This is a genomic window from Enterobacter cloacae complex sp. P24RS (genome assembly GCF_014982165.1).
GTDB lineage: Bacteria > Pseudomonadota > Gammaproteobacteria > Enterobacterales > Enterobacteriaceae > Enterobacter > Enterobacter quasihormaechei.
In genome coordinates this window covers 57,672-114,252 of sequence record NZ_JADCKU010000009.1, presented here as the reverse complement: position 1 = coordinate 114,252, position 56,581 = coordinate 57,672, and the positions used below count along the sequence as shown (strand labels likewise).

The following is a 56,581-nucleotide window of genomic DNA, read 5'->3' as shown; positions in this document are numbered from 1 at the left end:
ATTCAGCCGTCTGAACTGAGCTGCGCGCTGGGTTCATCCCGTACCAATGCCACCCGTATTGCTGATGAGCTGGAGAAGCGCGGCTGGATCGAACGCCGTGAAAGCGATAACGATCGCCGCTGCCTGCATCTGCAACTGACCGAGAAAGGTCACGAATTCCTGCGCGAAGTGCTGCCCCCGCAGCATAACTGCCTGCACCAGCTCTGGTCCGCCCTCAGCACCGCCGAGCGCGACCAGCTTGAGCACATTACTCGCAAGCTGCTCACCCGTCTGGATCAGATGGATGAAGATGGCGTCATTCTTGAGGCGCTGCGCTAACGCGACGATCCGCTCAACCATCCAGATTTCAAAAGAAAAACTGACAGGCCAGCACGTGAAACTGCTGGCCTTTCTGACAACAGGTCGGCTCAGCCGATGTGAAAATAAAAAGATCGTGGAGAACAACAATGAGCGCAAATGCGGAGAACACTCCCCCGCAGCAACCGGTTAACAAGAAGGGCAAACGTAAGAGCGCCCTTATTCTGCTGACCTTGCTCTTTATTATTATTGCCGTGGCATATGGGATTTATTGGTTTTTAGTATTGCGTCATGTTGAAGAGACAGACGATGCATACGTGGCAGGGAATCAGGTTCAAATCATGGCACAGGTGTCGGGCAGCGTGACGAAAGTCTGGGCTGACAACACCGATTTTGTAAAAAAAGGGGATGTGCTGGTCACGCTCGACCCGACCGACGCCCAACAGGCGTTTGAAAAAGCACAGACGGCGCTGGCCTCCAGCGTTCGCCAGACCCGCCAGCTGATGATCAACAGCAAACAGCTTCAGGCCAGTATCGACGTGCAGAAAACGGCCCTGGCCCAGGCGCAGAGCGACCTTAAGCGTCGTGTTCCTCTCGGCACCGCCAACCTGATTGGCCGTGAAGAGTTGCAGCACGCCCGCGATGCGGTGGCCAGCGCACAGGCGCAGCTGGACGTGGCTATTCAGCAGTACAACGCTAACCAGGCGATGGTGCTGGGCACCTCTCTGGAAAACCAGCCGGCGGTGAAACAGGCGGCGACCGAAGTACGCAACGCATGGCTTGCCCTGCAACGTACCAAAATCGTCAGCCCGATGACCGGCTACGTTTCCCGTCGTTCCGTACAGCCCGGCGCGCAGATTGGCACCACCACGCCGCTGATGGCGGTCGTTCCGGCGAACAATCTGTGGGTGGATGCGAACTTCAAAGAGACCCAGCTGGCGCATATGCGTATCGGCCAGACCGCAACCGTGGTCAGCGATATCTACGGCGATGACGTGAAGTACAGCGGTAAAGTGGTCGGTCTGGACATGGGGACCGGCAGCGCGTTCAGCCTGCTGCCTGCGCAGAACGCCACCGGCAACTGGATCAAAGTGGTACAGCGCCTGCCCGTGCGTATTGAACTGGACGCCAAACAGCTGGCGGACCATCCGCTGCGAATTGGCCTTTCCACGCTGGTGACGGTTGATACCGCCAACCGCGACGGTCAGATCCTCGCAAATCAGGTGCGCAGCACGCCAGCTTATGAAAGTAACGCCCGTGAAATTAGCCTCGATCCGGTTAATAAGCTGATCGATGACATCGTGAAGGCAAACGCCGGTTAATCCGAAGGTGAGCGTTATGCAACAGCAAAAGCCGCAAAAACCGCTGGAGGGGGCGCAGCTGGTCATTATGACCATTGCGCTGTCGCTGGCGACATTCATGCAGGTGCTGGACTCCACCATCGCAAACGTGGCGATCCCAACCATCGCCGGGAACCTTGGCTCATCGCTGAGCCAGGGAACCTGGGTCATTACCTCGTTCGGGGTGGCGAACGCCATCTCCATCCCCATCACCGGCTGGCTGGCGAAGCGCGTCGGTGAAGTGAAGCTGTTCCTCTGGTCGACGATCCTGTTCGTGCTGGCCTCCTGGGCCTGCGGGATGTCCAGCAGCCTGACGATGCTGATATTCTTCCGCGTCATCCAGGGGATTGTCGCCGGGCCGTTGATCCCGTTGTCGCAGAGTTTGCTGCTGAACAACTATCCGCCCGCCAAACGCTCCATCGCGCTCGCGCTGTGGTCGATGACGGTGATTGTCGCCCCGATTTGCGGGCCCATCCTCGGCGGTTACATCAGCGATAACTATCACTGGGGCTGGATCTTCTTCATCAACGTGCCCATCGGTGCGCTGGTGGTGCTGATGACGCTACAGTCTCTGCGCGGTCGCGAAACGCGAACCGAACAGCGGCGGATCGACGGTATCGGTCTGGCGCTGCTGGTGGTCGGCATCGGCAGCCTGCAAATCATGCTCGACCGGGGTAAAGAGCTGGACTGGTTCGCCTCTACGGAAATCATCGTGCTGACGGTGGTCGCCGTGGTCGCCATTAGCTTCCTGATTGTCTGGGAGCTGACGGACGATAACCCGATAGTCGATCTCTCGCTGTTTAAATCGCGAAACTTCACCATCGGCTGCCTCTGTATCAGCCTCGCCTATATGCTCTACTTCGGCGCGATTGTTCTGCTGCCGCAGCTGTTGCAGGAGGTGTACGGCTATACCGCAACCTGGGCGGGGCTGGCCTCCGCGCCGGTGGGGTTAATTCCGGTTCTGCTGTCGCCGATTATTGGCCGTTTCGCCCATAAGCTCGACATGCGCAGGCTGGTGACGTTCAGCTTCATCATGTACGCCGTGTGCTTCTACTGGCGCGCGTATACGTTCGAACCGGGAATGGACTTTGGCGCCTCCGCGTGGCCGCAGTTTATTCAGGGCTTTGCCGTAGCCTGCTTCTTTATGCCGCTGACCACCATTACGCTTTCCGGCTTGCCGCCTGAGCGGATGGCGGCGGCATCGAGCCTGTCGAACTTTACCCGTACGCTGGCGGGCTCCATCGGGACCTCGATTACCACCACGCTGTGGACCAACCGGGAATCGATGCACCACGCCCAGCTGACCGAAGCGGTGAACCCGTTCAACCCTAACGCTCAGCAGATGTATAGCCAGCTTGAGGGGATGGGCATGACGGAGCAGCAGGCGTCCGGCTGGCTTGCCCAGCAGATCACCAACCAGGGGCTGATTATCTCGGCAAACGAGATATTCTGGATATCGGCGGGGATCTTTATCGTCCTGCTGGGGCTGGTGTGGTTTGCCAAACCCCCGTTTGGTGCCGGTAGCGGCGGCGGCGGTGCGCATTAACCCTGTTTATGGGTTGCCGGGGGGCGGCTACGCCTTACCCGGCCTACGATAACCGGGCCTCTGTCCGGCCCGGTTATCCACAATTATCAGTACCGATAAAGGTTTGTAGGCCCGGTCAGCGTAGCGCCACCGGGCATCTACGGGCACAATACTAAATGTGCAGTTCCTGAAGTTTTTCTTTTGGCAGGGCCAGCTCGTCGTTGCTGTTTACACGAACATCACGTTCGATGATATGACGGGCAATGTCCTGGGCTTCTTCCAGAGAGTGCATCTGGTAAGTGCCGCACTGGTAAACGTTCAGCTCAGGGATCTGGTTCTGCTCTTTCACCTTCAGCACGTCTTCCATCGCCGCTTTCCACGCATCCGCAACGCGTTTCTCTTCCGGCTGACCAATCAGGCTCATGTAAAAACCGGTGCGGCAGCCCATCGGAGAGATATCGATGATTTCCACGCCGTTGCCGTTCAGGTGGTCGCGCATGAAGCCGGCGAACAGGTGTTCCAGCGTGTGAATGCCTTTCTCCGGCATCACTTCTTTATTCGGCACGCAGAAGCGCAGGTCGAAAACGGTGATCGTGTCGCCGTGCGGCGTGTTCATGGTCTTCGCCACGCGGACTGCTGGTGCTTCCATACGGGTATGGTCGACAGTAAAGCTATCTAATAACGGCATACGTCACCTCCGATAGTGATTTTTTTAAAATAAACTGAACTCTTCTACAGAATGCGCGTCTGAGTATATGAAAGACGCGCATTTGTTATCATCATCCCTGAATTCAGAGATGTATATTTTGGCCACAGCGATGTGGCCTTTTTCTTTTGGTTCAAGCCTGCTTCGCCAGAAACGCCTCAAACGACTCCGTATCCGCCGCTTCGATCGCTTTCTGACGCACAACGGATGCATCGCGCTCTGCCACAAAATCCGCTTCGCTCAGAACCTCTAACGGCTCCTGCATCAGCATCTCACGGTACTCCGCTGACAGTGAACGTCCTGTGCCGCCAATTCCCTGCTCAATCATAGAACGCAGAATGCGTGCCGAGAACGTCAGTTCCGGGTTATCAAAGCTTTCAACCAGTTCGTCGCAGACCTTTTGGTATGCTTCGCCGCCGTACACGCTGTCCAGCGTCTGGGCAACGCGCTTCAGGTCCCTGAACAGATCTTTCCCCACCTTAGAGAGCGGGAACTGCGCCGTTTCACAGCCAATCCCTAACGTCAGGCCCGGCTTACGCCCTTCCAGAATCACGCGATTCCAGTTGGTACGGGTACACAGCAGCTCGTCGGAACTCATTTCCGGCGCATCCGCCAGGACGCACCAGACCATAAACAGATCGAGGAAGCGAACCTGCTGCTCGTCAACGCCAATGGGCGAGAACGGGTTGATATCCAGCGAGCGCACTTCAATGTATTCAATCCCGCCGCGCTGTAGCGCATCCGACGGCGTTTCACCGCTGCGCGTTACGCGCTTCGGACGAATCGGCGCATACAGTTCGTTCTCAATCTGCAATACGTTGCTGTTGATTTGCAGGCGCTTGCCGTCTTTTTCGAGGCCGATTTTTTCGTACTCTTCCGACGGAGTTTTGATCGCCCGCTTCAAGCCTGCCACATAGTCGTGCAGATCGTTAAACGTAATTCCGAGATTGCTTTGCGATTTATTGGTATAGCCAAGGTCGCTCAGGCGAAGAGAGGTCGCGTACGGCAGGTAATACATGCCACACTCGGTCTTCTCGAACGGCAGTGTGGTCGGTTTCCCTTGCAGGAACGATGAACAGATGGCCGGCGACGCGCCAAACAGATACGGAATAACCCAGCCAAAACGGTAATAGTTGCGGATCAGGCGGAAGTAGCCCGCAGAGATCGCGTCTTTATCCGTTTCACCGCATTTCGCCTGCCAGAACGCCATCGGCAGAGAGAAATTGTAGTGCACGCCAGAGATCGTCTGCATCAGTGCGCCGTAGCGGTTTTTCAGGCCTTCACGGTACAGCGTTTTCATCCGCCCCACGTTAGAGGTGCCGTACTGCGCCAGCTCGATATCCTGCCCCTGCTCGATATAGCACGGCATGCTGAGCGGCCACATACGCTCGTCACCGAGGTTGCGGGCGGTAAAGCGATGCACATCGCGCATGATCGTCAGCATATGATCAATATCACCGTCTACCGGCGTGATGAACTCCAGCAGCGCTTCGGCGAAATCGGTTGTGATCCATTTATGTGTCAGCGCCGAGCCTAACGCCTTCGGGTGTCCCGTTGTCGCTAAGCTACCATCCGCATTTACGCGCAGCGTTTCGCGCTCAAGCCCACGCTGAATCCCCTTCAGTGCCTGAGGGTGGTTTTCCAGCCAGGCCAGCGCCTGTGATACGTCCGGGATCAATTTGACCTCCCGCCTGTCAAAAAATTGTCACTCAGCATAATTGTAATGGTTGACGATTGAAGGTCGCGAATTCATTCCACCAATTAGTGCCACCACGTCATACCCTGTAGTGTTACCCATGCCAATAAAACATAGCGTAACGCCTTGCCAAGGCACAAAAAAAAGAGCACCGGTCCCCAGGAGATGCGCATCCATCCCGCCAGCAGACACAGTAAATCGCCTATTACAGGCATCCAGCTTAATAACAGCGTGGCAGCGCCATAGCGTTTTAGCCAGCCCACTGCCTTTTCCTGCCAGCGAGATTTTTCGCGTAGCGGAAAGAAACGTCCAAGAATAACGTTAGTCAGCCCTCCAAGGCTATTACCCATTGTTGCTATTAAGACCAGCAACCAGGGCTGACTCACGCCGGATAACAGCATCGCCACCAGTACCACTTCCGAATTCCCCGGCAAGAGGGTGGAGCTTAAAAAACTGCTGGCGAATAATGAAGCAAGTGACAGCGCGTCACTCACAGTAAGCGAACGTCCACCGCCGCCATTCCGGCATCACGCGCGGCCTGGAGACCAAAGTCGGCATCTTCAAACACAACGCATTTTGCAGCCGGGACACCCATTAATTCTGCGCAGAGCAGGAAGGTGTCCGGAGCGGGTTTATGATTTTTAACGTGATCGGCGGCCACGACGGCAGAAAAATAGTGGCGCAGGCCAAGATGGTTGAGTAGCGCTTCAGCAATCGCGCTCTCGCTGCCCGTGCCGACAGACATAGGACGACGCCCGTGCCACGCTTTGACGACGTCAATGAGCGGTAATGGCTGCACGGTGTCCAGCAGTATGGCTTTTACCGCGTCGGTTTTTTCACGCGCGAGCAGGTGCGGGTCGAGATCGGCCTGATTCAGCTCAATCACGGCCTGTGCGATACGCCAGGTGGGCGATCCGTTGAGGGCAATCATCGCCTGTAGATCGAAACGCATACCGTAACGGGCAAGAACGTCGGTCCAGGCCTGGCGATGCGTGGGTTCGGTATCCAGGAGGGTGCCGTCCATGTCGAAGATCAAACCGTCATACTGTGCGTACATCGTGCTCTCGCTAACCGATTAACAAAGCATTACTTTATCGTAAAAGGGGATTTTTGTCGCTGATTGCGAAGTGATAACAACGAGAGTGATTAAGAACTAAACATTGAAGGGGACGACAAGAAGAGATGGTGCATCCGGGAGGATTCGAACCTCCGACCGCTCGGTTCGTAGCCGAGTACTCTATCCAGCTGAGCTACGGATGCATCGGGAAATGCTTTTAGAAACAGTAAATGGTGCATCCGGGAGGATTACTCGGCTGCGCCTCGCCCTGCGGGCCGTTGCTAAAGCAACGTTATCCTCCCTGGTGCTTGCGATTAACTCGCAGACCTTGAAACAACAGCATCGCTGTTATCTCGGAGAATATGGTGCATCCGGGAGGATTCGAACCTCCGACCGCTCGGTTCGTAGCCGAGTACTCTATCCAGCTGAGCTACGGATGCATCGGGATTTACTACTGTACTGCTCGATATTCATATCACTTCGAAAGCAATATGAAGTAATAGATGGTGCATCCGGGAGGATTCGAACCTCCGACCGCTCGGTTCGTAGCCGAGTACTCTATCCAGCTGAGCTACGGATGCATCGGGATTTACTACTGTACTGCTCGATATTCATATCACTTCGAAAGCAATATGAAGTAATAGATGGTGCATCCGGGAGGATTCGAACCTCCGACCGCTCGGTTCGTAGCCGAGTACTCTATCCAGCTGAGCTACGGATGCAAAATGGCGGTGAGGCGGGGATTCGAACCCCGGATGCAGCTTTTGACCGCATACTCCCTTAGCAGGGGAGCGCCTTCAGCCTCTCGGCCACCTCACCACACAACGCCTCTTTCGAGTGCTTCGAGTAACTCGTTAAGAGCTTCTCGTCGCTGCGTGGCGCATATATTACTTTCTGGGACTTATAAGTCAAACAATTTTCCACATGCTTTTTTCGTTTGCACAATTCGCACGCAATTCGCATGTAAAAGCCGCAAAGAGAGTGTTTTATAAGCGGATTTTGCAGGCATCTTCACAGAAATCTGTTGAGAGAAGCGGGTCATTTCGACGAGATAAGATTATGAGAGTGGTCAAAAACGAAGCGTTTGAAATAGAACGGTAACTTTATGCAGGAAAAATAGCAGGAGGGTTGCGTCTCGCCCGACAGCGAGACGCGACAATATCAGTAACTGGACTGCTGGGATTTTTCGGCCTGGATACGCTGGTAGATCTCTTCACGGTGGACAGATACTTCTTTAGGAGCGTTAACACCAATACGTACCTGGTTACCCTTTACCCCTAAAACTGTCACGGTGACCTCATCCCCAATCATGAGGGTCTCACCAACTCGACGAGTCAGAATCAGCATTCTTTGCTCCTTGAAAGATTAAAAGAGTCGGGTCTCTTGTATCCCGGCATTATCCATCATATAACGCCAAAAAGTAAGCGATGACAAACACGTAAAGTGTAAGCAGTCACGGCATCACATTCTGTTAAACGTAAGTTTAGCCGATATACACAAACTCAACCTGACTTTATCGTTATCGATAGCGCAGTGAGCAAGACGCCATAACGTTACCGTTATGGCGTCTGCTTGTGCTTTTTAGTTATTACAGTTTCGCGCTTACCCAGCTTTCAACGCTGGCCAATGCCGCGGGAAGTGCCGCCGCATCCGTACCACCGGCTTGCGCCATGTCCGGACGACCGCCACCTTTGCCACCCACCTGCTGGGCGACCATGCCAATCAATTCCCCTGCTTTAACACGGTCCGTCACATCCTTAGAGACGCCCGCAATCAGAGAAACCTTACCCTCTGCGACCGTTGCCAGCACGATAACCGTTGAACCAAGCTGGTTCTTCAGATCGTCGACCATCGTACGCAGCATCTTAGGCTCAACGCCCGCCAGATCGCTGACCAGCAGTTTGACGCCCTTAATGTCTACCGCTTTGCTGGAGAGGTTTGCGCTCTCCTGCGCCGCAGCCTGTTCTTTCAATTGCTGGAGCTCTTTTTCCAGCTGACGGGTACGATCCAGCGCGACACGCACTTTCTCGCCCAGGTTCTGGCTATCGCCTTTCAGCAGCTGCGCGATCTCATGCAGCTGGTCGCTCTGCGCGTGCAGGCTGGCGATGGCGCCTTCCCCGGTCACCGCTTCGATACGACGAACGCCCGCCGCGGTGCCTGATTCAGAAACGATACGGAACAGACCGATATCACCGGTGCGCGATGCGTGAGTACCGCCGCACAGTTCGGTAGAGAAGTCGCCCATGCTCAGCACGCGAACGCGGTCGTCATATTTCTCGCCAAACAGCGCCATCGCACCCTTCTTCTTCGCGTCCTCGAGATCCATAACGTGGGTTTCGATTGGCAGGTTACGACGGATCTGCGCATTCACCAGATCTTCCACCGCACGGATTTCAGACGGCTTCATCGCTTCAAAATGCGAGAAGTCGAAACGCAGCATTTTGTCGTTAACCAGTGAACCTTTCTGTGCAACGTGAGTACCCAGCACGTCGCGCAGGGCAGCGTGCATCAGGTGAGTTGCCGAGTGGTTCAGACGAATGCGCGCGCGGCGAGCTTCATCAACGTTGGCCTGAACGCCCTCGCCCACTTTCAGAGAACCAGAAACCAGTTTGCCCTGGTGACCAATCGCCTGACCGTATTTCTGGGTGTCGCTTACGCTGAAGCTAAAGCCATTGCCCTTCAGTTCGCCTTTATCGCCAACCTGGCCGCCGGATTCCGCATAGAATGGCGTTTTATCCAGGATGACAACCGCTTCCTGGCCCGCGCTAATGCTGTCTACGGCTTTCCCGTCAACAAACAGCGCGGTCACGTTGCTGGTCAGGGCCAGCTCTTCGTAGCCTTTAAATTCAGACGCGCTATCAACGCGGATCATTGCATTGTAGTCTGCGCCAAAACCGCTGGATTCACGCGCACGACGACGCTGCTCTTCCATTGCGGCTTCGAAGCCGGCTTCGTCAACTTTGATGTTGCGCTCGCGGCAAACGTCAGCCGTCAGGTCAACCGGGAAGCCATAAGTGTCGTACAGGCGGAAAGCCGTTTCGCCATCCAGCGTGTCGCCCTGGAGTTTCGCCAGCTCGTCGTCCAGCAGCGCAAGTCCGCGCTCCAGCGTACGGGCAAACTGCTCTTCTTCGGTTTTCAGAACCTGCTCGACCTGCGCCTGCTGGCGTTTCAGCTCTTCGCCGGCAGAGCCCATCACGCCAATCAGTGGCCCAACGAGCTTATAGAAGAAGGTGTCCTTCGCGCCCAGCATGTTGCCATGACGGATCGCACGACGAATGATACGACGCAGCACATAGCCACGGTTTTCATTCGACGGGATAACGCCGTCGGCAATCAGGAACGCACAGGAACGAATATGGTCTGCGATAACGCGCAGAGACTTGTTGTTCAGATCGGTTGCGCCCGTCACGTCGGCAACGGCTTTAATCAGGGTGCTGAACAGGTCAATCTCATAGTTAGAGTTGACGTGTTGCAGAACGGCCGCGATACGCTCCAGACCCATACCGGTATCGACGGACGGTTTTGGCAGCGGCTCCATGGTGCCGTCGGCCTGACGGTTAAACTGCATGAAGACGATGTTCCAGATCTCAATGTAGCGATCGCCATCTTCTTCCGCGCTGCCCGGAGGGCCGCCCCAGATATGGTCGCCGTGATCGTAGAAGATCTCGGTGCACGGACCGCAAGGGCCGGTGTCGCCCATCTGCCAGAAGTTGTCGGACGCGTAAGGCGCGCCTTTGTTGTCACCGATACGAATGATACGTTCGCGAGGGATACCCACTTCTTTTTCCCAGATGTCGAACGCTTCGTCATCGGTCTCGTACACGGTCACCCACAGACGCTCTTTCGGCAGATTGAACCAGTTTTCACCGGTCAACAGTTCCCACGCGTATTGAATGGCGTCGTGTTTGAAGTAGTCACCGAAGCTGAAGTTACCCAGCATTTCGAAGAAGGTATGGTGGCGCGCGGTGTAACCGACGTTTTCCAGATCGTTGTGTTTACCGCCCGCACGCACGCAACGCTGTGAGGTTGTAGCGCGGGAATAATTACGCTTGTCGAGACCAAGGAATACATCCTTGAACTGGTTCATCCCGGCGTTGGTAAACAGCAGAGTCGGGTCGTTGTTCGGTACCAGGGAGCTGCTGGCAACAACCTGGTGTCCCTTACTATGGAAAAAATCGAGAAACGCCTGACGGATCTCAGCGGTGCTCTTGCTCATAATTATCCTGAAATCAAGCTAACGAAATGTCGCAGCAGATCTGTATCTGTAAACAGTTGGACGGACCAGCTACTGGAAAAAGTGGGAATAAGATAAGTTTTCTTTAGTGGGAAGTAAAATCCCGCATGCGTTCAATCGGTAAAATTACGCCAGATATCCTGAATATCTTCCATCAGGAAGCCGCGGTAGAGCAAAAAGCGCTGGATTTTAACTTTTTCTGAAAATTCACGCGGCAGCGGCTCTCCGTACTTACGTACTGCCTGTTCGCGCGCCAGTTCGCACCAGTCGATTTCACTTTCACGCATGGCTTTTTCAATCGATTCACGGGCTACGCCTTTCTGGTTCAGCTCCTGGCGGATACGCGCGGGGCCGTAACCTTTGCGGCCGCGGCTGGCGAGAAAGCGAGCGGCAAAACGGCCGTCATCCAGATAGTGATGCTCATAGCACCAGGCAACCACACGGTCATAATCCTCCGCGGTGGCATCAATGTCTTCTGGCCCATTTTTGCTCATGACGGGCGCTGACAGTTTCCGCCGTAGCTCCTGTTCGCTATGGTCACGCACGGCAAGAATTCGCACGGCCCGATCCAGCAAGCGCGCGTAAGCTGGTCGGCGTGATGTCGGTTCACTCATAAAAAAACCTGTCGATTCAGAAATGCAAAAAGGGCCGCATCAGCAGCCCTTCATTTTTATCCGAGAGGATTAAAAGTCTTCGTTGGTTTCTTCAGCATCCGCGCCATCGACCACGAAATCAGGTTTGGAGTCCTGGTTGCTCAGCAGGAGTTCACGCACCTTCTTCTCAATCTCTTTCGCCGCCGCCGGGTTCTCCTTCAGCCAGGAGATCGCATTCGCTTTACCCTGACCAATCTTGTCACCGTTGTAGCTGTACCATGCGCCCGCTTTTTCAATCAGCTTCTCTTTCACGCCCAGGTCAACCAGCTCGCCGAGGAAGTTGATGCCTTCGCCGTAGAGGATCTGGAACTCAGCCTGTTTGAACGGTGCTGCGATTTTGTTCTTCACAACCTTCACGCGGGTTTCGCTACCGACTACGTTATCACCCTCTTTCACCGCGCCGATACGGCGGATATCCAGACGGACAGAGGCGTAGAATTTCAGTGCGTTACCACCGGTGGTGGTTTCCGGGTTACCGAACATCACACCAATTTTCATACGGATCTGGTTGATGAAGATTAGCAGCGTGTTGGACTGCTTCAGGTTACCCGCCAGCTTACGCATCGCCTGGCTCATCATACGTGCCGCGAGGCCCATGTGAGAGTCACCGATTTCACCTTCAATTTCCGCTTTTGGCGTCAGCGCCGCAACGGAGTCGACGATGATCACGTCAACCGCACCTGAGCGCGCCAGCGCATCACAAATTTCCAGTGCCTGCTCGCCGGTATCCGGCTGGGAGCACAGCAGGTTGTCGATATCAACGCCCAGCTTACGGGCATAGACTGGGTCCAGCGCGTGCTCGGCATCGATAAACGCACAGGTTTTACCTTCGCGCTGTGCCGCCGCAACAACCTGCAACGTCAGGGTGGTTTTACCCGAGGATTCCGGACCGTAGATTTCTACGATACGGCCCATCGGCAAACCGCCAGCGCCCAGTGCGATATCAAGAGAAAGCGAACCGGTGGAGATAGTTTCCACGTCCATGGAACGGTCTTCACCCAGGCGCATGATGGAGCCTTTACCGAATTGCTTTTCGATCTGGCCCAGTGCTGCCGCCAACGCTTTCTGTTTGTTTTCGTCGATAGCCATTATTACTCCTGTCATGCCGGGAGAAGCAACTGCGCTTCACCATGGACTTCTGTTCTGTTGAGGCAATTATACTGTATAGTCATACAGTATCAAGTATTTTGTAGAAATTGTTGCCAGAGCGTTTTTAACGCGTATTCCGTTGCCTGACGACGCACGCTTTCGCGATCGCCGCTGAAGCATTCCCGGCGGGTGATCCCTTCACCTTTTGAGGTGGCAAAGCCAAACCAGACGGTGCCGACAGGCTTCACGTCGCTGCCGCCGTCCGGCCCCGCGATGCCGCTGATTGAGATAGCGTAATCTGCGCGCGCCTCTTTCAGCGCGCCAATCGCCATCTCGATCACCACCGGCTCGCTGACCGCGCCATGCTGCTCGAGCGTGGCTTCACGCACGCCAATCATCTGCGCTTTAGCCTCGTTACTGTAGGTCACAAAGCCGCGTTCAAACCAGGCGGAACTGCCGGCAATATCGGTAATCACTTTCGCCACCCAGCCGCCGGTGCAGGATTCTGCGGTCGTGATAGTCGCGCCGCGCTGCTTCAGCGCCAGCCCTACCACTTCGCTAAGCTGCATCAATTCATGGTCAGTCATTCTCGCTCCAGGCCTTAGAAAAACATGCAGCACAAGATAGCACTTTCTCGAAAGATATGGGGATGCGCGTCGGGTTTTACGAGGGGGCTTCAGAAAATAGCCGGTGCGGGCGCACCGGCTGCGGAGAAGGCAATTACTGGCTGAACGGTGACGCCGCCGGCACACGCGCCTGGGACACCGCCAGACCCAGCTGCCACACCGCCATCGCATAGTGCGTGCTGTGGTTGTAGCGGGTAATGGTGTAGAAGTTCGGCAGTCCGAACCAGTACTGGTAGCCCGTTCCGACATCCAGGCGCAGCAGGCTCACCTGGTCAACGTTACCCAGCGGCTGCGACGGCGTTAAGCCTGCCGCTGCCAGCTGTGCAACGCTGTATTTGGTCTTAAATCCGTTTTCCAGGCCAAACGCCTCGCCGTTCGCCTGCACCGCCACCTGGCCACCCGGCGTCCAGCCGTGCGCTTTAAAGTAGTTGGCCACGCTGCCGATGGCGTCTTCGGGATCCCACAGGTTGATGTGACCGTCCCCGTTGAAATCTACCGCGTACTGCTTATAGGAAGACGGCATAAACTGGCCGTAGCCCATGGCTCCGGCAAACGACCCTTTCAGATCCAACGGGTCGTCCTGTTCGTCTCGCGCCATCAGCAGGAAAGTTTCCAGCTCGGAGGAGAAATACTCCGCGCGGCGCGGGTAGTTGAAGGAGAGCGTCGCCAGCGCGTCGAGGATGCGGGTTTTGCCCATAATGCGGCCCCAGCGGGTCTCTACCCCAATAATCCCGACGATAATTTCCGGCGGCACGCCGTAGACCTGCCAGGCGCGGTTCAGGGCGTCTTCATACTGATTCCAGAACGCCACGCCGTTCTGCACGTTGTCCGGAGTAATAAACTGTTTGCGGTAGCGCAGCCACGCGCCGTTTGGCCCGGTCGGCACCTGGGCCGACGGTGCCTGCCTGTCCATCAGGCGCAGCACGTAGTCCAGACGCTTCGCCTGAGACAAAATGGCATGCAGCTGCTGGCGGTCAAAACCGTGCTTGCTCACCATTTTATCGATGAACTGTTCGGCCGCAGGGTTATTCGCGAAGTCGCCGCCCATCTGCATCATATTATGCTGTGGTTCCAGCAGGAACCCGCCGGAAGGCGCGCCAGCCGTTGGCTGAACGGCTTCAGTTTTGGGTTTGCTACTACAGGCGGACAGAAGAATAAGCGCAGGTAACAGCGCTGCATAACGACGCTTGAACATGTGGCATCCATTTAACGAGTTCGGTAAGAACCCAGTATGGTAAAGCATCCCCGACTCCTCAAGGAAGCGGTTATATGACCGTAAGCAAAATCTTTATCATTGACCACGGTCTGCGCAGGGAGAATGCATTATGATAAGCGCCCCTTCTGTCAGAGGGGGGGATGGGAACGATCGTAACCGGAGAGAAAAATGAGTGATTTTCTGTTAAACGCAGGCCGTCAGACCCTGCTGCTGGAACTCCAGGAAGCCAGCCGCCTGCCGGAGCGTCTGGGTGAGGATTTTGTTCGTGCAGCCAACGCTATTATCCACTGCGAAGGCAAAGTGATCGTGGCGGGTATCGGTAAATCCGGCCATATCGGCAAGAAGATTGCCGCGACGCTTGCCAGCACCGGCACTCCGGCGTTTTTCGTTCACCCTGCCGAAGCGCTGCACGGCGATCTGGGGATGATCGAAAGCCGCGACGTGATGCTGTTTATCTCCTACTCCGGTTCAGCCAAAGAGCTGGATCTCATCATCCCTCGCCTGCAAGAAAAATCGGTAGCCCTGTTAGCGATGACCGGAAAACCCCGCTCGCCGCTGGCGCTGGCCGCGAAAGCAACGCTGGATATTTCCGTTGAGCGCGAAGCCTGCCCGATGCACCTGGCTCCCACCTCCAGCACCGTCAACACGCTGATGATGGGCGACGCGCTGGCCATGGCGGTGATGCAGGCGCGCGGTTTTAGTGAAGAAGATTTTGCCCGCTCTCACCCTGCGGGCGCGCTCGGCGCACGTCTGCTCAACAAGGTACATCACCTGATGCGCACGGACGATGCCATTCCGCAGGTCAAGCTCGACACCAGCGTGATGGACGCCATGCTGGAGCTGAGCCGCACCGGGCTGGGGCTGGTTGCGGTGTGCGACAACGACCGCCAGGTGAAGGGCGTCTTCACCGACGGCGACCTGCGTCGCTGGCTGGTGGGCGGCGGCAAACTGGAGGCGCGGGTATCCGAAGCAATGACCCAGGGGGGGCTGACGCTGAATGCCGAGAGCCGCGCCATTGAAGCCAAAGAGGTGCTGATGAAGCGTAAAATCACCGCCGCACCGGTGGTGGACGAGCACGGCAGGCTGTGCGGCGCGATCAACCTGCAAGACTTCTACCAGGCGGGAATACTTTAACCCTTAAGCCCCAGACGTTTCGCCAGCCTGTGGAGGTTGGCGACGTCCATCTCCAGCGCCCGCGCGCACGCCGCCCAACTGCGGTTATTCTGCTCCAGCGCGCGGGTAATCATCTGGCGCTGGAACGCGTCCGTCGCCTCGCGCAGGTTTTCGTTCACGCTCTCCGGTAAAACTGGCTTAACGGACGGCGTCGTTTCCTCATGAAGCGCAAAATGGCGCGCATGAATAACCACTTCATCCCCCGAACGCGTTGCCCGCGCCAGCACCACCGCACGGTGGATCGCATGTTCCAGTTCACGCACGTTACCCGGCCAGCCGTAGCTCAGAAGGTGCGTCCTCGCACCGGGGCTTAGCGCCACGCGGGAGAGCCCCATTTTGAGCCGACACTGTTCGCAGAAAAAGCCCGCCAGCAGCACCACGTCGTCGCCCCGCTCGCGCAGCGGCGGCACCGTGAGCGGGAATACGCTCAGGCGGTGGAACAGATCGGCGCGGAAATTCCCCGCCAGCACCTCTTCGCGCAGATCGCGGTTCGTCGCCGCCAGCACGCGCACATCCACGCGTAAGCTGCGATCGTCACCCACGCGTTGAATATCGCCATACTGCAACACGCGCAGCAGCTTGGCCTGGAGCGAAAGGGAGAGCTCGCCAATTTCATCCAGGAACAGCGTGCCGTTGTCGGCCATTTCGAACTTGCCGCTGCGGTTGCTGATCGCCCCGGTAAATGCCCCTTTGACGTGACCGAACAGCTCGCTTTCCGCCACGCTTTCCGGCAGCGCCGCGCAGTTGAGGTACACCAGCGGGTTCACCGCGCGCGGCGAGGCTTCGTGGATCGCTTTCGCCACCAGCTCTTTACCGGTGCCGGTTTCCCCGAAGATCAGCACGTTCAAATCAGATGCGGCGACAATCTCAATCTCTTTTTTGAGCTGCACCATGCCCGGCGAAAGGCCGATCATCCCGGTGTGCGCCACCTGCTCAAACGCCGTCGGGCTACCGGGAAGAATATTCTGGCTCTCCAGCTGTTCTATCAGCAGGGCATTGTTCAGCGCCCCGGCGGCCAGCGCGGCAATCAGCCGTAGCTCTTCGTCGCTGAAGGTATCGAACTGATCCGGCGACATGCCGTCGAGGGTTAATGCGCCAATCAGATTCTGGCCGGCGAACAGCGGCAGGCCAATACAGGCGTGCACCTTCAGGCTCTCCTGCCCCGGAATCAGGCCGTCGTACGGATCGGGCAGATCGCTGTCTGCCGGGAAACGCACCACATCACCCGCGCGGGCAATGGTTTCCAGACGCGGGTGGCCCTCCAGCGTAAAGCGCCGCCCGAGTACGTCCTTCGCCAGGCCGTCGATAGCCAGCGGAATAAACTGCCGCCCTTCGTAACGCAGCAGCGCCGACGCATCGCAATCCAGCACGTGGCGCAACGTGGAGATCAGCCGTTGAAAGCGGTCCTGATGACCAATACCGGTTTGCAGTTCTATGGCGATTTTCGCCAGGACGTCTACGGAAAAGCTCATATCTGCCTCACTGTCATTTTGACAATACATAATGTCATATTGACAATTTTTAAGATAGTCATAATGACTATCCATTATGGGCCACAAAACAATATACACTTCAAATTCAATAACATAAAAAGTTGGCACGCAACTTGATATAAGCAAACCATCTTATTTGAAAACGCTGTATTAAGTTGAGGTTGCTATGTCTATTCTGGTTAAAAATAACATTCATTGGGTGGGTCAACGTGACTGGGAAGTACGTGATTTTCACGGCACGGAATATAAAACGCTGCGCGGCAGCAGCTACAACAGCTATCTCATCCGTGAAGGTAAAAACGTCCTTATCGATACCGTCGATCACAAATTCAGCCGTGAGTTCGTGCAGAACCTGCGCGGTGAAATCGACCTGAACGACATCGATTACATCATCATCAACCATGCGGAAGAGGATCACGCCGGGGCCCTGACCGAGCTGATGTCTTATATTCCGGATACTCCGATCTACTGCACTACCAACGCCATTGACTCCATCAATGGTCACCACCACCATCCGGAGTGGAACTTCCACACCGTAAAAACCGGCGATTCGCTGGATATCGGCAACGGCAAGCAGTTGATCTTCGTGGAAACACCGATGCTGCACTGGCCGGACAGCATGATGACCTACATGACCGGTGACGCGGTGCTGTTCAGTAACGACGCCTTCGGCCAGCATTACTGCGACGAACGTCTGTTTAATGATGAAGTGGATCAGACCGAGCTGTTCGAACAGTGCCAGCGTTACTACGCCAATATCCTGACCCCGTTCAGCCGTCTGGTCACGCCAAAAATCACCGAGATCCTCGGCTTCAACCTGCCGGTAGATATGATTGCGACCTCCCACGGCGTGGTATGGCGTGAAAACCCCACCCAGATCGTCGAGCTGTACCTGAAATGGGCGGCGGATTACCAGGAAGACCGCATCACCATCTTCTACGACACCATGTCCAACAACACCCGCATGATGGCGGACGCGATTGCCCAGGGTATCAACGAAGTTGACCCGAACGTGGCGGTGAAAATCTTCAACGTGGCGCGTAGCGATAAAAACGAAATCCTGACCAACGTCTTCCGCTCCAAGGGCGTGCTGGTGGGTACCTCCACCATGAACAACGTGATGATGCCGAAGATTGCCGGACTGGTGGAAGAGATGACCGGCCTGCGCTTTCGTAACAAGCGCGCCAGCGCCTTTGGCTCTCACGGCTGGAGCGGCGGCGCGGTAGACCGTCTCTCCACCCGTTTACAGGATGCCAGCTTTGAGATGTCCATGAGCCTGAAAGCGAAATGGCGTCCGGACCTCGACGCGCTGGAAGTCTGTCGCCAGCATGGCCGCGACATTGCACGCCAGTGGGCGCTTGCGCCGCTGCCGGAAACCGCCCCCGCCGCGGCGGTTGCGCCGGAAGCCGTAGCAGAAGCCGCCCCTGCCGCTGCCGACCTCGGCCCTTGCATGCAGTGCAGCGTCTGCCAGTGGATTTACGATCCTGAACTGGGCGAGCCGTTGCAGGATGTCGCGCCGGGTACGCCGTGGAGCGAGGTGCCGGACAACTTCCTCTGCCCTGAATGTTCCCTCGGCAAAGACGTCTTTGATGAACTGGCAACGGAGGCAAAATGAGCCACGGCATCGTCATTATCGGCTCGGGTTTTGCCGCCCGCCAGCTGGTGAAAAATATCCGCAAACAGGATGCTAACGTGCCGTTGACGGTGATCGCCGCCGACAGCATGGACGAGTACAACAAGCCTGATTTAAGCCACGTCATCAGCCAGAATCAGCGCGCCGAAGATCTCACCCGCCAGACGGCGGGGGAGTTCACAGAGCAGTTTAACCTGCGTCTGTTTCCGTACACCTGGGTCACGGATATTGACGCCGACGCCCATGTGGTGAAAGCGAAAGAGCATACCTGGCAGTACGACAAGCTGGTGCTGGCGACGGGCGCCTCTGCGTTTGTGCCGCCGGTTGAAGGCCGCGAGCTGATGGTCACGCTTAACAGCCAGCAGGAGTATCAGGCCAGCGAAACCCGGCTACGCGATGCCGCCAGAGTGATGATTGTCGGCGGCGGGCTGATTGGCACCGAGCTGGCGATGGACTTCTGTCGGGCGGGTAAATCCGTCACCCTGGTTGACCACGCGGCCAGCATTCTGTCGGCACTGATGCCGGCAGAAGTAAGCAGTCGCTTACAGCATCGTCTGACCGACATGGGCGTGCATCTGCTGTTGAAATCGCAGTTGCAGAGCCTGAGCAAAACCGAAACCGGGGTTCTTGCAACGCTCGACCGCAACCGCAGCGTGGAAGTGGATGTGGTTATCGCGGCGACAGGTTTGCGCCCGGAAACCGCGCTGGCGCACCGCGCAGGCGCCGAAATAAACCGCGGCGTGAAGGTAGACAGCTACCTGCAAACCACCCAGCCGGACATTTATGCCCTGGGCGACTGCGCGGAAATTAACGGAAAGGTGCTGCCGTTCCTGCAACCAATTCAGTTAAGCGCCATGTTCCTGGCGAAAAACCTGCTCGGCGGCAGCGCTCCGGTGAAATTACCCGCCATGCTGGTGAAAGTAAAAACGCCGGAATTACCGCTGCATCTCGCCGGTGAAACGCAGCGTCAGGATCTGAACTGGCAGATAGCCATTGAGCCTCAGGGCATGGTGGCGCGCGGTACGGATGCTGAGGGTCAGATGCGCGCCTTTGTTGTCAGCGAAGACAGAATGAAGGAGGCCTTCGCGCTGCTGAAATCGCTTCCTGCTTAACCCTCGCAATGCCGGGTGGCGCTCCGCTTACCCGGCCTACAGCACTGCTGAATTCGCTTCCTGCTTAACCCTCGTAATGCCGGGTGGCGCTCCGCTGACCCGGCCTACAGCACTGCTGAAATCGCTTCCTGCTTAACCCTCGTAATGCCGGGTGGCGCTCCGCTTACCCGGCCTACTTAACACCATAACGGCAAACCTTGTAGGCCCGCGCAAGCGTAGCGCCGCCGGGCAAAAACAGGGCTGCGTGGTTCAGGACCGCACCACCAGCCCGTCATAGCCGCGCCAGCGGTAGTTCACCATCGAGATCAGCCAGCAGGCGACAAACAGCCCGACCACCACAAACCCGGCGTCGCCCAGGTTGTCGTTCACCGCGCCAATCAGATCCCACACGCCGCCGCTGAGGGCGAACTTATCCATCAGCAGACCCAGCGCTTCCAGCCCGCCGATAAACAGCGCCACCACCACCGAGGTGCCGGTGATGGTCATGTTGTAGTACAGCTTGCGCTGCGGCTTGTTGAACGCCCAGCCGTAGGCGCCCACCATCAGCAGGTTATCGAGCGTATCCACCAGCGCCATGCCGCTGGCGAAGAGCGCCGGGAAGATCATGATCGACCACACCGACATCCCGCTGGAGGCGCTGGCGGCGGAAATCCCCAGCACGCCAATTTCGGTGGCCGTGTCGAAGCCGAGGCCAAACAGGAAACCCACCAGATACATCTGCCAGCTTTTATTGACGAGGCGGAAGGTTTTGCCGAACAGCCAGTTCATGACGCCACCCTGCGCAGGCAGCGTAATGTCACCCTGCACGGGCCTGCCGTTTTTCAGCGACTGGAAACTGCGCCAGACGCCGCGCAGGATCACCATATTCACCAGCGCCATCGCCAGCAGGAAGGTGGCGGAGACGGCGGTGCCAATCAGGCTGCCGGTCTCGTGGAACCACGCCATATTTTTTTGAAACGCCGTGGCGGTCGCCGCAATGGCGATGGACGCCAGCACCACGATGGTGGAGTGTCCGAGGGAAAACCATGCGCCCACGCCGGACGGGCGTTTGCCCTGCTGCATCATCTTACGCGTGACGGTATCAATCGCCGCGATATGGTCAGCATCCACCGCGTGGCGCAGCCCGTAACACCAGGCCAGCAGGCTGGCCGCCATCAGCGCCGTACTGCCGCTAAAGGTTTGCCACGCCAGCCCCCAGGCCAGCAGATTAGCCATCACCAGAGCCAGCAGCAGGCACGCTGCACGAGGTTCATTGCGTAAAAGTCGTAACATTTTAAATCCTTTGTGAACATGACCGGGCGGCAGCAACCACCGCCTGCCCGAAGGAGATCGCTCCGTCACCTGCGGGCAGGCGCGAAGGAAACAGAAGCGTGAAATCGGAAAGGTAATGACGAAGGCGCGCGCGCAGCAGGCGGTTGTGAAGGACGCCTCCGCTGAAGCACACCGTAGAGAGCGACAGTCGGCGCGCATGCGTTGCCGCCAGTTCACTCAGCCCCTTCGCCAGCGCATCGTGAAATGCCCAGGCGCGCTCGCCGGGTTCCGCCCGCCAGGCCAGCCACTGCTGCCAGAACAGCGTGAGGTTATCCGCCTGTAGCGTCACCGGATGATCGACTCCCGCGTACCGTTCGGCCAGCGCCTCCAGCCGGCACGCGGCTTCGCCCTCATAGCGCTGCGTTTCAATGCCCAGCGCACAGGCCACGGCGTCGAACAGCCGACCACAGGAAGAGGCCAGCGGCGCATTGATACCGCGTGACACCGCCGTTGCCAGCAGCGGCCAGTTTTGACGCTGTACCGCCTCTGTTTCCGGGTACTGCTGCCAGTCGGGTACGAACGCCAGACAGTGGGCGAGCAAATTGCGCCACGGCTGTTTCGCTGCCAGATCGCCCCCGGGCAGCGCAACGGCTGGCAGACCGCCCAGCCGTTCGCAGTCGAGATAGTTCACCCGCAGGCACTCGCCGCCCCACAGCGCGCCATTCTCGCCCATGCCGATCCCGTCCAGCGTCAGGGCAATAGCATCCCCGCCGTCCAGCGGCCAGCCGTTCTCCGCCAGACACGCTGCCGCATGCGCGTGATGATGCAGCACGGTTGCAACGGGCAGCCCCTGCGCCTGCGCCCACCGTTGGGCGTGATATCCGGGATGGGCATCGCACACCACGCGTTCAGGCTGAAAAGCGTAAATCTGCTGCATCAGCGCCAGCGCCGCGCGCCACTGGGCGTCAACGCCCTCGTCGCGAAGGTTGCCAAAATGCTGGCTCAGCACCGCCTGGCTGCCGCGCACCAGGCAGAAGGTATTTTTCATGTCTGCGCCGGTGCACAGCATGGGAGGGATATCGCGAAATCCGGCGGGTAATGTGATGGCATCCGGCACAAAACCCCGCGCGCGACGCAGCATTGCGCCCTCCTGATCCATCACCGAATCATCCATCCGTTGCAGAATGTCGCGGTTGTGCAGCAGGAAACCGTCAGCCACGTCGCGGAGCGCTTCCAGCGCCTGCGGGTTGGTGATGGCGGGCGGCCGACCGCTGAGGTTACCGGAGGTCATCACCAGCGGGCGCCGGCACGCCAACACTAACAAATGCTGGATCGGGTTCGCGGGCAGCATCACGCCGACCGTATTCAGCCCCGGGGCAATCTCCTCAGGAAACGCGGGAAGAGAGGCTTTTGGCGTCAGCACAATCGGCGCAGCGGAAGAGCGTAACCGCGTCTGAATGGCCTGCGGCAGATCATCCGCATGGGGGATCATCACCGCCAGCGGCTTCGTCGGGCGCTGCTTGCGTGCCCGCAACGTCTGTACCGCCCGGGGGTTAAGCGCGTCGCAAACCAGATGAAATCCCCCCAGCCCTTTAACCGCCACGATCCCGCCGTTTTTCAGCCTCTCCACCGCCGCGTTTAAGGCCGATTCGCGAGTGGCAACAGTGTCTCCGGCTCGCCACTCCAGCTGCGGTCCACAGTCCGGGCAGGCCACCGGCTGGGCGTGAAAACGGCGATCGGCTGGATTGCGGTATTCCGTTTCACACGGCGGACAGAGGGGAAATGGGGCCATCGACGTGGCCGGTCGGTCATACGGCATGGCGCGGATGATGGTGAAACGCGGGCCGCAGTGGGTGCAGTTAATAAACGGGTAGCGATAGCGACGTTCGCGGGGATCGCGCATTTCCGCCAGGCACGCGGGGCAGGTGGCGGCATCCGGGACGATTTGCGTGTCCATCGCCCCGCTCTCGCTGTGGCGGATGACAAACGCGTCCGGCAGCGTCGTCCAGCTGAACGGCTGCGTTTCAACGTGATCGATACGCGCCAGCGGTGGGCAATCCTGGCGCAGTCTCGCGGTAAAGTCACCCCCACTGCCCGCGAGACGCACCAGGACCCCCTCTCCGTCGTTGCACACGTCGCCTGTCAGCTTCAGCCGATGCGCCAGCTGCCAGACGAAGGGCCGAAACCCCACGCCCTGTACTTTGCCGCGCACCCGAAGCTGTACGCCGTTCACGCGCATTGCAGCTTAAAACAGCAGCGATGACGAGGTGTCGAACGCCGCGCGGCGGCGTTTTTCGGCACTCATCTGTTCGAGCTTGTCGCGATCGACGCAGACCAACGCATGCGTCGGACAGGCTTCCATACAGGCCGGACCGGCGTCGCGGTGGTAGCAGAGGTCACATTTATTGGCTTCGGCTTTCTCCGCGCGCACGCTCAGCCCGATACCGCTGTTGCGCACCACCGGGCGAACCACCACCTCCATCGCGCCATACGGACACGCCACCACGCAGGTTTTGCACCCAATGCAGCGCTCCTGCATCACGTGCACAAAACCTTTCTCGCGCTTGATCGCGCCGTTCGGACAGACGTTGGCGCACGGCGCATCTTCACACTGGCGACAGATAGCGGCGGTGGAAATATTCACGCCTTTAATGACGTGAATGCGCGGCAGGAAAGTGTCGGGAGTCAGAGCGGCGCAATCCTGCTCTGCCTGATGGGACACCACGCACGCAACCTCACAGGTACGGCAACCAATGCATTTACTGGCATCGGCCATAATAAAACGGTTCATCTGCTTCTCCGGCATAACTGTTATGCGCGAAGCTATTCATAAACCGTGCCAGTTTTTAATTTATTGATTTAAAAGAAGATAAATAACGTTGATCGCTGTCATCGTCATTAGTGACGATGACAGATGTCGACGTCAGCGATGCGGGCCGTCAGTAACGGAGTCGCGCAGGACAAGCTCGCCGGAGAAGGTTTGCTGGTATTTAAACTCACCGCCGTCGAGCATGAAAATCAGGCGGCTGATGGTCTCCTGGATCATTGCCGTCACCGGAATGCGCACGCTGGAGAGAGACGGCACGATGTAGGGCGCAATCGCCACGTCGTCAAAGCCGATGACGGACACCGCGTCCGGCATGGCGACGCCGCTCTCGTGCAGCTGCTTGATGGCACCGATCGCCATATCGTCATTGCTCGCCACCAGCGCGGTAAACGCTTCGCCACGGCTGAGCAGCTGTGTGACCGCCGCCGCGCCGCTGGCCGGGCTCCACTTCCCTTCGGCGATCAGCGCGTCGCGCACGGCAATGCCGTGCTGCGCCAGGGCGTCCCGGTAGCCGGAGAGACGCTCCACGCCGGTCGGTGAATCCAGCGAGCCGGTGATAAACGCAATGTCCCGGTGGCCTTTCGCGATCAGCTGCGAAACCGCGTCCTGACACGACGCTTTATGATCGGACCAGACGCTGTGGCTGCTGTTTTTCCGCAAACGGCGGTTGAGCACCACGATCGGCTGCTCGCATTTGTCGATAATCTCGTCCAGCTCTTCCACGCTCAGAAAACGCGGGTAGATGATCACCGCATCACAGCGCATATCCAGCAGGTACTGGATCGCCTCGCGCTCTTCTTCGGCGCTGTGTTTACCATCCGCCAGGATCAGTTGACGGCCCTTCTCTTCCGTCATCCGCGCGGCGTTAAACAGCAGCTCGCTAAAGTAGACGCCGTGGTAAAGGGTGTTCGTCACCACCAGCCCCAGGGTCTGGGTGCGTTTGGTCGCCAGGTTACGCGCCAGCAAATTGGGGCGATACCCGCTCTCTTCAATGGCCTGAAAAACCCGGTCTTTGGTCTCCTGGCTAACGTAGCCGTTTCCCGACAGCACCCGGGAAACCGTCGCTTTCGACACGCCCGCCCGCTTCGCCACTTCCAGCATCGTGGTCATAATGTTATTCCCTTCAAAACCGATGAGCCGCAGTGTACTTCACCGCAGAAAAATTGTCGCAGCAGCGTTGTCACGCTTTTTACGGTCACGAGTGATCGTCATCACGAAACGAAAAAATGCATAAAAAGCGATCTTGTGCGTTCAAAAGAAACTCAAGATGATTATGTGAAACCGGTTTCCTACATTTCACACAACGATAACAGGAACATTTCCGATGGCCAAAAACTACGCCGCGCTGGCAAACGACGTTGTCAGCGCGCTGGGCGGCAAAGACAACATCGTCGCCGTCACCCACTGCATGACGCGCCTGCGCTTCGTTCTGAAAGACGAAAGCCTTACCGACGCCGCGCGCCTGAAAAGCATCAGCGGCGTGCTCGGCGTGGTGCGCAACGACAACCAGTGCCAGGTGATTATTGGCAATACCGTGTCCCAGGCGTACCGTGAAGTGGTGAACCTGCTGCCAGCCAACCTGCAACCTGCCGTACCGGAAGGTCCACAGAAACTCACGCTGCGCCGGATTGGCGCGGGGATCCTCGACGCGCTGATCGGCACCATGTCGCCGCTGATCCCGGCGATCATCGGTGGCTCAATGGTCAAGCTGCTGGCGATGATCCTCGAAATGACCGGCGTGCTGGAAAAAGGCGCGCCGACGCTCACCATTCTGACGGTCATCGGCGACGGAGCCTTCTTCTTCCTGCCGCTAATGGTGGCGGCTTCCGCAGCGGTGAAGTTCAAAACCAACATGTCGCTGGCGATTGCCATTGCGGGCGTGCTGGTTCACCCGAGCTTTATCGAGCTGATGGCGAAAGCCGCGCAGGGCGAGCACGTTGAGTTCGCGCTGATCCCGGTGACGGCGGTGAAATACACCTACACGGTGATCCCGGCCCTGGTCATGACCTGGTGCCTGTCGTATATCGAACGCTGGGTGGACAGAATTACCCCGGCGGTAACGAAAAACTTCCTGAAGCCGATGCTGATCGTGCTGATTGCCGCCCCGCTCGCCATCGTGCTGATTGGCCCGCTGGGGATCTGGATCGGTAGCGCCATCTCGGCGCTGGTCTACACCATCCACGGCTATCTGGGCTGGCTGTCCGTTGCCATCATGGGCGCGCTGTGGCCGCTGCTGGTGATGACCGGAATGCACCGCGTCTTTACGCCAACCATCATCCAGACCATTGCCGAAACGGGCAAAGAAGGGATGGTGATGCCGTCGGAAATCGGCGCTAACCTGTCGCTCGGCGGCTCGTCGCTGGCGGTGGCGTGGAAAACGAAAAACCCGGAACTGCGCCAGACGGCGCTGGCGGCAGCGGCCTCCGCCATCATGGCGGGGATCTCTGAACCGGCCCTGTACGGCGTGGCGGTACGTCTGAAGCGCCCGCTGATTGCGAGCCTGATCAGCGGCTTTATCTGCGGCGCGGTCGCGGGCATGGCAGGCCTTGCCAGCCACTCGATGGCGGCGCCGGGGCTGTTCACCAGCGTGCAGTTCTTCGATCCGGCCAACCCGATGACCATCGTCTGGGTGTTTGGCGTGATGGGGCTGGCGGTCGTGCTGTCGTTTGTTCTGACCCTGCTGTTAGGGTTCGAGGATATTCCGGTTGAAGACGAAGCCGAAAAAGCACGCGCCCTGCAAACCGCACCGGTCCAGAACAAAGCAGCAGAAGCATAAACTGAAAGCGAGGTAAGAATGTCTGTTTTTCCACAAGGATTTTTATGGGGCGGCGCGCTTGCCGCCAACCAGAGTGAAGGTGCTTACCGTGAAGGCGGCAAAGGACTGACGACGGTCGATATGATCCCCCATGGCGCACACCGTCTGGCGGTAAAGGTCGGTAAGGAAAAACGGTTTTCGTTGCGTGACGACGAATTTTACCCGAGCCACGAGGCGATTGATTTTTACCATCGCTACAAAGAAGACATCGCCCTGATGGCGGAGATGGGCTTTACGGTGTTCCGCACCTCGATTGCCTGGAGCCGCCTCTATCCGAACGGCGACGAGCCGCTGCCAAATAAAGAGGGCATCGCCTTCTACCGGGCGGTGTTTGAGGAGTGTAAAAAGTACAACATCGAGCCGCTGGTGACCCTGTGCCACTTCGACGTGCCGATGCACCTGGTGACGGAGTACGGCTCCTGGCGCAACCGCAAAATGGTGGATTTCTTCGCCCGCTACGCCCGCACCTGCTTCGAGGCGTTTAACGGGCTGGTGAAATACTGGCTGACCTTCAACGAAATCAACATCATGCTGCACAGCCCGTTCTCCGGCGCGGGGCTGGTGTTTGAGGAAGGTGAAAACGAGGATCAGGTGAAATACCAGGCCGCGCACCACGAGCTGGTGGCGAGCGCGCTGGCGACCAAAATCGCCCACGAGGTCAACCCGGAAAACCAGGTCGGCTGCATGCTGGCGGGCGGCAATTTTTACCCGTACTCCTGCAAGCCGGAAGACGTGTGGACGGCGCTGGAGAAAGATCGCGAGAACCTGTTCTTCATCGACGTGCAGGCGCGCGGCAGCTATCCGGCCTACTCTGCTCGCGTGTTCCGCGAAAAAGGCGTCGTGATTGTGAAAGATCCCGGCGACGACGAACTGCTGAAAAACACCGTCGATTTTGTCTCGTTCAGCTATTACGCCTCGCGCTGCGCGTCGGCGGACATGAACGCGGGCAACACCAGCGCGGCGAACATCGTGAAGTCTCTGCGTAACCCGCACGTTCAGGTAAGCGAGTGGGGCTGGGGTATTGACCCGCTCGGCCTGCGCATCACCATGAACATGATGTACGACCGCTACCAGAAGCCGCTGTTCCTGGTGGAAAACGGCCTCGGCGCGAAGGACGTCATTGATGAAAATGGCGAGATCCACGACGACTACCGCATCAGCTACCTGCGCGAGCATATCCGCGCGATGGGCGATGCAATTGAGGACGGCGTGCCGCTGATGGGCTACACCACCTGGGGCTGCATTGACCTGGTGTCTGCCTCAACGGGGGAGATGAGCAAGCGCTACGGGTTTGTGTACGTTGACCGCGATGACGCCGGCAACGGGACGCTGGAGAGAAAGCGTAAGAAATCGTTCTGGTGGTATAAGAAGGTGATTGCGAGTAACGGGGCGGATCTGGCGTAGCCTGTTGCCCGGTGGCGCTACGCTTACCGGGCCTAGGGTTTTGTAGGCCGGGTAAGGCGTAGCCGCCACCCGGCACTGCTCAGAGCGGAGAAAACCCGCCGTCCCCAACCCATCCCGCCAGCCGCGAATACACCTCCTCCACCGCCGCCTTCACCGGCGGCGTCATCGGGTAATAAAACCCGACAATGTCCGGCTGGATACCTAAAAACAGCACCTCACCCACGTCGTCTTTAATCTGATCGACAAGGTAGTTCAGCGGCATATTGTGGGTAGTCATCATAAACATCTCGGCGATGTCGTCCGGGTCAATCAGGCGGATTTCGCCCGGGTTCAGCCCCATATCGGTGGCATCCACAATCAACAGCCTTTCCGGGCGCAGCTCGCGAATGGCCACCACGTCGTTTTCCGGCGCGCTGCCGCCGTCGATTACCACCCAGTCGCCCTGCGGTTTTGCGCCACACATCTCCGCCAGCAGCGGGCCCGCGCCGTCGTCGCCCATCATGCTGTTGCCGACACACAGTAAAACGTCAGTCACGTAATCTCCTCACCATCAGGTAGATGGCGCTCTCCTGATGAATATCGTGCAGCATGCCGAGCAGCGTTTTGCTCCACGCCTGCTGCGCCGGGGTTTGCCTGCCGAGCGCCGCGTCAAAGGCGTTGGCGAGCATCGTGATATGGTTGGCGTCAATAACGATTTCGCCGTACTTCGGTACGCCCTCCATCTTGCGCCGCGCCGGGCTGCCCTCCTCCAGCGTGGCGATCCACGCCAGATATTCCGGCCACGGGCAGCTGAGCGCCGCCTCAAGGCAGTCGATCACCCCGAGGTGGTGCCCAATCGCCAGGCTGTAATAGACCACCTGCTGCGCCGCATCCGGCGTGGCGTCGTTCTCATCAATAAATTTACGGCTCAGCTGGCTGAACACCACCGTTTCACTCATCGGATACGCGCCTCATCCACAATGCTGTTCAGGTTCGCCACGATCTCATTGAGACGCGGATCGTTTTCCGCCTCCAGCCAGCGCGCCACCTGATGGTCGCCCTGGCTCAGCAGGCGCAGGTAATCGTCGGCAATCTGACGCCCGTAACGGTAGCCTGCCAGCCTGCGCGCCGTGCGGTCCACCTTCACGCGCAGCGGCTGCACCATGTCCGGATGCAGAATGGCCGCGGGCTGGTTGTCGATCTCGCCAGGGGCGCGGACGTGGATCTTCTGCTCCAGCAGGCCGAGCGCCATCGCAAAGCCGTACAGCGTGGCGGCGGGCGTCGGCGGGCAGCCCGGAATATAGACATCCACCGGCACGATTTTGTCGGTGCCGCCCCAGACGCAGTAAAGATCGTGGAAGATGCCGCCGCTGTTGCCGCAGGCGCCGTAGGAGATGCAGATTTTCGGGTCCGGCGCAGACTGCCAGGCGCGCAGCGCGGGCGATCGCATGGCGCGGGTCACCGCCCCGGTAAACAGCAGAATGTCCGCATGGCGCGGAGACGGCACCACTTTGATGCCGAAGCGCTCGGCGTCAAACAGCGGCGACAGGGTGGCGAAGATCTCGATCTCGCAGCCGTTGCAGCCGCCGCAGTCCACGCGGTAAACGTAGGCCGAGCGTTTGATTTTTTTCAGCAGCGACGCCTTCATGCTGGCGATGGACTCCTCCACCGTCAGCGGCACCGGAATGCCGTTATCGTCGCGCGGGCCGAGTAAGTTTTCCATCAGCTGGCCTCTCTCATATGGCGGGTTAAATCGATGCGGTCAGACGGCAGCAGGCACTTCTGACGCTTACACTCTGGGCAGGTTTCGAAACTTTCACGGTGCTGCTCCGCGCGGGCGTCGCCGTTGTGCTTCAGCAGCGCGATAGCGTAGTCGATCTCTTTTTGCACGGCGAACGGACGCTTGCAGACGCGGCAGGTGCACAGCGCGAAGCGCGACTGCTGGAGAAAATCCTCTTTTTTCCACACCGCCAGCTCGTACTCCTGAGAAAGTCGGATGGCGACCATCGGGCAGACCTCCTCGCAGCGGCCGCAGAAGATGCAGCGTCCGAGGTTAAACTGCCAGGCCAGCTCGCCGGTTTTGAGGTCCGTTTCCACTGTTAAGGCGTTCGACGGGCAGGCGTTGACGCAGGCCGCGCAGCCGATGCACTGCTGCGGGTTATGCTCCGGCTTGCCGCGAAAGTTTTTATCCACCGGGATCGGCTCCAGCGGATAGCTGCTGGTCTGCGCGCCGGTTTTGATCGCTTTTTTGATAAAGGTAAACATGGCGAGTCCTTATTTCAGCGGCGAGTTCTTGCGCTCAATGCTGTAACGCTCAAGCTCTTTGTACGGCACCACCTGGCTTTTCTTCTTACGCACGTCCACCACCGTCATGCGGTCGGTGCAGGAGTAGCACGGATCGAGGCTGCCGATGATCAGCGGCGCGTCAGAGACCGTGTTGCCGCGCAGCATATAGCGCAGGGTAGGCCAGTTGGCGTAGGTCGCCGCACGACAGCGCCAGCGGTAGAGCTTCTGGTTGTCGCCGGTCATGCTCCAGTGGATATCATCCCCGCGCGGCGCTTCGGCAAAGCCGAGGGCAAAGCGGTTTGGAATATAGGTGAAACCTTCCACCATCAGCGGACCGCCCGGCAGGTTGTCCAGGCCGAAGTCGATCATGTTCAGGGCGGTGTAGACCTCGTTGATGCGCACCTTGAGGCGAGAAATCACGTCGCAGCCCTGTTCGCTGTGCACGGTCATCGGCAGCAGGCCGTAGCCGACGAACGGGTGATCGGCGCGGGTGTCGCGGGCGTGGCCGCTGGCGCGCACCATCGGGCCGACGTTGCTGAAGTCGCGGGCAATTTCCGGATCAAGACGACCAATCCCGACGGTGCGCTGCTCGATGTTTGGCGTGCTGAGCAGCATGTCCACCAGCTCCTGCACGTCGCGACGCATCTGCTGCGCCAGCTGGCGGGTCTTGATCATGTCGTCTTTCAGCAGGTCGCGGCGGATCCCGCCGATCAGGTTCAGGCCGTAGGTTTTACGCGCCCCGGTGAGAATTTCCGCCATTTTCATCGACGCTTCGCGCACGCGGAAGAACTGCATAAACCCGGAGTCAAAGCCGACGAAGTGGCAGGCCAGGCCGAGGTTCAGCAGGTGTGAGTGCAGGCGCTCCACCTCCAGCAGAATGGCGCGGATCATCTGCGCGCGCTCCGGCACCACGATCCCCATGCCGTTTTCCACCGAGGTGGTGTAGGCGGTGCTGTGGGCGAAGCCGCAGATGCCGCACACGCGGTCTGAGAGGAACGTGACCTCGTTGTAGCCCATGCGGGTTTCCGCCAGCTTCTCCATGCCGCGGTGAACGTAGAACAGGCGGTAGTCGGCGTCGATGATGTTTTCGCCGTCAACGAACAGGCGGAAGTGGCCCGGTTCATCGGAGGTGACGTGCAACGGGCCGATCGGCACCACGTTGTTCTTCTTGCTGCCCAGCTCGTTGATGAACTCGTAGGTTTCGCTGTCGGTGGTCGGGGCCGGACGCTGGCGGTAGTCCATGCTGTCCTTGCGCAGCGGATAGAGTTCATCCGGCCAGTCATCCGGCAGCACCAGACGACGCTCGTCCGGCAGGCCGACCGGCACCAGGCCGTACATGTCGCGCACCTCGCGCTCGCCCCAGACGGCGGCAGGAACGCGCGGCGTCACGGACGGGTATTCCGGCTTATTCGGGTCGACCTCGACGCGCACGGTGAGCCAGCACTTCTCGCCCTGCTCCATCGACATCACGTAATACACCGCATAGTTGCCGCAGAGCTGGCGCTCGTCGTTGCCAAACAGCACCGACAGCCACCCGCCCTGCCGGTAGTAAAGAAACTCCACCACTTCCGGCAGATAGTTCACCTTTACGGTAATGGTTACCTGGTCTTTGGTTTGCCAGGATTCCTCCAGCACCACGCCGGGGAAGGCCTGATGCAACGCGGCGAGATACTGCTGACCTTTCTTTTCTTCAGACATAAATACTCTCTTTAATCACGCCACCAGCAAGGAGACGAACGCTAAAAATGCAAAACCAAAACCGGCCCAGGTGATGCGCGAGGTTGCCGCAAAACGCAGACGCGCCATGCTGTTCTCAAACAGGGCGATGACCAGCACGCCGATAAGCAGCTTGAGCGCGGCCACCACCACGGCCAACAGCAGGCCCCCCACAGAGAAGTGCGTCATCTGCCCCCACGGGAAGAAAACGCCCACGAACATCTGCAACACGACGAGCTGCTTAAGGCTGATGCCCCACTTCAGCACCGCAAAGCCGTAGCCGCTGTACTCGGTAAGCGGCCCTTCCTGTAGCTCCTGCTCCGCTTCCGCGAGATCGAACGGCAGCTTGCCCATCTCAATAAACGTGGCAAACGCGCAGGCACAGAGTGCCAGCACGAGCGGGATGGAGCGGGCCACCGGCCAGTGGTAAACGGTGTCGGTGATTAAGCTGATGTGGGTCGAACCTGCAACCTGCGCGGCCACCCACAGCCCCAGCAGCAGGATTGGCTCCACCAGCACGCCGAGCATCGCCTCGCGGCTGGCGCCGATCCCGGTAAACGGGCTGCCGGTATCCAGGCCCGCAATCGCAAAGAAGAAACGCGCGATAGCGAAGAGATAGATGAGCGTGATCAGATCGCCGAGCACCGGCAGCGGCGAGCCTACCGTGATCACCGGCAGCGCGGTGGCGATGGTCAGCATCACGCCGACCATCACAAACGGCGTCAGGCGGAACACCCAGCCTGCGGCATCCGGCGCGACGCTCTGGCGGGAGAGCAGCTTGAAAAGATCGCGGTACTCCTGGAGCACGCCAGGCCCGCGACGGTTATGCATTCGGGCGCGCGCCACGCGCGTGATGCCCGACAGCAGCGGCGCGGCGGCGAACAGCACCAGCGCCTGAAGAATTGCCAGTAATAGACTCATGTCAGGCTCCTCGTGAAATCACAATCACCACCAGCACCGCCAGCTCGATCAGCGCCAGTCGGCGGAACAGCACGGGCACGGCAGCGCTCTGCCAGCCCGGCACCCAGCCCTGCGGGTTAAGCCACTGGCGCAGCTTCAGCACGGCGGCGAAGTTCTCCTTCACCGGCATGGCAAAACCGTGGGCGGTAATGACCATCGACGGCTCGTGTTCGTAACCGCAGGCCCACGCCGCGCCGCGCGAGCGGGAGGCGAGACGGTCGCGTCTGAAGAACAGCATCAGCACGAACGGCAGCAGCGGTGCGGCAATCAGCAGCAGCGCCATCATCGGCTGGGAAACGACGGTATGCGCCGTCGCCAGCGGCAGCGGAATGGCGTGGCCCAGCAGCGGCAGCAGCCACGGCGCGGCAACCCCGCCCGCGATGCAGCACAGCGCCAGCGCGACCACGCTGGCGGCCATCAGTACCGGGGCGCAGCAGGCGTTTTCCGCTTCGCGGGTGCGCGGCGCGCCGAGGAAGGTGACGCCGTAGACCTTCGCCATGCACATCACCGCCAGCGCGCCGGTGATCGCCAGGCCCACCGCCAGCAGCGGGCCGAGTAAACGCCCGATAAACGCGTCGCTCTGGCTGAGCGCGAAGAAGGACTGGTAAATCACCCACTCTCCGGCAAAGCCGTTCAGCGGCGGCAGCGCGGCCATCGCCATCAGCCCCACCAGCATCGCCAGCGAAATGACGGGCATCTTTTTACCTATGCCGCCGAGCTTTTCGATATCGCGGTGCCCGGTGCGGAACCAGACGCTGCCCGCGCCGAGGAACAGGGTGCTTTTGAACAGGCTATGGTTGACGAGGTGATACAGACCGCCGATAAACCCGGCGGCAATCAGCGCCGGCTGGTTGAGCGCCAGCCCGGTGACGCCCGCGCCCATGCCGAGCAGGATAATCCCGATGTTTTCCAGGGTGTGGTACGCCAGCAGGCGCTGGATGTTGTGCTCCATCAGGGCGTACAGCCCGCCGACAAAGGCGGTGATCATCCCCGCAATCAGCAGCGCCACGCCCCACCACAGCGGCGGCTGACCGCCCGTCAGGGTTATCATAAGAACGCCGAACAGACCGACCTTCATTACCACCGTCGAAAACAGCGCGGCGGCGGGCGCAGAGGCGTTCGCATGCGCCTGCGGAACCCAGCCGTGCAGCGGGATAATCCCGGCCAGCAGGCCAAAGCCGACGACGCCCAATAGCCAGACGTCGTTGCCCAGCGTCTGGCCGTTAAGCGCGGCAAAGTCCAGGGTGCCGAAACGCTGCCACACCAGCCAGCAGGCCAGCGCCAGCAGCAGCGTGCCGAGGCGTCCGAGCGCAAACCACAGCTTGCCGGAGGCGCTGCATCCGGTCAGGAACACGCCGCACAGCGCCATGATTTCGGCCATCACCACTAGCGCGCCAAGGTTGCTGGCGATTACCGTGCAGACCGCGGCGGCCATCAGCAGGTTAACCAGCAGGCCGTTCGCTTTGGTCTGCTGATGGCGGTGCCAGTCGATATTAAACAGGCTGATAAACAGCCCGCACAGGCCAAAGGTCACCAGCCAGATGGCGTTCAGCGGCGTGAGTTCAACGGCGTGGTGAATCAGCGGAAGGGTTGTGTCGACGGGTTGGCCGTCGATCAGGACAACGCCGCCCGCCGCCAGCGTCATCAGGCTGCCGACCGCCCCGCCGATGCCGGCGATCCAGCCGCTCAGCGTTTTATGGAAGGAGACGATCGGCGCCAGGACCGCGGCGGCGGCAAACCAGGCCACGCCGCTGGTCATCATTACTATCGCGTTCATTTCGCCCCCTCGTTTAGCGCCCGCAGCAGCGAAAGATCGCCGACGTCGGTATTAATGGTCAGCTCGCGCTTACGCTTGCTGGTGCGGGCAATATCGCGAATGTTAACCAGGACCAGCGCCCGGGTCGGGCAGGTCCGCACGCAGGCCGGGCCCTGCTCATCAAAGCTGCACAGGTCGCACTTCACCGCGACGGCGCGCACGCCCGGCACCCAGTCCAGCAGCGTGCTCACGCGTGCCGGAGCCGGTGGCGCAGGCGGCGCTTTCGGGGTGTTGGCATTCGCCGGAATATGCAGCGGACGGCTGCCGGAAAATTCAATGGCACCGAACGGACAGGCGATGGCGCACAGCTTGCAGCTCACGCACAGGCTTTCGTTCAGCTGCACTGCGCCATCGACGCGGGTGATGGCGTTGACGGGACAGACGCCCGCGCACGGGGCATCTTCACAGTGGTGACAGAGCTGCGGGGCAGACTCTTTCTCATTACGCATGACGCGCAGGCGCGGCATGGACTGGAGCCCGTGCAGGCGGTGCGTTTCCGAGCACGCCGCCTCACAGGTCCGACAGCCAATACAGACCGTCGAGTCAGCAATTACAAAACGGTTCACCGGGCAATCCTCTGGTGATGGTCATTTTTGACGAAAAAAACTGTCTTATCGACACTTCTCGACACGCGTTTTTCAGGCCACGTTCGCTGAGGATTTTCCGTCGATCAGCTGTTTCAGGTTGATTGGCCGATCATGCTCAACGGCGGCGTAGAGGCCGTTGTAAACCGGCGCGATTTTCTCCAGATAGTGCTCCAGCACCTGCTGGCGATCGCGGTTGCTGACGTGACCGTCCACCATGCCGTCGGCCATCAGCTGCGCCCGGGCGATGCAGTGCCTGTCGCCCTCTTTCGTCTCGACGTAGTACTCAATCGTGTGGCTGTTGAAGGTCTCCGCCAGGGTGACGTAAATCGTAAAGTGACCGAACAGCACAAAGCGCATGTCCCCCTGCGCTGCACAGCTCATGGCGTGATGCAGGTGGGCCTTCGACAGCGTAATCCCCTGGATCAGTGAATTGCAGTACAGGTGCCATTGCTCCTGGAGCTGCTGATGACGTTGCGCGATGTAATCCGCTTTTTCGCTAATTTCCCAAATAGTCATAAAAGGTATCCGGTTAATGGAGTTAGCGGCTGTTAAGCAGATTTCGTGCCAGTTTTTAATTGATTGATTTAAATGAATTTTACAGGAAAGCATACTGTCACCGCCGCGGTGTCGACGTGTCATTTCGACAGCATTGACATCGTCACGCCGTAACCAAAACCAAGCTGGCACCGTTATTGCATTGAAGGGGCAATTCATTAAGGAGGCGTCATGCACGAAATCACCCTCTGCCAGCGGGCCCTGGAACTTATCGAACAGCAGGCTGTGCAGAACCACGCAAAACGCGTGACCGGCGTCTGGCTGAAGGTCGGCGCCTTTTCCTGCGTCGAGAGCAGCGCCCTCACCTTCTGTTTTGAACTGGTGTGCCGCGGCACGCTGGCGGAAGGCTGCGCGCTGCATATCGAGGAGCAGCAGGCAGAGTGCTGGTGCGAGCAGTGTCAGCAGTACGTCACGCTGCTTTCATCGAAGGTGCAGCGTTGTCCGCAGTGCCAGAGCAGCGGGCTGCGCATCGTGGCGGATGACGGCATGCAGATCCAGCGCCTCGAAATCGAGAAGGAGTAAGTTATGTGTAGTACCTGCGGTTGCGCCGAAGGCAACCTGTATATAGAAGGGGATGAACACCGTCCTCACTCCGCGTTTCGCTCCGCGCCCTTTTCCCCTGCCCCGCGTCCCGCGGCGGCACTGACCGGCATCACCTTTGCGCCACAGCGTTCCGACGCGGGCGACCTGCATTACGGCCACGGCGAAGCGGGTACCCACGCGCCGGGCATGAGCCAGCGCCAGATGCTGGAGGTGGAGATCGACGTGCTGGACAAAAATAACCAGCTCGCCGCCCGCAACCGCGCCCGCTTTGCGGCCCGTCAACAGCTGGTGCTCAACCTGGTCTCCAGCCCCGGCTCCGGTAAAACCACCCTGCTGACCGAAACCCTCAAACGGCTGAACCAACGCATCTCGTGCGCGGTGATCGAAGGCGATCAGCAAACCGTTAACGACGCGGCGCGCATCCGCGAAACCGGCACGCCCGCCATTCAGGTTAACACCGGCAAGGGCTGTCACCTGGATGCGCAGATGATTGCCGACGCCGCCCCGCGCCTGCCGCTGGAAGCGCACGGCATTCTGTTTATCGAAAACGTCGGCAACCTGGTGTGCCCGGCAAGCTTCGACCTTGGCGAACGGCATAAAGTGGCGGTGCTCTCCGTTACGGAAGGAGAGGACAAGCCGCTGAAGTATCCGCATATGTTTGCCGCCGCCTCCCTCATGCTGCTAAACAAAGTCGACCTGCTGCCGTACCTCAACTTTGACGTGGATAAGTGCGTGGCTTACGCCCGGGAGGTGAACCCGGACATTGAGATCCTGCTGGTTTCCGCCACGCGCGGTGACGGGATGGACGCCTGGCTGAACTGGCTGGAGAGCGAACGATGTGCATAGGCGTTCCCGGACAAATTCATTCCATTGACGGCAATCAGGCCAGGGTGGAGGTCTGCGGCATCCTGCGCGATGTCGACCTGACGCTAGTGGGCAGCCACGACGAAACCGGCGCATCGCGTCTCGGCCAGTGGGTGCTGGTCCACGTGGGGTTTGCCATGAGCGTGATTAATGAGGAGGAAGCCCGCGACACGCTGGACGCGCTACAGAATATGTTCGACGTTGAGCCGGACGTGGGCGCCCTGCTGTATGGGGAGGAACGATAACACATGCGTTACGTTGATGAATATCGCGCACCTGAGCGGGTGTTGCAGCTTATCGATCGCCTGAAATCCCGCGCGTCGCTGCTGGACTATACGGCAGACCGGCCGCTGCGGATCATGGAAGTCTGCGGCGGCCACACCCACGCCATCTTCAAATTTGGTCTCGACCAGCTGCTGCCGGAGAACATCGAGTTTATCCACGGCCCCGGCTGTCCGGTGTGCGTGCTGCCGATGGGGCGCATCGACAGCTGTCTCGACATCGCCAGCCGGCCCGGCGTGATTTTTTGCACCTTTGGCGACGCGATGCGCGTGCCGGGGAAAAACGGCTCGCTGCTCCAGGCAAAGGCGCGGGGCGCGGACGTGCGGATTGTCTACTCCCCGATGGATGCCCTGACGCTGGCAGAGGCTAACCCTGACCGCAAGGTCGTCTTTTTCGGGCTGGGTTTTGAAACCACCATGCCCGCCACCGCCATCACCCTCCAGCAGGCGAAAGCCCGCAACGTCACTAACTTTTTCTTTTTCTGCCAGCACATCACGCTGATCCCCACACTGCGCAGCCTGCTTGACGCGCCGGATAACGGCATCGACGCGTTTCTGGCGCCGGGCCACGTCAGCATGGTCATCGGCACAGACGCCTACGGTTTTATTGCTGAACAGTACAATCGTCCGTTAGTGGTGGCTGGATTCGAGCCACTTGATCTACTGCAAGGCGTGACCATGCTGGTTGAGCAGAAAATAGCGGCCCTGAGTGCGGTGGAAAATCAATATCGCCGCGTGGTGCCCGATGCCGGAAATAGACGGGCACAGCAGGCGATAGCCGACGTGTTTAGCGTGGAAGGCGACGGCGAATGGCGCGGGCTGGGGCTGATTGCGGAATCCGGCGTGCACCTGACGCCTGCGTATCGCGCCTTCGACGCCGAAGCGCATTTCCGCCCGCAGCCGCAGCAGGCGTGCGACGATCCCCGCGCCCGCTGTGGCGACGTGCTCACCGGCAAATGTAAACCTCATCACTGCCCGTTATTTGGCAACGCCTGTAACCCGCAAACCGCGTTTGGCGCGCTGATGGTCTCCTCCGAAGGGGCATGCGCCGCGTGGTATCACTATCGCAACCAGGAGTGTGAAGCATGAACACGGTGGAAATGGCGCACGGAAGCGGTGGACAGGCGATGCAGCAGCTGATTAACCGGCTGTTCATGGATGCCTTTAATAATCCCTGGCTCGCCGAGCAGGAGGATCAGGCGCGCATCGCGCTCTCAACCCTCACCGCACACGGTGACCGGCTGGCGTTCTCCACCGACAGCTACGTGATTGACCCGCTGTTCTTCCCGGGCGGCGATATCGGCAAGCTCGCCGTCTGCGGCACGGCAAACGATGTGGCCGTCAGCGGCGCCATTCCGCGCTACCTCTCGTGCGGGTTTATCCTCGAAGAAGGATTACCGATGGAGACGCTCGCGGCAGTGGTCAACAGCATGGCGCACACCGCCCGCGAGGCGGGGATCGCTATCGTGACCGGGGATACCAAGGTGGTACAGCGCGGCGCGGCGGATAAGCTCTTCATTAACACCGCCGGCATGGGCGCTATCCCTGCCGACATTCACTGGGGCGCGCAGCGGCTTTCCGTGGGCGACGTGCTGATCGTCAGCGGAACGCTGGGCTGCCACGGGGCAACCATCCTGAACCTGCGCGAAGGCCTGGGGCTGGACGGCGATCTGCGCAGTGACTGCGCGGTCCTCACGCCGCTGATCCAGACGCTGCGAACGGTGCCCGGCGTAAAAGCGCTGCGCGACGCCACCCGCGGCGGTGTCAATGCCGTGGTGCATGAGTTTGCCGCCAGCAGTGGCTGTGGTGTTGAGCTTAACGAGCGCAGCCTGCCCGTCAGGCCTGCCGTTCGCGGCCTGTGCGAACTGCTGGGACTCGACCCGCTTAACTTTGCCAACGAGGGCAAGCTGGTGATTGGCGTGGAACGCCAGTCTGCCGGGGCGGTGCTGGAGCAGCTACGTGCCCATCCTTTAGGGAAAGAGGCCGCCATTATAGGTGAAGTGGTTGAGCGCAAAGGGGTGCGCCTGACCGGGCTATACGGCGTGAAGCGCACGCTGGATCTGCCGCACGCTGAACCGTTACCCCGAATTTGCTAGACCGCGCCAAAAGCGGTCAGCGCTGACGTTTTTTTTGCCAGTTTCTATTGGAAAGCAATAATGCCGTATACACCGATGAGCGATCTTGGACAGCAGGGCCTGTTTGACATCACGCGCATACTTTTACAACAGCCCGACCTTGGCGCATTGAGCGATGCCCTGACCCGGCTGGTCAGGCAGTCAGCGCTGGCGGACAGCGCCGCCATTGTGCTCTGGCATAGCGCAACCCACCGCGCGAGCTATTTCTCAACGCGTGATAACGGCAAAATCTTCGAATATGAAGATGAAACGTTTCTGGCCCACGGCCCGGTGCGGCGTATTCTCTCCCGCCCGGAAGCCCTGCACTGCAATTTTGACCAGTTTCGCCAGGCCTGGCCGAAGCTGGCAGAGAGCAACCTTTATCATCCGTTCGGCCACTACAGCATGCTGCCGCTGGCGGTGGAGGGGCAAATTTTTGGCGGCTGCGAGTTTATCCGCACTACCGACCAGCCCTGGACCGAGGCGGAGTACGAGCGGTTGCATACCTTCACGCAGATTGTGTCTGTCGTGGCAGAGCAGATCCAAAGCCGCGTCACCAATAACGTGGATTACGACCTGCTGAGCCGCGAGCGCGATAACTTCCGCATTCTGGTCGCCATCACCAATGCCGTACTCTCGCGTCTCGATATGGACGAGCTGGTGAGCGAAGTCGCCAAAGAGATCCATCACTATTTCAGGATCGACGCCATCAGCATCGCGCTGCGCGGGAACCGGAAAGGCAAGCTGAACATCTACTCCACCCACTATCTTGATGAAGCTAACCCGGCGCACGAGCAGAGCGAGGTGGACGAAGCGGGAACCTTGTCTGAACGGGTATTTAAAAGCAAAGAGATCCTGCTGCTGAACCTCAGCGAGCAGGATCCGGTAGCACCCTACGAGCGGATGCTGTTTAACACCTGGGGCAACAAGATCCAGACCCTGTGCCTGCTGCCGCTGATGTCCGGCAACACCATGCTCGGCGTGCTCAAACTGGCGCAGTGCGATGAAGCCGTATTCACCACCGCCAACCTGAAGCTGCTGCGCCAGATCGCCGAGCGTATCTCCATCGCGCTGGATAACGCCCTCGCCTATCAGGAGATCCACCGCCTGAAAGAGCGGCTGGTGGACGAAAACCTGGCGCTGACCGAGCAGCTCAACAACGTGGACAGCGAGTTTGGCGAAATCATCGGGCGCAGTGATGCCATGTACAGCGTACTTAAGCAGGTGGAGATGGTGGCCCAGAGCGACAGCACGGTGCTGATCCTCGGTGAAACCGGCACCGGGAAAGAGCTGATTGCCCGGGCGATCCACAACCTGAGTAACCGCAACAGCCGCCGGATGGTGAAGATGAACTGCGCAGCGATGCCAGCTGGCTTGCTGGAAAGCGATCTGTTCGGCCACGAGCGCGGCGCCTTTACTGGCGCCAGCAGCCAGCGGCTGGGCCGTTTTGAACTGGCGGATAAAAGCTCTTTGTTCCTCGACGAAGTGGGCGATATGCCGCTGGAGCTTCAGCCCAAGCTGCTGCGCGTTTTGCAGGAGCAGGAGTTTGAGCGTCTCGGCAGCAATAAGCTGATCCAGACCGACGTGCGTCTGATTGCCGCCACCAACCGCGATCTGAAAAAAATGGTCGCCGACCGCGAGTTTCGCAGCGATCTTTACTATCGCCTGAACGTCTTCCCGATTTGCCTGCCGCCGCTGCGCGAGCGCCCGGAAGATATCCCCCTGCTGGTGAAGGCCTTTACCGCGAAGATTGCCCGCCGGATGGGGCGGAATATCGACAGTATTCCTGCCGAAACGCTACGTACTCTTTCGACGATGGAGTGGCCGGGGAACGTGCGCGAGCTGGAAAACGTCATTGAGCGCGCGGTACTGCTGACGCGCGGGAACGTCCTTCAGCTCTCTTTGCCTGAGGTCACCCATCAGGAAGCCCCCACGCTTTCGGCAGAAGTCGCGCAGGAAGGCGAAGATGAATATCAGCTGATTTTGCGCGTACTGAAAGAGACCAACGGCGTGGTAGCCGGACCGAAAGGCGCGGCGCAACGGCTGGGGCTGAAGCGCACCACCCTGCTCTCGCGCATGAAGCGTCTGGGAATTGATAAAGAGAGCCTGATTTAACCCGTCATTCCGGCGCCGTTCATGGCGCCGCTTTTCATTACTCTGCGTAATTGTTCCACGTTGACACAATATATTTTCCTCTGTATAAAATTCCGCCTTAATAATGCGTTTCATTTGCATCAACATAATTTTAATGAAGGGTAGCGTTTAATGAAAAAGGTTCTCTGTGCGTTAGGCCTGACGGTTGCATCAATGAGTACAGCTCTGGCTACCACGTATCCGCTCACGATAGAAAACTGCGGGTATAAAGAGACATTCACCAAAGCGCCCGAGCGCGTCGTTGCCCTGGGTCAGAATACCGTTGAGATTTTGTTGCTGCTGGGTCTGGAAGATAAGGTGAAAGCCAGCGCGTTCTGGCCGACCAAAGTCTTGCCGCAGCTGGCGGAGCAGAATGCCAAAATCAACACCCTGACGGTAGAAATCCCGACCCTTGAATCCATCCTTTCGCAAAACCCCGACTTCGTACCTGCTCAGCTGCCGCTGCTGCTCGGACCGGAAAGCAAAGTTGCCAAACGAGAAGATCTGGCGACCGTGGGGGTAAACAGCTACCTGTCGCCGGGCATGTGCGCCACCAAAAAAGCAGCGGGCGACATGTACGGCAGTCGTCAGAAGCTCTGGGACATGACCTACCTTTATAAAGAGATCGAAGATTTCGCTAAAATTTTCAACGTCGAAGCGCGCGGCCAGGCCGTTATCGCCGATTTCAAAAAACGTGAAGCAGACCTGCGCCAGGAATTTGGCAAAAACAAAAAAGACCTCTCCTTTGTTTTCTGGTTCTCAAGCTCCTCGCCTTCGGCTGACGCCTATGTAGGCGGTAAAAACAGTGCTTCCGGCTTTATTGCCAACGTGCTGGGCGGCCATAACGCCATTACCTCTGAGACCGAATGGCCGACCGTAGGCTGGGAAAGCATTATTGCCGCCAATCCGGACGTGATTGTGGTTTCAAGCCTGGATCGTAACCGCTGGGCACTGGATAACGCCGAAGAAAAAATCAAATTCCTGAAAAGCGATCCTGCCGTCAGCCAGCTCGATGCGGTGAAGAAAGGTCATATCGTGATAATGGATGGTCAGGCCATGAACCCGACGATCCGCACGCTTTACGGTGCTGAACAGGTCGGCGAACAGCTCAGAAAACTGGGACTGAACTGATGACCACCGCCGTACTTCAGATGCGTCAGGGCGTATTGCTGACCGCGTCGTGCCTGCTCGCGTTCGTGCTGCTGTTTCTGGCGATCGCCTTTGGCGTGAGCCTCGGCGAGCTGTCTATCCCGCTGAACAACGTGTTCTACGCCATCAGCAATAAGCTGGGGCTGACCGACGTTCCGCTAAACCGCATCTATGAAAGCGTGATCTGGGACTTTCGCCTCAGCCGGGCGCTGGTGGCAGCGTGCTGCGGCGCCGGGTTAGCCATTTGCGGCGCCGTGCTGCAAAGCCTGTTGAAGAATGCGCTGGCGGAACCTTACGTGCTCGGCGTCTCGGCGGGGGCGTCAACGGGCGCAGTCTCGGTCGTCGTGTTGGGTCTCGGCACCGGCGCGGTGTCCCTTTCTGCGGGTGCGTTTGCCGGGGCGTTCGCCGCCTTTGCGTTTGTCGCCTTTCTGACGAACGGCGCGCGCGGCGGCAATGAACGTACCATTCTGGCGGGCGTGGCGGCCTCTCAGCTGTTTAACGCCATTACCGCCTATACCATCAGCACCTCTGCCAGCGCACAGCAGGCGCGCGACGTGATGTTCTGGCTGCTGGGCAGCTTTAGCGGCGTACGCTGGCCTGAGTTTCAGCTGGCGCTGGTGGTCGTGCTGGCGGGGCTTGCCGTCTGTCTTTACTACTCCCGCGCGCTGGACGCCTTTACCTTTGGTGATGATGCCGCCGCCTCGCTGGGCATTGCCGTGCCCTGGGTGCGCCTGGCCTTGTTCACCACCACGGCCCTGATCACCGCGACCATTGTCAGTATGGCGGGCTCGATTGGTTTTGTGGGGCTGGTCGTGCCGCACGTTATGCGTTTCCTGTTCGGGCCGCTGCACCGCACGCTGCTGATAGCCAGCGCGCTGGCGGGGGCGATCCTGATGGTGCTGGCCGACATCGCCTCGCGGATGCTGATTGCCCCGCAAAGCCTGCCGGTTGGCGTCGTTACCGCGCTGGTGGGCGTACCGTTCTTCGCCGTGATTATCTACCGCTCAAGGAATAAATGATGAGCATCTGCGCCGACAATATCACCTGGAAGGTAGGTAAAAAGGTTATCGTGAATAATGTTTCGCTGAAGGTTTCCCAGGGCGAAACGGTGGGTCTGCTTGGCCCTAACGGCTGCGGTAAATCCTCGCTGTTGCGCATTCTGGCGGGCCTGCGTCGCCCGGATGCCGGATGCGTGACGCTCGACGGACAGGACATTGCCCGCATCGCCAAAAAGCAGCTGGCGCGCCGCGTGGCGTTTGTTGAACAGCACGGAATGACCGACGCCAATATGCGCGTGCGTGACGTGGTCAAACTGGGGCGTATTCCGCACCACTCCCCCTTCTCGAACTGGAGCGCGCAGGATGACGAAACCGTCACCGCCGCCCTGCAACGCGTGGATATGCTGGATCGCAGCGAACAGGGCTGGCTGAGCTTATCCGGCGGCGAGCGTCAGCGGGTACATATCGCCCGCGCCCTGGCGCAAACGCCTACCGAGATCCTGCTGGATGAACCGACCAATCACCTGGACATTCATCACCAGATGCAGCTCATGCAGCTCATCAGCGAGCTGCCGGTGACCAGCATCGTCGCCATTCACGATCTTAATCACGCGTCCATGTTTTGTGATTCGCTGATCGTGATGCAGCAAGGGCAGATTGTAGCGACCGGAACCCCGCAGGCCATTTTATCCGAGGAACTCCTCTGGGACGTATTCAGAGTGAAAACCAGAATCGAGATCTCGCCGTACCACGGCAAAAAGCACATTCATTTTATCGTGTAGGGACAAGTTAAAATGATGCCTCTTCGCCCTGCCACCACCCTCTGGCCGCCCGTTCTGCTGGGCAGCCAGTTTGTGTTTAATATCGGCTTTTACGCGGTCGTTCCCTTCCTGGCAATCTTCTTACGTGACGATATGCTGCTCTCCGGCGGGCTGATCGGGCTGGTGCTGGGGCTGCGCACCTTCTCCCAGCAAGGAATGTTTATTGTCGGCGGCGCGCTTTCAGACCGGTTTGGCGCGAAGAGCGTGATCCTCAGCGGCTGCATTGTCCGCGTGGCGGGTTATCTTCTGCTGGCCTTTGGGCAATCGCTGTGGCCCATCATTCTGGGGGCCTGTCTGACGGGCATTGGTGGCGCGCTGTTCTCACCGTCAATAGAAGCCCTGCTGGCAAAAGCGGGAACGCAAAGTGAGGCAACGGGTAAACGCAGCCGTGCGGAGTGGTTTGCACTGTTTGCGGTGTGCGGTGAACTCGGCGCCGTACTCGGCCCGGTGATGGGTGCCCTGCTGACGGGGCTGGGTTTTCGCCAGGTTGCGCTCGCTGGCGCAGGGATATTTATCGTTGCGCTGGTGGTGCTCTTTTTCTGCCTGCCTGCGGCACCCCACAGCTCGAAGCCGCTGAAAATTCTGCCCTGGTGGACGACGTTCCGTCAGCCGCGTTTCGTCGCCTTTATCATTGCATACAGCTCATGGCTGTTAAGCTATAACCAGCTTTATCTGGCACTGCCGGTGGAGATCCAGCGCGCCGGTGGCAGCGAGAAAGATCTGGGACCGCTGTTTATGCTGGCCTCAGTGCTGATTATCGTTCTGCAATTGCCCCTCGCCCGCTTCGCCCGAAAAGTGGGCGCGGTGAGGATTTTACCGGTGGGCTTTTTGCTGCTCTCCGCCTCGTTTGCCAGCGTGGCGCTCTTTGCGGCGACTGAGCCACCGGAAGGCTGGCTGCGTCTGCTGCCCTCCGCAAGCCTCGTCACGCTGTTAACGCTCGGACAGATGTTGCTGGTGCCGTCGGCAAAAGATTTGATCCCATATTTTGCCGAGGAGTCGACGCTTGGGGCGCACTATGGCGCGCTCTCCACCGCCGGCGGCGTTGCGGTGCTGGCGGGGAATTTAGGGTTAGGCAGCCTGCTGGACAAGGCGCTGGTGCCCTCAACGCAAGCCATTTACCCCTGGCTGCTGCTGGCGGTATTTCCGCTGTGCAGCGCCGTCGCCCTGAGCGTGATTTGTCGCCCATTGCAGCGCTGAGTCAATTATTTTTTGGGCCGATACTTTTCCGGTAATTCCGGCACCGGACGGCGATCGTCGATCAGATGACGGATAGTCAGAATCGGATGACGCCATAACATCCGTGGCCCTGCCCAGCGCATCACCTGCTTCATCTCTTCCCGTCTGGCGGGCTGATAGCAGTGTACAGGGCACTGTTTGCAGGCGGGCTTTTCCTCACCGAACACGCATTTATCCAGCCGCTTATCGGCATACGCCTTCAGCGCCTGATAATGTCCTTCTTCCCTTGAGGCCTCAGGACACTGGCGTTCATACAGCGCGATCATTCTGGCGATCGTCTTTTTTTCGCGTGAAATAAGTTTACCGGACATGACGTCGTCCTCACCAATAAAGTGCATTTATAATACCTTTTTATCTGCGCATTTTCAGTCATTGCATTCCAATTTCTGAAGCGTCCTTCCAGAATTACCCGCCCCTACGCTGCTTTTTACTGGTATTTTATACAGGCATGAAGTACTACCTTGCCCTGTTCACCGGAGAGCCTATGCAGCAGATCGCGATCGCCAAACCCTATCGTCACTTAAAAGTGGGTTACTTCAGAAAACGTCATGAAGATCGTAAAACGAAAATCCCAAAACGCTACAGTGTGCACGCCGCGCTGAGCCTGAAGGGCGACTGGCTTGAAAAGGCGGGGTTTACCACCAACGCTCAGGTTCGGGTGGGCGTCGAGCACGGGAAAATCGTCATTGAATTGATGGCGGAAGAAGCCTCGTAAAGTCGTGACTTTTTTCTGCGCCGCACCTTTTTTTCATGCGACAATAGAAGGAACAATCGGCCATTGAGCCGCTCAAAGCGTAATATTTTCAAAGAAATGGATATCATAACTCCATGAGCACAATCGACAATTTCGACGCACATACGCCGATGATGCAGCAGTATCTGAAGCTGAAAGCACAGCATCCAGAAATTCTGCTGTTTTACCGTATGGGCGATTTTTACGAGCTTTTTTATGACGATGCGAAACGTGCGTCTCAGCTGCTCGACATTTCCCTGACGAAACGTGGCGCGTCGGCAGGTGAGCCGATCCCGATGGCGGGCATCCCGCATCACGCGGTTGAAAACTATCTGGCGAAACTGGTGAACCAGGGCGAGTCTGTCGCCATCTGCGAACAAATTGGCGACCCAGCAACGTCGAAAGGCCCCGTTGAGCGCAAGGTCGTGCGCATCGTCACGCCGGGGACCATCAGCGATGAAGCCCTGCTTCAGGAGCGTCAGGATAACCTGCTGGCGGCCATCTGGCAGGACGGTAAAGGGTTTGGCTACGCCACGCTGGACATCAGTTCCGGTCGTTTTCGCCTGAGTGAACCGGCTGACCGTGAAACCATGGCGGCCGAGCTACAGCGCACCAATCCGGCAGAACTGCTCTACGCAGAGGATTTCGCCGAAATGGCGCTGATCGAAGGCCGCCGCGGCCTGCGTCGTCGTCCACTGTGGGAGTTCGAAATTGATACCGCGCGCCAGCAGCTGAACCTGCAATTTGGCACGCGCGATTTGATTGGCTTTGGCGTGGAAAATGCACCGCGCGGGCTGTGCGCAGCAGGCTGCCTGTTGCAGTACGTAAAGGATACGCAGCGTACCGCCCTGCCCCATATCCGTTCCATTACGATGGAGCGTCAGCAGGACAGCATCATCATGGATGCCGCCACGCGCCGCAACCTGGAGATCACACAGAACTTCGCTGGTGGCATTGAAAACACGCTGGCGTCGGTTCTCGACAGCACGGTTACCCCAATGGGCAGCCGTATGCTCAAACGCTGGCTGCATATGCCGATTCGCAATACCGAAACGCTCATCGGCCGCCAGCAAACCATTGCCGCATTGCAGGATCGTTACACCGAGTTGCAGCCGGTGCTGCGTCAGGTGGGTGATCTTGAGCGAATCCTTGCACGTCTGGCATTGCGCACCGCGCGTCCACGCGATCTCGCCCGTATGCGTCACGCTTTCCAGCAGTTGCCGGAACTGCGCGCTCAGCTGGAAGAAGTCGACAGCGCGCCGGTGCAAAAGCTTCGCGAAACAATGGGCGAATTTAACGAGCTTCGCGAGCTGCTGGAACGCGCCATCATCGATGCGCCACCTGTTCTGGTGCGCGATGGCGGCGTCATTGCCCCGGGTTACAACGAAGAGCTGGACGAATGGCGCGCGCTGGCCGATGGCGCGACGGATTATCTGGATAAGCTGGAAATCCGCGAGCGTGAACGTCTGGGGCTCGATACCCTTAAAGTGGGTTACAACGCCGTACACGGCTACTATATCCAGATCAGTCGTGGCCAGAGCCACCTGGCACCGATTCACTACGTTCGCCGCCAGACGCTGAAAAACGCCGAGCGCTATATTATTCCCGAGCTGAAAGAGTACGAGGACAAAGTTCTCACGTCGAAAGGTAAAGCGCTGGCGCTGGAAAAACAGCTTTATGACGAGCTGTTCGATATCCTGATGCCGCACCTGGCTGACCTGCAACAGAGCGCCGCCGCGCTGGCCGAGCTGGATGTGCTGGTGAACCTGGCCGAGCGCGCCGAGACGCTGAATTACACCTGTCCAGCCTTCACTGACAAACCCGGTATTCGCATTACCGAAGGCCGTCACCCGGTGGTTGAGCAGGTGCTGAACGAGCCGTTTATTGCCAACCCATTGAACCTGTCACCGCAGCGAAGAATGCTGATCATTACCGGCCCTAACATGGGCGGTAAAAGTACCTATATGCGCCAGACAGCCCTTATCGCGCTGCTCGCCTATATTGGCAGCTACGTTCCTGCGCAGAAGGTTGAGATTGGTCCTGTCGACCGAATCTTCACCCGTGTAGGTGCGGCGGACGATCTGGCGAGCGGTCGCTCCACCTTTATGGTCGAGATGACCGAAACCGCCAACATTCTGCATAACGCAACAGAGAACAGTCTGGTGTTGATGGATGAAGTGGGACGCGGTACGTCCACCTATGACGGCCTGTCTCTGGCCTGGGCGTGTGCGGAAAGTCTGGCAAATAAAATCAAGGCGCTGACGCTGTTCGCGACTCACTATTTCGAACTGACACAGCTGCCAGAGAAAATGGAAGGCGTGGCTAACGTCCATCTTGATGCGCTTGAGCACGGCGATACCATCGCCTTTATGCACACGGTGCAGGACGGCGCGGCAAGCAAGAGTTATGGCCTGGCCGTCGCCGCGCTGGCGGGCGTGCCGAAAGAGGTGATTAAGCGCGCGCGTCAGAAATTGCGTGAGCTGGAAAGTTTGTCACCGAATGCGGCAGCCACGCAGATAGATGGCACGCAGATGTCGCTGCTGGCGGCCCCGGAAGAGACGTCTCCGGCCGTGGAAGCGCTGGAAAATCTGGATCCGGACTCGCTGACGCCGCGCCAGGCGCTGGAGTGGATTTATCGGCTGAAGAGTCTGGTTTAGTTCTCTGCGGTCTGTTTTGCCGGTTGGCGGCTTCGCCTTACCCGGCCTACAAAACCCGTAGGCCCGGTAAGCGCAGCGCCACCGGGCAGAAGACCGCACAATATTATCGCCCGATAAACCTGGCGCCACCGGGCTTTTCCTTTACAGCAGAGGCGGGATAGTCGGCACCTGCGGTGCCTCGTCAATATCCTTCTGCGTCATACGGAATGCTTCAGGATAGTGTTCACGGCTGGTCCGGCGCAGCGGTTCGGTATTGCGCCAGGTATACAGACAGTGCTGACACTGGTATACCGTCCAGACACCTTTCACCGGTGATGTTGCCATCACCTCAATATGTTCATCGGCACAACGTGGACAAATCATTTTTTCCTCCTTATTGACGTGCCGCCAGCATCGCGGTCAGTTTTTCGGCCCAGGCTTTGGTTTCAGGGAGATCCTGTACCGGCTGGCTGTAGTGGCCACGGTTGTCCGGGGCAACAGGCGTGGTGGCATCAATGATCAGCTTGTCAGTGATCCCCGCCGGGCTGGAGCCGGGGTCAAGCTCCAGCACAGACATATTCGGTAGCTGTACCAGATCGCCCGCCGGATTGACTTTTGATGACAGCGCCCACATCACCTGGGGCAGGTTAAACGGATCGACGTCCTCATCCACCATAATCACCATCTTCACGTAGCCCAGACCGTGCGGCGTGGTCATGGCGCGGAGCCCGACCGCACGAGCAAAACCGCCGTACCGTTTTTTGGTGGAGATAATCGCCAGCAGGCCGTGTGTGTACATGGCGTTAACCGCCTGCACTTCCGGGAATTCTGCCTTCAGCTGCTGATAAAGCGGCACGCAGGTGGCGGGCCCCATCAGATAATCAATTTCGGTCCACGGCATCCCCAGGTAAAGAGATTCGAAAATGGGTTTGGTACGGTAAGACACTTTATCGATGCGCACGACCGTCATGTTGCGTCCACCGGAGTAGTGCCCGGTAAACTCGCCGAATGGCCCTTCAATCTCGCGTTTCCGGCCTTCAATCACCCCTTCCAGTATCACTTCCGACCCCCACGGCACATCGAAACCGGTCAGCGGGGCCGTCGCAATCGGATATGGGCTTTCGCGTAGCGCGCCGGCCATCTCATATTCGGACTGATCGTATTTCAGCGGCGTGGCACCCATCAGGGTGATGATCGGATCGTTACCCAACGTAATCGCAATGGGCAGATCTTCGCCGCGCTCTTCGGCCTTATGCAGATGCAGCGCGATATCATGCATCGGCACCGGTTGCAGGCCGAGCTTACGCTTGCCCTTCACTTCCATCCGATAAATACCGACGTTCTGCTTGCCGAAGTGATCGGGGTCGAGCGGATCGCGCGAGACAACGCACGCTTTATCAAGATAAAAACCCCCGTCGCCGTCGTTCAGGCGGAACAGCGGCAAAATGTCGAACAGGTTGATGTCTTCTCCGTCAACCGTATTCTCCGCCCAGGCCGGATTTGCACGACGCTCTGGCGCGACGGGGAATTTGTCCCAGCGACGAATAAACTCGTCGATCTGTTTTTTCACCGGGGTATTCGCCGGCAGCCCCATCGAAATGGCGTGGTTTTGCCACGAGCCAATGGTGTTCATCACCACGCGGGCATCGGTGAAGCCGCGGATATTATCGAACCACAGCGCAGGCGCGCCATCGCCAATGCGCCCGGTAGCGTTGGCGGCCGCCGCCAGATCCGGCTCCGCGTTAACCTCTTCCTCAATTTTCAGCAGCTGCCCTTGTTCATCAAGCGCCTGCAAGAAGCTTCTCAAATCATCAAATGCCATCGTTATTCTCCTGTGAAAAATGTTTCGCTGCCTGCAAACCCTTCCAGCGTCGGGCTTTTTTATGCTCCAGACCAAACTGGTCGAGCACCCGGGTCACGATATGCTGGGTGATGTCATCGGCGGTTTGCGGGTGGTTGTAGTACGCAGGCATAGGCGGCACCATCGCCACGCCCATGCGTGAAAGGGCAAGCATGTTCTCAAGATGAATGGTGCTGAGCGGCGTTTCACGAGGGACGAGCACCAGCTTGCGCCCCTCTTTCAGCACCACGTCTGCCGCACGCCCCACCAGCCCTTCAGCGTAGCCCGCGCGGATACCCGCCAGCGTTTTCATGCTGCACGGGATGACGATCATGCCGTCGGTGCGAAACGAGCCGGAGGAGATGGTGGCAGCCTGATCGGCAGGGCTATGAACGACATCCGCCAGTGCGGCAACGTCATGCGCGGTGAAGGGGGTTTCCAGCTCAATCGTGGTTTTTGCCCACTTCGACATCACCAAATGCGTTTCCACCTCCGGCATTTCCCGCAGCGCCTGCAACAGCGCCACGCCTAATGGCGCACCCGTCGCGCCCGTCATTCCTACAATCAGTCTCATTCAGCACCTCAATAAATTCGTTCGTATACGAACATATTAAGTAAACTACTCCTGGATCCTGCGCCTGACAAGATCGTTCGTACACGATCACACTTATCGCTAAAAACTCTCGCGTTAAAATTCAGGCTGAGAGCGGCTATCATAGAAGGAGTATTTTTCCGTCGGAGTGTTCATGGAGTTAAGACAAGAAGCTTTTCACCTGCTACGCCAGCTTTTTCAACAGCATACCGCCCAGTGGCAGCACGCTTTACCCGAGCTGACCAAGCCACAATATGCGGTGATGCGGTCGATAGCTGAAAATCCTGGCATAGAGCAGGTTGCACTGACTGACGTCGCGGTGAGCACCAAAGCGACGCTGGCGGAAATGCTGAGCCGTATGGAATCACGCGGTCTGGTCAGGCGCGAGCACGATCCTGCGGACAAGCGCCGTCGCTTTGTTTTCCTGACGGCTGAAGGTGAGGCCCTGCTGGGAAGCAGTAAACCGATTGGAAATAAGGTGGATGAGGCGTTTTTGGGGCGCCTTAACGACGCGGAACGAGAGCAATTTGTAGCGCTCATCATAAAGATGATGCACGATTAACCAGCCCTGGCGCGCATGAAATCGATAAACGTGCGCACTTTTGCCGGCACATGCTGGGCATCGGGATAGACGGCATAAATGCCCTGCTGAGCAAACGTATACGCCGGTAACAGCGAGACCAGATCACCCGCCTCCAGTGCGTTTCGCACCAGCCACGCCGGCAACAGCGCCACCCCACATCCGGCGAGGGCAAAAGCCATCAGCGCCTGGGCACTGTCTGCATACAGGCGCGGTGCTTTTTTGATCTCAAAGGACACCGGATGTCGATCAACGCCTTTCACCTGCCAGCGCAGCGGCGAAGTTAAACGCTCGTGAATAATCCAGTCAGCATCTGCCAGCTGCTCCAGCGATTCAACCGGATGGTTTGCCAGCCAGCCTGGCGTTGCCACAGGCAGGATGGTGAAGGTGGTAATCAATGCGGCGTGATAGCGCGAATCGGCAAGCGTACCCAGCCGAATAGCGACATCGAAGCGCTCCGCGATAAGATCGGCATGCACAGAGGACGAGACATGCCGCACGCGAAGGTCCGGATGCTGCTGGCTAAATTCAGCCAGCAAAGGCACCACCACCTGCGAACCATACTCGGGCGTGGTAGTGATCCGCAGTTCTCCCGTCAGCCCGGCATGGTTGGCGCGAACGTCATCCTGCAATCGCTCGGCATCCCTTAACAGCATCACGCTTCGCTGATGAAAAAGCCTTCCTGCCTCGGTCAGCGTCAGGCGACGGGTGGATCGCAGCAGCAGAGTTACACCCAGCTCCTCTTCAAGCTGACGAATATGGAAACTGACCACCGCTTTTGTCAGCCCCATCGCCTCCGCCGCGGCGGTGAAACTGCCGGTGTCCGCTACGGCGATAAACATCGCCGTTCGCTGTAGATTAAGCATCGCTTGCCTGGCTTACTGTCAAAATAATGTTGACAGTATATCGTGCTTTGTCGCGTTTATCCGTAACGCCGGGGCCGATACGATACGCCACCTCACCGGAGGAACTTCCATGACGTATCGCAGCAAAATCGCCGTTGTTTTTCTGCTCGGCTTTTTCCTTGATTTGATAAACACGTTTATTGCCAGCGTCGCCTTTCCGGCAATGGCCCACGCGTTTAATACCACACCATCTGCGCTTGCCTGGGTCAGTAACGGATACATTGCCGGGCTGACGTTAGTCATCCCTTTCAGCAGCATCCTGACGCGCCGCGTCGGGCCGAAGCGCGTTATCCTGCTCTCGCTGGCCCTCTTTAGCGCGGCTTCCGTTGCGGCGGGCCTCTCCTCTTCGCTGGAAAGTCTGATTGCATGGCGAGTAGCGCAGGGGGCCGGAGGCGGTTTACTGATCCCGGTTGGCCAGGCGCTGACCTGGCAACAGTTTAAGCCTCACGAGCGGGCCAGACTCTCCTCGGCGGTGATGCTGGTCGCACTGCTTGCCCCCGCCTGCTCACCGGCTGTGGGCGGCATGCTGGTGCAGACGTTAAGCTGGCGCTGGATATTTTTTGCCACCCTGCCCGTCGCCATCGTTACCTTTGTTTTGGCCTGCGCGTGGCTTAAAACAGAAGTGTCACCGATAAAAACCACCAGGAGAGTAAATCTGTCTTTGCTGGCGGATCCGCTTTTGCGCTTATCCATGCTCATCTATGTGTGCGTACCCGGCATCTTTATTGGCGTAAACGTAACGGGCATGTATTACCTCCAGAACGAGGCCAATATGACACCCGCCGCAACGGGGATGCTTATGCTGCCGTGGTCTGTGGCCTCATTTTTGGCTATCACCGCGACAGGACGCTATTTCAACCGTATCGGCCCCCGGCCGCTGGTGGTCATCGGTTGCCTTTTGCAGGCGGCGGGCATTCTGCTTTTAATTAACGTCACTTCGGCAATGCTGTTACCTGCCGTTGCGTTTGCGCTGATGGGAGCCGGGGGAAGCCTGTGTAGCAGCACGGCTCAGAGCAGCGCGTTTTTGACGGTGCGGCGGGAAGATATGCCAGATGCCAGCGCGCTGTGGAATCTGAATCGTCAGCTGAGCTTTTTTATGGGCGCCCTGCTGCTGGCCCAGGTGCTGAGCACCATGCAGGCGAATATCGCGCCGCTGGCCGCCTGGCACGGGATGTTTATTTTTGCCGCAGCCATCACCCTACTGCCCATACTGTACGTCTGTCGTCTTAACAACGCGCAGCTGCTTGCGCATCTGCAACAGGAGCAACCATGACGCATTTCGAACAAGAGATCCTCGACATCCACGTCGCACTTGAAAACTGGTTAGGTGAAGGCAAAGGCGATCCCGATGCCCTGCTCGCCCGTTTCCACCCGGACTTTCTGATGGTCACGCCAGGTGGCACACCTTTAGACCATCACGCCCTTGCTCAATTTTTAAACGCGCAGCGTGGAGCCCGGCCTGGGCTCAGGATCGGCATTGATGCGTTAAGGACGCTACAGACGTGGGACAACGGCGCGGTGCTTCATTACCGGGAGACGCAAACCCGGCCAGGCCAGCCCGTTAACGTGCGCTGGTCAACCGCGGTGCTCAATCAGGAAGGCGATACCATCACCTGGCGTTTGCTGCACGAAACGGCGCAATCGTAAGGCATAAAAAAGGCCCGTCTCACGACGGGCCTTTTTCTGACGAATGGTTGCTTACTCGCGGAACAGCGCTTCGATATTCAGACCTTGCCCTTGCAGGATTTCACGCAAGCGGCGCAGACCTTCAACCTGAATCTGACGAACACGTTCACGGGTCAGGCCAATCTCACGGCCGACGTCTTCCAGTGTCGCAGCTTCATACCCCAGTAAACCGAAACGACGTGCCAGCACTTCACGCTGTTTCGCGTTCAGTTCGAACAGCCATTTAACGATGCTCTGTTTCATGTCATCGTCCTGCGTGGTGTCTTCCGGGCCGTTGTCTTTTTCATCGGCCAGGATGTCCAGCAGCGCTTTTTCGGAGTCGCCACCCAGCGGGGTGTCAACCGAGGTAATGCGCTCGTTGAGACGCAGCATACGGCTTACGTCATCAACCGGTTTGTCGAGTTGCTCTGCAATCTCTTCCGCACTTGGCTCGTGGTCCAGCTTATGGGACAACTCGCGCGCGGTACGCAGATAAACATTCAACTCTTTGACGATGTGAATCGGCAGTCGAATCGTACGGGTCTGGTTCATAATAGCCCGTTCGATGGTCTGACGAATCCACCAGGTCGCGTAGGTTGAGAAACGGAACCCGCGTTCCGGGTCAAACTTCTCAACTGCGCGGATGAGACCTAAGTTGCCCTCTTCAATCAGATCCAGCAGAGCCAGACCACGATTGCCGTAACGGCGGGCAATTTTCACGACCAGTCGCAGGTTACTTTCGATCATGCGACGACGCGAGGCAACATCACCACGCAAAGCACGACGTGCGAAATAGACTTCTTCTTCGGCCGTTAGCAGTGGGGAGTAACCAATCTCCCCAAGGTAAAGCTGAGTCGCGTCCAGCACACGCTGTGTGGCACCCTGCGATAACAGCTCTTCTTCAGCCAAATCGTTATCACTGGGTTCCTCTTCTACTAAGGCTTTTTCGTCAAAAGCCTCTGATCCGTTCTCATCAAATTCCGCGTCTTCATTTAAATCATGAACTTTCAGCGTATTCTGACTCATAAAGGTGGCTCCTACCCGTGATCCCTGGACGAGACACCCTGGCTGGCATGCCCCGTCAATTTATCGCTGCGGTAAATATTGCAGCGGGTTTACGGATTTCCCCTTGTAACGAATTTCAAAATGCAAGCGTGTAGAACTGGTTCCGGTGCTACCCATGGTAGCGATTTTTTGCCCCGCCTTAACTTCTTGTTGTTCCCGGACCAGCATCGTGTCGTTATGGGCGTAGGCACTCAGGTAATCATCATTATGTTTGATGATAATAAGATTACCGTAACCGCGCAGTGCGTTACCGGCATAGACAACGCGTCCGTCTGCGGTCGCGATGATTGCCTGTCCTTTACTGCCTGCGATATCGATCCCTTTGTTCCCCCCCTCAGAGGTTGCAAAGTTCTCGATAATCTTGCCGTCAGTTGGCCAGC

At 58.5% G+C, this 56,581-nt stretch carries 54 protein-coding genes and 5 tRNA genes (2 of these 59 only partly in view); 23 read left to right on the top strand and 36 right to left on the bottom strand.

The features are described 5' to 3' along the window. The 3 genes from emrR to emrB all read left to right on the top strand — a co-directional run. Positions 1 to 318, top strand: partial view of a multidrug efflux transporter EmrAB transcriptional repressor EmrR gene (emrR, locus tag INF58_RS11810; protein WP_017694792.1) — the 3' portion only. The gene continues 213 nt to the left of window position 1, outside the view; 318 of the gene's 531 nt are visible here — the last part of the coding sequence; the start codon falls outside the window, past its left edge; its stop codon occupies positions 316 to 318. Between the two features lie 128 nt (positions 319 to 446). Continuing rightward, a complete protein-coding gene (gene emrA / locus INF58_RS11805) occupies positions 447 to 1,619 on the top strand; it encodes a multidrug efflux MFS transporter periplasmic adaptor subunit EmrA (protein WP_193527731.1) in 1,173 nt (390 codons plus the stop codon). A 16-nt stretch (positions 1,620 to 1,635) separates the two neighbouring features. Continuing rightward, complete coding sequence (gene emrB, locus INF58_RS11800) at positions 1,636 to 3,183, top strand: multidrug efflux MFS transporter permease subunit EmrB (protein ID WP_006811709.1); 1,548 nt, start codon at positions 1,636 to 1,638, stop codon at positions 3,181 to 3,183. Between the two features lie 151 nt (positions 3,184 to 3,334). Here the strand turns inward: emrB and luxS are convergent, their stop codons facing one another. The 15 genes from luxS to mltB all read right to left on the bottom strand — a co-directional run bounded on the left by luxS (position 3,335) and on the right by mltB (position 14,418). Further along, a complete protein-coding gene (gene luxS / locus INF58_RS11795) occupies positions 3,335 to 3,850 on the bottom strand; it encodes an S-ribosylhomocysteine lyase (protein WP_063451839.1) in 516 nt (171 codons plus the stop codon). Positions 3,851 to 4,001: 151 nt separating this feature from the next. Further along, complete coding sequence (gene gshA, locus INF58_RS11790; RefSeq protein ID WP_107533587.1) at positions 4,002 to 5,546, bottom strand: glutamate--cysteine ligase; 1,545 nt, start codon at positions 5,544 to 5,546, stop codon at positions 4,002 to 4,004. Positions 5,547 to 5,629: 83 nt separating this feature from the next. Further along, positions 5,630 to 6,058, bottom strand: a complete 429-nt coding sequence (locus INF58_RS11785) for a YqaA family protein (protein ID WP_017692791.1) — start codon at positions 6,056 to 6,058, stop codon at positions 5,630 to 5,632. Then, positions 6,055 to 6,621 (bottom strand): fructose-1-phosphate/6-phosphogluconate phosphatase, encoded by a 567-nt coding sequence (yqaB, locus tag INF58_RS11780; protein WP_063451841.1) that lies wholly within the window; start codon positions 6,619 to 6,621, stop codon positions 6,055 to 6,057. The genes INF58_RS11785 and yqaB overlap by 4 nt, the downstream gene beginning before the upstream one ends. 126 nt (positions 6,622 to 6,747) lie before the next feature. After that, positions 6,748 to 6,824, bottom strand: a tRNA-Arg gene (locus INF58_RS11775). 160 nt (positions 6,825 to 6,984) lie between these two features. Beyond that, positions 6,985 to 7,061 (bottom strand) — tRNA-Arg (locus INF58_RS11770). Between the two features lie 64 nt (positions 7,062 to 7,125). After that, a tRNA-Arg gene (locus tag INF58_RS11765) sits at positions 7,126 to 7,202 on the bottom strand. A gap of 64 nt (positions 7,203 to 7,266) precedes the next feature. Then, a tRNA-Arg gene (locus INF58_RS11760) sits at positions 7,267 to 7,343 on the bottom strand. Between the two features lie 4 nt (positions 7,344 to 7,347). Then, positions 7,348 to 7,440, bottom strand: a tRNA-Ser gene (locus INF58_RS11755). A 342-nt stretch (positions 7,441 to 7,782) separates the two neighbouring features. Continuing rightward, positions 7,783 to 7,968, bottom strand: a complete 186-nt coding sequence (gene csrA, locus INF58_RS11750) for a carbon storage regulator CsrA (RefSeq protein ID WP_000906486.1) — start codon at positions 7,966 to 7,968, stop codon at positions 7,783 to 7,785. A 241-nt stretch (positions 7,969 to 8,209) separates the two neighbouring features. Beyond that, a complete protein-coding gene (gene alaS, locus INF58_RS11745; RefSeq protein WP_193034894.1) occupies positions 8,210 to 10,837 on the bottom strand; it encodes an alanine--tRNA ligase in 2,628 nt (875 codons plus the stop codon). 131 nt (positions 10,838 to 10,968) lie between these two features. Next, positions 10,969 to 11,469, bottom strand: a complete 501-nt coding sequence (gene recX, locus INF58_RS11740) for a recombination regulator RecX (protein ID WP_193527730.1) — start codon at positions 11,467 to 11,469, stop codon at positions 10,969 to 10,971. A gap of 69 nt (positions 11,470 to 11,538) precedes the next feature. Then, the gene (gene recA / locus INF58_RS11735; RefSeq protein WP_022649140.1) at positions 11,539 to 12,597 is read right to left on the bottom strand and encodes a recombinase RecA; all 1,059 of its coding nucleotides are present in this window, start codon (positions 12,595 to 12,597) and stop codon (positions 11,539 to 11,541) included. An 89-nt stretch (positions 12,598 to 12,686) separates the two neighbouring features. Further along, the gene (gene pncC / locus INF58_RS11730; RefSeq protein WP_063869426.1) at positions 12,687 to 13,184 is read right to left on the bottom strand and encodes a nicotinamide-nucleotide amidase; all 498 of its coding nucleotides are present in this window, start codon (positions 13,182 to 13,184) and stop codon (positions 12,687 to 12,689) included. Between the two features lie 133 nt (positions 13,185 to 13,317). Next, positions 13,318 to 14,418 carry a lytic murein transglycosylase B gene (gene mltB / locus INF58_RS11725; RefSeq protein WP_172807027.1) on the bottom strand — a complete coding sequence of 367 codons (1,101 nt, stop codon included), beginning with the start codon at positions 14,416 to 14,418 and terminating at the stop codon, positions 13,318 to 13,320. 189 nt (positions 14,419 to 14,607) lie between these two features. Between mltB and gutQ the strand changes: the two genes are divergently transcribed. Further along, a complete protein-coding gene (gutQ, locus tag INF58_RS11720) occupies positions 14,608 to 15,573 on the top strand; it encodes an arabinose-5-phosphate isomerase GutQ (RefSeq protein ID WP_063869422.1) in 966 nt (321 codons plus the stop codon). Here the strand turns inward: gutQ and norR are convergent. Then, positions 15,570 to 17,084, bottom strand: coding sequence for a nitric oxide reductase transcriptional regulator NorR (gene norR, locus INF58_RS11715; RefSeq protein ID WP_193527729.1), 1,515 nt, complete (start codon positions 17,082 to 17,084; stop codon positions 15,570 to 15,572). The two genes, gutQ and norR, sit on opposite strands and share 4 nt — an antisense overlap. A 187-nt stretch (positions 17,085 to 17,271) precedes the next feature. Between norR and norV the strand changes: the two genes are divergently transcribed. Continuing rightward, positions 17,272 to 18,720 carry an anaerobic nitric oxide reductase flavorubredoxin gene (gene norV / locus INF58_RS11710; RefSeq protein ID WP_193527728.1) on the top strand — a complete coding sequence of 483 codons (1,449 nt, stop codon included), beginning with the start codon at positions 17,272 to 17,274 and terminating at the stop codon, positions 18,718 to 18,720. Beyond that, positions 18,717 to 19,850 carry an NADH:flavorubredoxin reductase NorW gene (gene norW / locus INF58_RS11705; protein WP_193527727.1) on the top strand — a complete coding sequence of 378 codons (1,134 nt, stop codon included), beginning with the start codon at positions 18,717 to 18,719 and terminating at the stop codon, positions 19,848 to 19,850. Before norV ends, norW begins: the two co-directional genes overlap by 4 nt. A gap of 249 nt (positions 19,851 to 20,099) precedes the next feature. Here norW and INF58_RS11700 read toward each other — a convergent pair whose 3' ends face one another. The 4 genes from INF58_RS11700 to INF58_RS11685 form a co-directional block, all read right to left on the bottom strand. Then, positions 20,100 to 21,122, bottom strand: a complete 1,023-nt coding sequence (locus tag INF58_RS11700) for a HoxN/HupN/NixA family nickel/cobalt transporter (protein ID WP_112792758.1) — start codon at positions 21,120 to 21,122, stop codon at positions 20,100 to 20,102. Position 21,123: 1 nt separating this feature from the next. After that, positions 21,124 to 23,340, bottom strand: a complete 2,217-nt coding sequence (gene hypF / locus INF58_RS11695; RefSeq protein ID WP_193527726.1) for a carbamoyltransferase HypF — start codon at positions 23,338 to 23,340, stop codon at positions 21,124 to 21,126. Positions 23,341 to 23,346: 6 nt separating this feature from the next. Continuing rightward, positions 23,347 to 23,892, bottom strand: a complete 546-nt coding sequence (gene hydN / locus INF58_RS11690; protein ID WP_063869411.1) for an electron transport protein HydN — start codon at positions 23,890 to 23,892, stop codon at positions 23,347 to 23,349. A 132-nt stretch (positions 23,893 to 24,024) separates the two neighbouring features. Beyond that, positions 24,025 to 25,041, bottom strand: a complete 1,017-nt coding sequence (locus tag INF58_RS11685; protein ID WP_193527757.1) for a LacI family DNA-binding transcriptional regulator — start codon at positions 25,039 to 25,041, stop codon at positions 24,025 to 24,027. 211 nt (positions 25,042 to 25,252) lie between these two features. Here INF58_RS11685 and ascF point away from each other — a divergent pair, with 211 nt between their 5' ends. After that, positions 25,253 to 26,704 (top strand): PTS cellobiose/arbutin/salicin transporter subunit IIBC, encoded by a 1,452-nt coding sequence (ascF, locus tag INF58_RS11680; RefSeq protein ID WP_063451854.1) that lies wholly within the window; start codon positions 25,253 to 25,255, stop codon positions 26,702 to 26,704. 18 nt (positions 26,705 to 26,722) lie between these two features. Continuing rightward, on the top strand, positions 26,723 to 28,147 hold the full coding sequence (locus INF58_RS11675) for a 6-phospho-beta-glucosidase (RefSeq protein ID WP_193527725.1): 1,425 nt from the start codon (positions 26,723 to 26,725) through the stop codon (positions 28,145 to 28,147). A gap of 79 nt (positions 28,148 to 28,226) precedes the next feature. Here the strand turns inward: INF58_RS11675 and hycI are convergent, their stop codons facing one another. From hycI to hycA, 9 genes are all read right to left on the bottom strand, one after another. Continuing rightward, positions 28,227 to 28,682 carry a hydrogenase maturation peptidase HycI gene (gene hycI, locus INF58_RS11670; protein ID WP_112792753.1) on the bottom strand — a complete coding sequence of 152 codons (456 nt, stop codon included), beginning with the start codon at positions 28,680 to 28,682 and terminating at the stop codon, positions 28,227 to 28,229. Then, entirely contained in the window at positions 28,675 to 29,085 is a 411-nt protein-coding gene (locus INF58_RS11665; RefSeq protein WP_063869405.1) for a formate hydrogenlyase maturation HycH family protein, read from the bottom strand. The genes hycI and INF58_RS11665 overlap by 8 nt, the downstream gene beginning before the upstream one ends. Further along, entirely contained in the window at positions 29,082 to 29,849 is a 768-nt protein-coding gene (locus INF58_RS11660; RefSeq protein ID WP_193527724.1) for an NADH-quinone oxidoreductase subunit B family protein, read from the bottom strand. Before INF58_RS11660 ends, INF58_RS11665 begins: the two co-directional genes overlap by 4 nt. Then, positions 29,849 to 30,391: a formate hydrogenlyase complex iron-sulfur subunit gene (locus INF58_RS11655; RefSeq protein WP_193527723.1), complete on the bottom strand. Its 543-nt coding sequence runs from the start codon at positions 30,389 to 30,391 to the stop codon at positions 29,849 to 29,851. The genes INF58_RS11660 and INF58_RS11655 overlap by 1 nt, the downstream gene beginning before the upstream one ends. Before the next feature lie 9 nt (positions 30,392 to 30,400). After that, the gene (gene hycE, locus INF58_RS11650) at positions 30,401 to 32,110 is read right to left on the bottom strand and encodes a formate hydrogenlyase subunit HycE (protein ID WP_112792752.1); all 1,710 of its coding nucleotides are present in this window, start codon (positions 32,108 to 32,110) and stop codon (positions 30,401 to 30,403) included. Between the two features lie 15 nt (positions 32,111 to 32,125). Next, positions 32,126 to 33,049: a respiratory chain complex I subunit 1 family protein gene (locus INF58_RS11645; RefSeq protein ID WP_063869403.1), complete on the bottom strand. Its 924-nt coding sequence runs from the start codon at positions 33,047 to 33,049 to the stop codon at positions 32,126 to 32,128. A gap of 1 nt (position 33,050) precedes the next feature. Next, on the bottom strand, positions 33,051 to 34,865 hold the full coding sequence (gene hycC, locus INF58_RS11640; protein ID WP_193527722.1) for a formate hydrogenlyase subunit 3: 1,815 nt from the start codon (positions 34,863 to 34,865) through the stop codon (positions 33,051 to 33,053). Then, positions 34,862 to 35,470, bottom strand: coding sequence for a 4Fe-4S dicluster domain-containing protein (locus INF58_RS11635; RefSeq protein ID WP_063451863.1), 609 nt, complete (start codon positions 35,468 to 35,470; stop codon positions 34,862 to 34,864). Before INF58_RS11635 ends, hycC begins: the two co-directional genes overlap by 4 nt. Before the next feature lie 72 nt (positions 35,471 to 35,542). Continuing rightward, on the bottom strand, positions 35,543 to 36,007 hold the full coding sequence (hycA, locus tag INF58_RS11630; RefSeq protein ID WP_063451864.1) for a formate hydrogenlyase regulator HycA: 465 nt from the start codon (positions 36,005 to 36,007) through the stop codon (positions 35,543 to 35,545). Positions 36,008 to 36,217: 210 nt separating this feature from the next. Here hycA and hypA point away from each other — a divergent pair, with 210 nt between their 5' ends. From hypA to INF58_RS11580, 10 genes are all read left to right on the top strand, one after another. Beyond that, the gene (gene hypA, locus INF58_RS11625) at positions 36,218 to 36,568 is read left to right on the top strand and encodes a hydrogenase maturation nickel metallochaperone HypA (RefSeq protein WP_193527721.1); all 351 of its coding nucleotides are present in this window, start codon (positions 36,218 to 36,220) and stop codon (positions 36,566 to 36,568) included. A gap of 3 nt (positions 36,569 to 36,571) precedes the next feature. After that, on the top strand, positions 36,572 to 37,435 hold the full coding sequence (gene hypB, locus INF58_RS11620; protein WP_193527720.1) for a hydrogenase nickel incorporation protein HypB: 864 nt from the start codon (positions 36,572 to 36,574) through the stop codon (positions 37,433 to 37,435). Beyond that, positions 37,426 to 37,698, top strand: a complete 273-nt coding sequence (locus INF58_RS11615; protein ID WP_063869393.1) for a HypC/HybG/HupF family hydrogenase formation chaperone — start codon at positions 37,426 to 37,428, stop codon at positions 37,696 to 37,698. Before hypB ends, INF58_RS11615 begins: the two co-directional genes overlap by 10 nt. A 3-nt stretch (positions 37,699 to 37,701) precedes the next feature. Continuing rightward, positions 37,702 to 38,823: a hydrogenase formation protein HypD gene (hypD, locus tag INF58_RS11610; protein ID WP_193527719.1), complete on the top strand. Its 1,122-nt coding sequence runs from the start codon at positions 37,702 to 37,704 to the stop codon at positions 38,821 to 38,823. Continuing rightward, positions 38,820 to 39,830 carry a hydrogenase expression/formation protein HypE gene (gene hypE / locus INF58_RS11605; protein WP_193527718.1) on the top strand — a complete coding sequence of 337 codons (1,011 nt, stop codon included), beginning with the start codon at positions 38,820 to 38,822 and terminating at the stop codon, positions 39,828 to 39,830. Before hypD ends, hypE begins: the two co-directional genes overlap by 4 nt. Before the next feature lie 60 nt (positions 39,831 to 39,890). Beyond that, positions 39,891 to 41,963 carry a formate hydrogenlyase transcriptional activator FlhA gene (flhA, locus tag INF58_RS11600; RefSeq protein WP_193527717.1) on the top strand — a complete coding sequence of 691 codons (2,073 nt, stop codon included), beginning with the start codon at positions 39,891 to 39,893 and terminating at the stop codon, positions 41,961 to 41,963. A gap of 150 nt (positions 41,964 to 42,113) precedes the next feature. Beyond that, a complete protein-coding gene (locus tag INF58_RS11595; protein WP_131636297.1) occupies positions 42,114 to 43,112 on the top strand; it encodes an ABC transporter substrate-binding protein in 999 nt (332 codons plus the stop codon). Next, a complete protein-coding gene (locus INF58_RS11590; RefSeq protein ID WP_193527716.1) occupies positions 43,112 to 44,149 on the top strand; it encodes an iron ABC transporter permease in 1,038 nt (345 codons plus the stop codon). Before INF58_RS11595 ends, INF58_RS11590 begins: the two co-directional genes overlap by 1 nt. After that, the gene (locus INF58_RS11585) at positions 44,149 to 44,910 is read left to right on the top strand and encodes an ABC transporter ATP-binding protein (protein WP_102750418.1); all 762 of its coding nucleotides are present in this window, start codon (positions 44,149 to 44,151) and stop codon (positions 44,908 to 44,910) included. The genes INF58_RS11590 and INF58_RS11585 overlap by 1 nt, the downstream gene beginning before the upstream one ends. 15 nt (positions 44,911 to 44,925) lie before the next feature. Next, the gene (locus INF58_RS11580; RefSeq protein WP_107535618.1) at positions 44,926 to 46,146 is read left to right on the top strand and encodes an MFS transporter; all 1,221 of its coding nucleotides are present in this window, start codon (positions 44,926 to 44,928) and stop codon (positions 46,144 to 46,146) included. Positions 46,147 to 46,151: 5 nt separating this feature from the next. Here INF58_RS11580 and INF58_RS11575 read toward each other — a convergent pair whose 3' ends face one another. Next, positions 46,152 to 46,496, bottom strand: coding sequence for a nitrous oxide-stimulated promoter family protein (locus INF58_RS11575; RefSeq protein ID WP_193527715.1), 345 nt, complete (start codon positions 46,494 to 46,496; stop codon positions 46,152 to 46,154). Between the two features lie 173 nt (positions 46,497 to 46,669). Between INF58_RS11575 and INF58_RS11570 the strand changes: the two genes are divergently transcribed. Next, the gene (locus tag INF58_RS11570) at positions 46,670 to 46,900 is read left to right on the top strand and encodes a SymE family type I addiction module toxin (protein WP_193527714.1); all 231 of its coding nucleotides are present in this window, start codon (positions 46,670 to 46,672) and stop codon (positions 46,898 to 46,900) included. A gap of 113 nt (positions 46,901 to 47,013) precedes the next feature. Next, positions 47,014 to 49,575, top strand: coding sequence for a DNA mismatch repair protein MutS (mutS, locus tag INF58_RS11565; RefSeq protein ID WP_193527713.1), 2,562 nt, complete (start codon positions 47,014 to 47,016; stop codon positions 49,573 to 49,575). A gap of 141 nt (positions 49,576 to 49,716) precedes the next feature. On the opposite strand, the gene INF58_RS11560 is transcribed toward mutS, so the two are convergent. The 3 genes from INF58_RS11560 to INF58_RS11550 are packed head-to-tail and all read right to left on the bottom strand — an operon-like array spanning position 49,717 to position 51,968. Beyond that, a complete protein-coding gene (locus tag INF58_RS11560) occupies positions 49,717 to 49,938 on the bottom strand; it encodes a non-oxidative hydroxyarylic acid decarboxylases subunit D (protein ID WP_033146398.1) in 222 nt (73 codons plus the stop codon). 10 nt (positions 49,939 to 49,948) lie between these two features. Continuing rightward, a complete protein-coding gene (locus tag INF58_RS11555; protein ID WP_063451877.1) occupies positions 49,949 to 51,376 on the bottom strand; it encodes a non-oxidative hydroxyarylic acid decarboxylases subunit C in 1,428 nt (475 codons plus the stop codon). After that, on the bottom strand, positions 51,366 to 51,968 hold the full coding sequence (locus tag INF58_RS11550) for a non-oxidative hydroxyarylic acid decarboxylases subunit B (RefSeq protein ID WP_063451878.1): 603 nt from the start codon (positions 51,966 to 51,968) through the stop codon (positions 51,366 to 51,368). The genes INF58_RS11555 and INF58_RS11550 overlap by 11 nt, the downstream gene beginning before the upstream one ends. A 172-nt stretch (positions 51,969 to 52,140) precedes the next feature. On the opposite strand from INF58_RS11550, the gene INF58_RS11545 reads away from it, so the two are divergent. Beyond that, complete coding sequence (locus INF58_RS11545) at positions 52,141 to 52,548, top strand: MarR family winged helix-turn-helix transcriptional regulator (protein WP_063451879.1); 408 nt, start codon at positions 52,141 to 52,143, stop codon at positions 52,546 to 52,548. Here the strand turns inward: INF58_RS11545 and INF58_RS11540 are convergent. Further along, positions 52,545 to 53,432 (bottom strand): LysR family transcriptional regulator, encoded by an 888-nt coding sequence (locus INF58_RS11540; protein WP_193527712.1) that lies wholly within the window; start codon positions 53,430 to 53,432, stop codon positions 52,545 to 52,547. The genes INF58_RS11545 and INF58_RS11540 overlap by 4 nt on opposite strands. A gap of 109 nt (positions 53,433 to 53,541) precedes the next feature. Between INF58_RS11540 and INF58_RS11535 the strand changes: the two genes are divergently transcribed. Both INF58_RS11535 and INF58_RS11530 read left to right on the top strand, forming a co-directional pair. Next, positions 53,542 to 54,744: an MFS transporter gene (locus INF58_RS11535; RefSeq protein ID WP_193527711.1), complete on the top strand. Its 1,203-nt coding sequence runs from the start codon at positions 53,542 to 53,544 to the stop codon at positions 54,742 to 54,744. Further along, the gene (locus INF58_RS11530; protein ID WP_063869372.1) at positions 54,741 to 55,118 is read left to right on the top strand and encodes a DUF4440 domain-containing protein; all 378 of its coding nucleotides are present in this window, start codon (positions 54,741 to 54,743) and stop codon (positions 55,116 to 55,118) included. The genes INF58_RS11535 and INF58_RS11530 overlap by 4 nt, the downstream gene beginning before the upstream one ends. A 51-nt stretch (positions 55,119 to 55,169) precedes the next feature. Here INF58_RS11530 and rpoS read toward each other — a convergent pair whose 3' ends face one another. Together rpoS and nlpD are read right to left on the bottom strand one after the other, a co-directional pair. Next, positions 55,170 to 56,162: an RNA polymerase sigma factor RpoS gene (gene rpoS, locus INF58_RS11525; protein ID WP_022649182.1), complete on the bottom strand. Its 993-nt coding sequence runs from the start codon at positions 56,160 to 56,162 to the stop codon at positions 55,170 to 55,172. A 60-nt stretch (positions 56,163 to 56,222) separates the two neighbouring features. Further along, positions 56,223 to 56,581 carry the end of a murein hydrolase activator NlpD gene (nlpD, locus tag INF58_RS11520; RefSeq protein WP_193527710.1) on the bottom strand. It continues 766 nt past the right edge of the window, so only the last 359 of its 1,125 coding nucleotides appear in the window; the start codon falls outside the window, past its right edge — the gene reads right to left on this strand; it ends in the stop codon at positions 56,223 to 56,225.

Coding starts and splice junctions, on each gene's coding strand:
- INF58_RS11530 (WP_063869372.1), top strand. CDS start 54,741: ATGACGCATTTCGAACAAGAGATCCTCGACATCCACGTCGCACTTGAA.
- mltB (WP_172807027.1), bottom strand. CDS start 14,418: ATGTTCAAGCGTCGTTATGCAGCGCTGTTACCTGCGCTTATTCTTCTG.
- gutQ (WP_063869422.1), top strand. CDS start 14,608: ATGAGTGATTTTCTGTTAAACGCAGGCCGTCAGACCCTGCTGCTGGAA.
- rpoS (WP_022649182.1), bottom strand. CDS start 56,162: ATGAGTCAGAATACGCTGAAAGTTCATGATTTAAATGAAGACGCGGAA.
- INF58_RS11665 (WP_063869405.1), bottom strand. CDS start 29,085: ATGAGTGAAACGGTGGTGTTCAGCCAGCTGAGCCGTAAATTTATTGAT.
- INF58_RS11555 (WP_063451877.1), bottom strand. CDS start 51,376: ATGGCATTTGATGATTTGAGAAGCTTCTTGCAGGCGCTTGATGAACAA.
- emrA (WP_193527731.1), top strand. CDS start 447: ATGAGCGCAAATGCGGAGAACACTCCCCCGCAGCAACCGGTTAACAAG.
- norV (WP_193527728.1), top strand. CDS start 17,272: ATGTCTATTCTGGTTAAAAATAACATTCATTGGGTGGGTCAACGTGAC.
- pncC (WP_063869426.1), bottom strand. CDS start 13,184: ATGACTGACCATGAATTGATGCAGCTTAGCGAAGTGGTAGGGCTGGCG.
- recA (WP_022649140.1), bottom strand. CDS start 12,597: ATGGCTATCGACGAAAACAAACAGAAAGCGTTGGCGGCAGCACTGGGC.
- INF58_RS11615 (WP_063869393.1), top strand. CDS start 37,426: ATGTGCATAGGCGTTCCCGGACAAATTCATTCCATTGACGGCAATCAG.
- alaS (WP_193034894.1), bottom strand. CDS start 10,837: ATGAGCAAGAGCACCGCTGAGATCCGTCAGGCGTTTCTCGATTTTTTC.
- emrB (WP_006811709.1), top strand. CDS start 1,636: ATGCAACAGCAAAAGCCGCAAAAACCGCTGGAGGGGGCGCAGCTGGTC.
- hypE (WP_193527718.1), top strand. CDS start 38,820: ATGAACACGGTGGAAATGGCGCACGGAAGCGGTGGACAGGCGATGCAG.
- hypD (WP_193527719.1), top strand. CDS start 37,702: ATGCGTTACGTTGATGAATATCGCGCACCTGAGCGGGTGTTGCAGCTT.
- INF58_RS11545 (WP_063451879.1), top strand. CDS start 52,141: ATGGAGTTAAGACAAGAAGCTTTTCACCTGCTACGCCAGCTTTTTCAA.
- csrA (WP_000906486.1), bottom strand. CDS start 7,968: ATGCTGATTCTGACTCGTCGAGTTGGTGAGACCCTCATGATTGGGGAT.
- norW (WP_193527727.1), top strand. CDS start 18,717: ATGAGCCACGGCATCGTCATTATCGGCTCGGGTTTTGCCGCCCGCCAG.
- INF58_RS11540 (WP_193527712.1), bottom strand. CDS start 53,432: ATGCTTAATCTACAGCGAACGGCGATGTTTATCGCCGTAGCGGACACC.
- INF58_RS11595 (WP_131636297.1), top strand. CDS start 42,114: ATGAAAAAGGTTCTCTGTGCGTTAGGCCTGACGGTTGCATCAATGAGT.
- mutS (WP_193527713.1), top strand. CDS start 47,014: ATGAGCACAATCGACAATTTCGACGCACATACGCCGATGATGCAGCAG.
- hypB (WP_193527720.1), top strand. CDS start 36,572: ATGTGTAGTACCTGCGGTTGCGCCGAAGGCAACCTGTATATAGAAGGG.
- hycE (WP_112792752.1), bottom strand. CDS start 32,110: ATGTCTGAAGAAAAGAAAGGTCAGCAGTATCTCGCCGCGTTGCATCAG.
- hypF (WP_193527726.1), bottom strand. CDS start 23,340: ATGCGCGTGAACGGCGTACAGCTTCGGGTGCGCGGCAAAGTACAGGGC.
- INF58_RS11675 (WP_193527725.1), top strand. CDS start 26,723: ATGTCTGTTTTTCCACAAGGATTTTTATGGGGCGGCGCGCTTGCCGCC.
- hycC (WP_193527722.1), bottom strand. CDS start 34,865: ATGAACGCGATAGTAATGATGACCAGCGGCGTGGCCTGGTTTGCCGCC.
- hycA (WP_063451864.1), bottom strand. CDS start 36,007: ATGACTATTTGGGAAATTAGCGAAAAAGCGGATTACATCGCGCAACGT.
- INF58_RS11700 (WP_112792758.1), bottom strand. CDS start 21,122: ATGTTACGACTTTTACGCAATGAACCTCGTGCAGCGTGCCTGCTGCTG.
- luxS (WP_063451839.1), bottom strand. CDS start 3,850: ATGCCGTTATTAGATAGCTTTACTGTCGACCATACCCGTATGGAAGCA.
- INF58_RS11590 (WP_193527716.1), top strand. CDS start 43,112: ATGACCACCGCCGTACTTCAGATGCGTCAGGGCGTATTGCTGACCGCG.
- INF58_RS11560 (WP_033146398.1), bottom strand. CDS start 49,938: ATGATTTGTCCACGTTGTGCCGATGAACATATTGAGGTGATGGCAACA.
- INF58_RS11655 (WP_193527723.1), bottom strand. CDS start 30,391: ATGTTTACCTTTATCAAAAAAGCGATCAAAACCGGCGCGCAGACCAGC.
- norR (WP_193527729.1), bottom strand. CDS start 17,084: ATGAGCTTTTCCGTAGACGTCCTGGCGAAAATCGCCATAGAACTGCAA.
- flhA (WP_193527717.1), top strand. CDS start 39,891: ATGCCGTATACACCGATGAGCGATCTTGGACAGCAGGGCCTGTTTGAC.
- INF58_RS11660 (WP_193527724.1), bottom strand. CDS start 29,849: ATGGAAAACTTACTCGGCCCGCGCGACGATAACGGCATTCCGGTGCCG.
- INF58_RS11550 (WP_063451878.1), bottom strand. CDS start 51,968: ATGAGACTGATTGTAGGAATGACGGGCGCGACGGGTGCGCCATTAGGC.
- ascF (WP_063451854.1), top strand. CDS start 25,253: ATGGCCAAAAACTACGCCGCGCTGGCAAACGACGTTGTCAGCGCGCTG.
- yqaB (WP_063451841.1), bottom strand. CDS start 6,621: ATGTACGCACAGTATGACGGTTTGATCTTCGACATGGACGGCACCCTC.
- INF58_RS11575 (WP_193527715.1), bottom strand. CDS start 46,496: ATGTCCGGTAAACTTATTTCACGCGAAAAAAAGACGATCGCCAGAATG.
- hypA (WP_193527721.1), top strand. CDS start 36,218: ATGCACGAAATCACCCTCTGCCAGCGGGCCCTGGAACTTATCGAACAG.
- INF58_RS11570 (WP_193527714.1), top strand. CDS start 46,670: ATGCAGCAGATCGCGATCGCCAAACCCTATCGTCACTTAAAAGTGGGT.
- hydN (WP_063869411.1), bottom strand. CDS start 23,892: ATGAACCGTTTTATTATGGCCGATGCCAGTAAATGCATTGGTTGCCGT.
- INF58_RS11585 (WP_102750418.1), top strand. CDS start 44,149: ATGAGCATCTGCGCCGACAATATCACCTGGAAGGTAGGTAAAAAGGTT.
- recX (WP_193527730.1), bottom strand. CDS start 11,469: ATGAGTGAACCGACATCACGCCGACCAGCTTACGCGCGCTTGCTGGAT.
- INF58_RS11645 (WP_063869403.1), bottom strand. CDS start 33,049: ATGAGTCTATTACTGGCAATTCTTCAGGCGCTGGTGCTGTTCGCCGCC.
- INF58_RS11580 (WP_107535618.1), top strand. CDS start 44,926: ATGCCTCTTCGCCCTGCCACCACCCTCTGGCCGCCCGTTCTGCTGGGC.
- INF58_RS11535 (WP_193527711.1), top strand. CDS start 53,542: ATGACGTATCGCAGCAAAATCGCCGTTGTTTTTCTGCTCGGCTTTTTC.